Origin of the sequence: Enterobacter sp. 200527-13, assembly GCF_027924865.1 — a bacterium.
In the GTDB taxonomy this organism is placed as follows: Bacteria; Pseudomonadota; Gammaproteobacteria; order Enterobacterales; family Enterobacteriaceae; genus Enterobacter; species Enterobacter ludwigii.
Window position 1 is genome coordinate 1 of sequence record NZ_BSCM01000004.1, and the last position, 57,671, is coordinate 57,671.

General features: G+C 54.8%; 49 protein-coding genes and 1 pseudogene (1 of these 50 running past the window's edge). 19 read left to right on the forward strand and 31 right to left on the reverse strand.

Annotated elements, in window-relative coordinates; translation table 11 throughout:
• Positions 1–163 precede the first annotated feature (163 nt).
• Complete coding sequence (amiC, locus tag QMG44_RS14750) at positions 164–1,417, reverse strand: N-acetylmuramoyl-L-alanine amidase AmiC (RefSeq protein WP_020883787.1); 1,254 nt, start codon at positions 1,415–1,417, stop codon at positions 164–166.
• 227 nt (positions 1,418–1,644) lie between these two features.
• On the opposite strand from amiC, the gene argA reads away from it, so the two are divergent.
• The gene (gene argA / locus QMG44_RS14755) at positions 1,645–2,976 is read left to right on the forward strand and encodes an amino-acid N-acetyltransferase (RefSeq protein ID WP_020883786.1); all 1,332 of its coding nucleotides are present in this window, start codon (positions 1,645–1,647) and stop codon (positions 2,974–2,976) included.
• Positions 2,977–3,010: 34 nt separating this feature from the next.
• On the opposite strand, the gene recD is transcribed toward argA, so the two are convergent.
• The 12 genes from recD to rppH all read right to left on the reverse strand — a co-directional run bounded on the left by recD (position 3,011) and on the right by rppH (position 21,361).
• Positions 3,011–4,831, reverse strand: a complete 1,821-nt coding sequence (recD, locus tag QMG44_RS14760; RefSeq protein WP_086532156.1) for an exodeoxyribonuclease V subunit alpha — start codon at positions 4,829–4,831, stop codon at positions 3,011–3,013.
• Positions 4,828–8,370: an exodeoxyribonuclease V subunit beta gene (gene recB / locus QMG44_RS14765; protein WP_025203347.1), complete on the reverse strand. Its 3,543-nt coding sequence runs from the start codon at positions 8,368–8,370 to the stop codon at positions 4,828–4,830. The genes recD and recB overlap by 4 nt, the downstream gene beginning before the upstream one ends.
• The gene (gene ptrA / locus QMG44_RS14770; protein ID WP_020883783.1) at positions 8,367–11,249 is read right to left on the reverse strand and encodes a pitrilysin; all 2,883 of its coding nucleotides are present in this window, start codon (positions 11,247–11,249) and stop codon (positions 8,367–8,369) included. The genes recB and ptrA overlap by 4 nt, the downstream gene beginning before the upstream one ends.
• Positions 11,250–11,388: 139 nt before the next feature.
• On the reverse strand, positions 11,389–14,763 hold the full coding sequence (gene recC, locus QMG44_RS14775; RefSeq protein ID WP_086532155.1) for an exodeoxyribonuclease V subunit gamma: 3,375 nt from the start codon (positions 14,761–14,763) through the stop codon (positions 11,389–11,391).
• A 12-nt stretch (positions 14,764–14,775) separates the two neighbouring features.
• On the reverse strand, positions 14,776–15,099 hold the full coding sequence (locus tag QMG44_RS14780; protein ID WP_014171443.1) for a prepilin-type N-terminal cleavage/methylation domain-containing protein: 324 nt from the start codon (positions 15,097–15,099) through the stop codon (positions 14,776–14,778).
• Positions 15,084–15,485 (reverse strand): DUF2509 family protein, encoded by a 402-nt coding sequence (locus QMG44_RS14785; protein ID WP_086532154.1) that lies wholly within the window; start codon positions 15,483–15,485, stop codon positions 15,084–15,086. Before QMG44_RS14785 ends, QMG44_RS14780 begins: the two co-directional genes overlap by 16 nt.
• Positions 15,482–16,042, reverse strand: a complete 561-nt coding sequence (locus QMG44_RS14790) for a prepilin peptidase-dependent protein (protein WP_025203343.1) — start codon at positions 16,040–16,042, stop codon at positions 15,482–15,484. Before QMG44_RS14790 ends, QMG44_RS14785 begins: the two co-directional genes overlap by 4 nt.
• Positions 16,033–16,497: a prepilin peptidase-dependent protein gene (locus QMG44_RS14795; protein ID WP_068794980.1), complete on the reverse strand. Its 465-nt coding sequence runs from the start codon at positions 16,495–16,497 to the stop codon at positions 16,033–16,035. Before QMG44_RS14795 ends, QMG44_RS14790 begins: the two co-directional genes overlap by 10 nt.
• A 184-nt stretch (positions 16,498–16,681) precedes the next feature.
• Entirely contained in the window at positions 16,682–17,476 is a 795-nt protein-coding gene (gene thyA, locus QMG44_RS14800; RefSeq protein ID WP_014171447.1) for a thymidylate synthase, read from the reverse strand.
• Positions 17,477–17,482: 6 nt separating this feature from the next.
• Positions 17,483–18,358, reverse strand: a complete 876-nt coding sequence (gene lgt, locus QMG44_RS14805; protein WP_014171449.1) for a prolipoprotein diacylglyceryl transferase — start codon at positions 18,356–18,358, stop codon at positions 17,483–17,485.
• 213 nt (positions 18,359–18,571) lie between these two features.
• Positions 18,572–20,818, reverse strand: coding sequence for a phosphoenolpyruvate--protein phosphotransferase (ptsP, locus tag QMG44_RS14810; RefSeq protein WP_014171450.1), 2,247 nt, complete (start codon positions 20,816–20,818; stop codon positions 18,572–18,574).
• 12 nt (positions 20,819–20,830) lie between these two features.
• On the reverse strand, positions 20,831–21,361 hold the full coding sequence (gene rppH, locus QMG44_RS14815; protein WP_013098553.1) for an RNA pyrophosphohydrolase: 531 nt from the start codon (positions 21,359–21,361) through the stop codon (positions 20,831–20,833).
• A gap of 463 nt (positions 21,362–21,824) precedes the next feature.
• Between rppH and QMG44_RS14820 the strand changes: the two are divergent.
• From QMG44_RS14820 to QMG44_RS14835, 4 genes and pseudogenes are all read left to right on the forward strand, one after another.
• Positions 21,825–21,890: pseudogene (locus QMG44_RS14820) on the forward strand (hypothetical protein); the annotation flags it as partial.
• Between the two features lie 154 nt (positions 21,891–22,044).
• Complete coding sequence (mutH, locus tag QMG44_RS14825; RefSeq protein WP_047956048.1) at positions 22,045–22,737, forward strand: DNA mismatch repair endonuclease MutH; 693 nt, start codon at positions 22,045–22,047, stop codon at positions 22,735–22,737.
• Between the two features lie 128 nt (positions 22,738–22,865).
• Positions 22,866–23,084: a YgdI/YgdR family lipoprotein gene (locus QMG44_RS14830; protein WP_020883776.1), complete on the forward strand. Its 219-nt coding sequence runs from the start codon at positions 22,866–22,868 to the stop codon at positions 23,082–23,084.
• A 132-nt stretch (positions 23,085–23,216) separates the two neighbouring features.
• The gene (locus tag QMG44_RS14835) at positions 23,217–24,257 is read left to right on the forward strand and encodes an NADP(H)-dependent aldo-keto reductase (RefSeq protein ID WP_025203341.1); all 1,041 of its coding nucleotides are present in this window, start codon (positions 23,217–23,219) and stop codon (positions 24,255–24,257) included.
• Between the two features lie 78 nt (positions 24,258–24,335).
• On the opposite strand, the gene lplT is transcribed toward QMG44_RS14835, so the two are convergent.
• Together lplT and aas are read right to left on the reverse strand one after the other, a co-directional pair.
• On the reverse strand, positions 24,336–25,529 hold the full coding sequence (lplT, locus tag QMG44_RS14840; RefSeq protein ID WP_086532153.1) for a lysophospholipid transporter LplT: 1,194 nt from the start codon (positions 25,527–25,529) through the stop codon (positions 24,336–24,338).
• Positions 25,522–27,681, reverse strand: coding sequence for a bifunctional acyl-ACP--phospholipid O-acyltransferase/long-chain-fatty-acid--ACP ligase (aas, locus tag QMG44_RS14845; RefSeq protein ID WP_020883773.1), 2,160 nt, complete (start codon positions 27,679–27,681; stop codon positions 25,522–25,524). The genes lplT and aas overlap by 8 nt, the downstream gene beginning before the upstream one ends.
• Positions 27,682–28,105: 424 nt before the next feature.
• On the opposite strand from aas, the gene galR reads away from it, so the two are divergent.
• Positions 28,106–29,122, forward strand: coding sequence for an HTH-type transcriptional regulator GalR (gene galR, locus QMG44_RS14850; RefSeq protein WP_086532152.1), 1,017 nt, complete (start codon positions 28,106–28,108; stop codon positions 29,120–29,122).
• Here galR and QMG44_RS14855 read toward each other — a convergent pair.
• From QMG44_RS14855 to QMG44_RS14870, 4 genes are all read right to left on the reverse strand, one after another.
• Positions 29,083–29,559: a GNAT family N-acetyltransferase gene (locus QMG44_RS14855; RefSeq protein ID WP_025203338.1), complete on the reverse strand. Its 477-nt coding sequence runs from the start codon at positions 29,557–29,559 to the stop codon at positions 29,083–29,085. The genes galR and QMG44_RS14855 overlap by 40 nt on opposite strands.
• Positions 29,556–30,329: a GntR family transcriptional regulator gene (locus QMG44_RS14860; RefSeq protein WP_014171459.1), complete on the reverse strand. Its 774-nt coding sequence runs from the start codon at positions 30,327–30,329 to the stop codon at positions 29,556–29,558. The genes QMG44_RS14855 and QMG44_RS14860 overlap by 4 nt, the downstream gene beginning before the upstream one ends.
• 90 nt (positions 30,330–30,419) lie before the next feature.
• On the reverse strand, positions 30,420–31,847 hold the full coding sequence (locus QMG44_RS14865; protein WP_086532912.1) for a glycoside hydrolase family 1 protein: 1,428 nt from the start codon (positions 31,845–31,847) through the stop codon (positions 30,420–30,422).
• Between the two features lie 7 nt (positions 31,848–31,854).
• Positions 31,855–33,180 (reverse strand): PTS sugar transporter subunit IIC, encoded by a 1,326-nt coding sequence (locus tag QMG44_RS14870; RefSeq protein ID WP_020883770.1) that lies wholly within the window; start codon positions 33,178–33,180, stop codon positions 31,855–31,857.
• Between the two features lie 300 nt (positions 33,181–33,480).
• Between QMG44_RS14870 and QMG44_RS14875 the strand changes: the two genes are divergently transcribed.
• Positions 33,481–34,518, forward strand: a complete 1,038-nt coding sequence (locus QMG44_RS14875) for a LacI family DNA-binding transcriptional regulator (protein WP_032678896.1) — start codon at positions 33,481–33,483, stop codon at positions 34,516–34,518.
• Here the strand turns inward: QMG44_RS14875 and lysA are convergent.
• A complete protein-coding gene (gene lysA / locus QMG44_RS14880) occupies positions 34,488–35,750 on the reverse strand; it encodes a diaminopimelate decarboxylase (protein WP_025203335.1) in 1,263 nt (420 codons plus the stop codon). The two genes, QMG44_RS14875 and lysA, sit on opposite strands and share 31 nt — an antisense overlap.
• A 122-nt stretch (positions 35,751–35,872) precedes the next feature.
• Here lysA and QMG44_RS14885 point away from each other — a divergent pair, with 122 nt between their 5' ends.
• Positions 35,873–36,796 carry a LysR family transcriptional regulator gene (locus QMG44_RS14885; RefSeq protein ID WP_086532151.1) on the forward strand — a complete coding sequence of 308 codons (924 nt, stop codon included), beginning with the start codon at positions 35,873–35,875 and terminating at the stop codon, positions 36,794–36,796.
• Here the strand turns inward: QMG44_RS14885 and QMG44_RS14890 are convergent.
• The gene (locus QMG44_RS14890; RefSeq protein ID WP_032678900.1) at positions 36,791–37,483 is read right to left on the reverse strand and encodes an aspartate/glutamate racemase; all 693 of its coding nucleotides are present in this window, start codon (positions 37,481–37,483) and stop codon (positions 36,791–36,793) included. The genes QMG44_RS14885 and QMG44_RS14890 overlap by 6 nt on opposite strands.
• A 136-nt stretch (positions 37,484–37,619) precedes the next feature.
• Between QMG44_RS14890 and QMG44_RS14895 the strand changes: the two genes are divergently transcribed.
• The gene (locus tag QMG44_RS14895; RefSeq protein WP_086532150.1) at positions 37,620–37,943 is read left to right on the forward strand and encodes a cupin domain-containing protein; all 324 of its coding nucleotides are present in this window, start codon (positions 37,620–37,622) and stop codon (positions 37,941–37,943) included.
• A 41-nt stretch (positions 37,944–37,984) separates the two neighbouring features.
• Here the strand turns inward: QMG44_RS14895 and wzz(fepE) are convergent, their stop codons facing one another.
• Complete coding sequence (wzz(fepE), locus tag QMG44_RS14900) at positions 37,985–39,109, reverse strand: LPS O-antigen length regulator Wzz(fepE) (protein WP_032670189.1); 1,125 nt, start codon at positions 39,107–39,109, stop codon at positions 37,985–37,987.
• A 541-nt stretch (positions 39,110–39,650) separates the two neighbouring features.
• Between wzz(fepE) and QMG44_RS14905 the strand changes: the two genes are divergently transcribed.
• The 4 genes from QMG44_RS14905 to QMG44_RS14920 are packed head-to-tail and all read left to right on the forward strand — an operon-like array spanning position 39,651 to position 43,877.
• The gene (locus QMG44_RS14905) at positions 39,651–40,541 is read left to right on the forward strand and encodes a carbohydrate ABC transporter permease (protein ID WP_014171468.1); all 891 of its coding nucleotides are present in this window, start codon (positions 39,651–39,653) and stop codon (positions 40,539–40,541) included.
• Positions 40,534–41,436, forward strand: a complete 903-nt coding sequence (locus QMG44_RS14910; protein ID WP_025203331.1) for a carbohydrate ABC transporter permease — start codon at positions 40,534–40,536, stop codon at positions 41,434–41,436. Before QMG44_RS14905 ends, QMG44_RS14910 begins: the two co-directional genes overlap by 8 nt.
• A 12-nt stretch (positions 41,437–41,448) precedes the next feature.
• Positions 41,449–42,576, forward strand: a complete 1,128-nt coding sequence (locus tag QMG44_RS14915) for an ABC transporter ATP-binding protein (RefSeq protein ID WP_086532149.1) — start codon at positions 41,449–41,451, stop codon at positions 42,574–42,576.
• A gap of 14 nt (positions 42,577–42,590) precedes the next feature.
• Positions 42,591–43,877, forward strand: a complete 1,287-nt coding sequence (locus QMG44_RS14920; protein ID WP_086532911.1) for an ABC transporter substrate-binding protein — start codon at positions 42,591–42,593, stop codon at positions 43,875–43,877.
• 38 nt (positions 43,878–43,915) lie between these two features.
• Here the strand turns inward: QMG44_RS14920 and QMG44_RS14925 are convergent, their stop codons facing one another.
• From QMG44_RS14925 to kduI, 3 genes are all read right to left on the reverse strand, one after another.
• Positions 43,916–45,349 (reverse strand): sugar porter family MFS transporter, encoded by a 1,434-nt coding sequence (locus QMG44_RS14925; protein ID WP_226777985.1) that lies wholly within the window; start codon positions 45,347–45,349, stop codon positions 43,916–43,918.
• Positions 45,350–45,644: 295 nt separating this feature from the next.
• Positions 45,645–46,406 carry a 2-dehydro-3-deoxy-D-gluconate 5-dehydrogenase KduD gene (gene kduD / locus QMG44_RS14930; RefSeq protein WP_014171473.1) on the reverse strand — a complete coding sequence of 254 codons (762 nt, stop codon included), beginning with the start codon at positions 46,404–46,406 and terminating at the stop codon, positions 45,645–45,647.
• A gap of 63 nt (positions 46,407–46,469) precedes the next feature.
• Positions 46,470–47,306, reverse strand: a complete 837-nt coding sequence (gene kduI / locus QMG44_RS14935) for a 5-dehydro-4-deoxy-D-glucuronate isomerase (RefSeq protein ID WP_025203329.1) — start codon at positions 47,304–47,306, stop codon at positions 46,470–46,472.
• A gap of 298 nt (positions 47,307–47,604) precedes the next feature.
• Here kduI and QMG44_RS14940 point away from each other — a divergent pair, with 298 nt between their 5' ends.
• Positions 47,605–48,780 (forward strand): oligogalacturonate lyase family protein, encoded by a 1,176-nt coding sequence (locus QMG44_RS14940; RefSeq protein ID WP_281853155.1) that lies wholly within the window; start codon positions 47,605–47,607, stop codon positions 48,778–48,780.
• A gap of 152 nt (positions 48,781–48,932) precedes the next feature.
• On the opposite strand, the gene QMG44_RS14945 is transcribed toward QMG44_RS14940, so the two are convergent.
• The 3 genes from QMG44_RS14945 to QMG44_RS14955 all read right to left on the reverse strand — a co-directional run bounded on the left by QMG44_RS14945 (position 48,933) and on the right by QMG44_RS14955 (position 52,072).
• Positions 48,933–49,616, reverse strand: a complete 684-nt coding sequence (locus tag QMG44_RS14945) for a porin (protein WP_014171477.1) — start codon at positions 49,614–49,616, stop codon at positions 48,933–48,935.
• Between the two features lie 317 nt (positions 49,617–49,933).
• Positions 49,934–51,112: an acetyl-CoA C-acetyltransferase gene (locus tag QMG44_RS14950; protein ID WP_086532148.1), complete on the reverse strand. Its 1,179-nt coding sequence runs from the start codon at positions 51,110–51,112 to the stop codon at positions 49,934–49,936.
• A gap of 93 nt (positions 51,113–51,205) precedes the next feature.
• Positions 51,206–52,072 carry a LysR family transcriptional regulator gene (locus QMG44_RS14955; protein ID WP_014171479.1) on the reverse strand — a complete coding sequence of 289 codons (867 nt, stop codon included), beginning with the start codon at positions 52,070–52,072 and terminating at the stop codon, positions 51,206–51,208.
• A 103-nt stretch (positions 52,073–52,175) separates the two neighbouring features.
• On the opposite strand from QMG44_RS14955, the gene QMG44_RS14960 reads away from it, so the two are divergent.
• Complete coding sequence (locus QMG44_RS14960) at positions 52,176–52,637, forward strand: multidrug/biocide efflux PACE transporter (RefSeq protein WP_014171480.1); 462 nt, start codon at positions 52,176–52,178, stop codon at positions 52,635–52,637.
• Between the two features lie 118 nt (positions 52,638–52,755).
• On the forward strand, positions 52,756–53,985 hold the full coding sequence (locus QMG44_RS14965) for an amino acid permease (RefSeq protein ID WP_020883758.1): 1,230 nt from the start codon (positions 52,756–52,758) through the stop codon (positions 53,983–53,985).
• 32 nt (positions 53,986–54,017) lie between these two features.
• On the opposite strand, the gene QMG44_RS14970 is transcribed toward QMG44_RS14965, so the two are convergent.
• Positions 54,018–54,491, reverse strand: coding sequence for an Lrp/AsnC family transcriptional regulator (locus QMG44_RS14970; RefSeq protein WP_032670215.1), 474 nt, complete (start codon positions 54,489–54,491; stop codon positions 54,018–54,020).
• A 116-nt stretch (positions 54,492–54,607) separates the two neighbouring features.
• On the opposite strand from QMG44_RS14970, the gene QMG44_RS14975 reads away from it, so the two are divergent.
• The gene (locus QMG44_RS14975; RefSeq protein ID WP_086532147.1) at positions 54,608–55,219 is read left to right on the forward strand and encodes a LysE family translocator; all 612 of its coding nucleotides are present in this window, start codon (positions 54,608–54,610) and stop codon (positions 55,217–55,219) included.
• Between the two features lie 28 nt (positions 55,220–55,247).
• Here QMG44_RS14975 and QMG44_RS14980 read toward each other — a convergent pair whose 3' ends face one another.
• Together QMG44_RS14980 and yjdI are read right to left on the reverse strand one after the other, a co-directional pair.
• Positions 55,248–55,520, reverse strand: a complete 273-nt coding sequence (locus QMG44_RS14980; RefSeq protein ID WP_014171484.1) for a GNAT family N-acetyltransferase — start codon at positions 55,518–55,520, stop codon at positions 55,248–55,250.
• Positions 55,521–55,530: 10 nt separating this feature from the next.
• Entirely contained in the window at positions 55,531–55,761 is a 231-nt protein-coding gene (gene yjdI / locus QMG44_RS14985; RefSeq protein WP_020883756.1) for a 4Fe-4S mono-cluster protein YjdI, read from the reverse strand.
• A gap of 178 nt (positions 55,762–55,939) precedes the next feature.
• Here yjdI and QMG44_RS14990 point away from each other — a divergent pair, with 178 nt between their 5' ends.
• Positions 55,940–57,577 carry a sensor histidine kinase gene (locus QMG44_RS14990; protein WP_025203323.1) on the forward strand — a complete coding sequence of 546 codons (1,638 nt, stop codon included), beginning with the start codon at positions 55,940–55,942 and terminating at the stop codon, positions 57,575–57,577.
• Positions 57,578–57,580: 3 nt separating this feature from the next.
• Positions 57,581–57,671 carry the 5' end (the start) of a response regulator gene (locus tag QMG44_RS14995; RefSeq protein ID WP_086532145.1) on the forward strand. 611 nt of this gene lie beyond the right edge of the window, so 91 of the gene's 702 nt are visible here — the first part of the coding sequence; its start codon is at positions 57,581–57,583; the stop codon falls past the right edge of the window.

The window sequence follows — 57,671 nt, forward strand, 5'->3', positions numbered from 1 at the left end:
GCGGGGTGGAGCAGCCTGGTAGCTCGTCGGGCTCATAACCCGAAGGTCGTCGGTTCAAATCCGGCCCCCGCAACCAACACTTCTAAAACAATAAACACCCTTCAGGGTGTTTTTTTGTATCTGCGGTGTGTGAAACTGCCGGGCGGTTACCCGGCGCACTCAACTACCCAAGCCTTGCCAGCGTCGCCCCATCTGAGAAATACGCCCGGATCCCTGCCAGAATCGACTCTGCCACTTCCTGCTGGAATTTTGCCGTCCTGAGCTTACGCTCCTCTTCCACGTTACTGATAAACGCGGTCTCGACCAGAATCGACGGAATATCCGGGGCCTTCAGCACCGCGAACCCGGCCTGTTCAACGCTGTTTTTGTGCAGCTTATTAACATTGCCTAGCTTGCCCAGCACCGCTTTACCAAATTTCAGGCTGTCGGTGATGGTCAGCGACTGCACCATATCAAACATGGTGTGATCGACATAGCGGTCGCCACTTTTGCTCACGCCGCCAATCAGGTCCGAGGCGTTCTGAGAGTCAGCCAGGAATCTTGCGGCGGTGCTGGTTGCCCCTTTAGTCGAGAGCGCAAACACCGACGAACCGCTCGGCTGGCGGCTGGTAAACGCATCGGCATGAATCGAGACGAACAAGTCTGCACGCTGCTTCTGGGCTTTCGCCACGCGGACTTTCAGTGGAATAAAGACATCTTCGTTTCGCGTCATGTAGGCGCGCATATTGCCTTCTTTATCGATCAGCGCCTTCAGCCGTCGGGCGATTTGCAGCACCACATCTTTTTCCCGGGTACGATATTTCCCCACTGCGCCCGAGTCTTCGCCGCCATGGCCAGGATCAAGCATGATCACAATCGGGCGATCGCGCCCTGCTTTTCCGGGCTGCGGACCGCTCTGGGCCGGTGGCACCTGCTTCTCCAGGTTGCCCTGGTTGTAGTCTTCCAGTAATGCCAGCAGCGGATCCTGAATATCCGTCGCATTCGCCGGATAGAGATCCATGACCAGACGCTCTTTAAACGTCGCAACAGGTGCCAGGGCAAACAGCTGCGGTTTAACGTTTTGCTTCAGCTCAAACACCATGCGCACGGTTTGCGGATCAAACTGACCCACGCGCGCCGATTTGATAAACGGATCGTCGCCGCGGATCTGCGCCGCCATTCCCTTAAGCACAGAGTTGAGGTTAACACCTTCGAGATCCACCACCACACGTTCAGGATTGCTGAGGGCAAATTGCTTATATTTCAGCACCCGATTGGATTCTACCGTGACGCGTGTATAGGTCGACGACGGCCAGACGCGCACCGCCACCACCTGACTGGTGGCGGCAAGACCCACCTGGCTGACGCTAAGCAACCACATCGCCCCTGCCCCTTTTAACAACCGGCGGCGGCTTATTGCTGAATTGGATCCCGACATGCTTCTCCCGAGCAAGAAAAGTGATTGATTTACAAAATCGCTAAATTGACCGAAAACTTTAACGAATGACGCATAAACTGTCATCTATAAAAGGGTAAACATTCATACGCTAACGCACGGATTACTTATCAATTTCTGTGGGTCGCAGAAAATTTAGGCTTGCACACACGGCCACAATCGAATAAAAATACAGAAATTACGAATAAACATTCATTAAGGGTTGTGTCATGGTGAAGGAACGTAGAACCGAACTGGTCCAGGGATTCCGCCATTCTGTTCCCTATATCAACGCCCATCGGGGAAAAACGTTTGTCATCATGCTCGGCGGCGAAGCCATTGAGCATGAAAACTTTTCCAGCATCGTCAATGACATTGGCCTGCTGCACAGCCTCGGGATCCGCCTTGTTGTGGTGTATGGCGCGCGCCCGCAGATTGATGCCAACCTGGCCGCGCATCACCACGAGCCGATTTACCATAAACATACCCGCGTCACGGATGCGAAAACCCTTGAGCTGGTGAAACAGGCGGCGGGTCTGCTGCAGCTGGATATCACCGCTCGCCTGTCGATGAGCCTTAACAACACACCGCTGCAGGGCGCGCACATCAACGTTGTGAGCGGCAATTTTATCATCGCTCAGCCTCTCGGCGTGGACGATGGCGTGGACTATTGCCATAGCGGACGTATTCGTCGTATCGATGAAGAGGCCATTCACCGCCAGCTGGACAGCGGTGCCATCGTGCTGATGGGGCCTGTGGCAGTGTCCGTGACCGGTGAAAGCTTTAACCTCACCTCAGAAGAGATTGCCACTCAGTTGGCCATCAAGCTGAAGGCGGAGAAAATGATTGGGTTTTGCTCTTCCCAGGGCGTCGTGAATGATGAAGGGGTGATTGTGCCAGAGCTCTTCCCGAATGAGGCCCAGGCTCGCGTGGAAGCGCTGGAAGCCGAAGGGGATTACCACTCGGGTACCGTGCGTTTTTTGCGCGGTGCTGTGAAGGCCTGTCGCAGCGGCGTACGCCGTAGCCACCTGATCAGCTATCAGGAAGACGGTGCCCTGCTGCAGGAACTGTTCTCCCGCGATGGTATCGGCACCCAGATAGTGATGGAGAGCGCGGAGCAGATCCGTCGCGCCACCATCAATGATATCGGCGGAATTCTGGAGCTGATTCGCCCACTGGAACAGCAGGGCATTCTGGTTCGGCGCTCCCGCGAACAGCTGGAGATGGAGATCGACAAATTCACCATTATTCAGCGCGATAACCTGACCATTGCCTGCGCCGCTCTCTACCCGTTCCCGGAAGAGCAGATCGGAGAAATGGCCTGCGTGGCGGTGCATCCTGACTACCGGAGCTCTTCACGGGGTGAAATGCTGCTTGAGCGCGTGGCGGCTCAGGCGCGTCAGATGGGGCTGAACAAGCTGTTCGTGCTGACTACGCGCAGCATTCACTGGTTCCAGGAGCGCGGATTTACACCGGTGGACATTGAATCACTGCCGGAGAGTAAGAAAGAGATGTACAACTATCAGCGCCGGTCAAAAGTGCTGATGGCCGATCTGGGATAATACGAAGCCCTCACCACCCGGTGGGGGCTATCGCTTAAAGGGATTCAAATATCGCGCTCAGGCCGCTTCGACGTTCCGTGCGGGTGGCAATCGCATGTAGCAGTACGCGCTCATCGGCATACAGCGACAGGCGCTGACGCGCGCGCGTAATGGCGGTATAAATCAGTTCGCGGGTAATAACGGGCGAAAGCTGTGTCGGCAGGATCAGCGCCGCATGGTTGAACTCGGAGCCCTGAGACTTATGCACCGTCATTGCCCAGGCCGTTTCATGTTCAGGCAGACGGCTGGGCTGAACGGACTTCACGCTTCCATCCGGCATCTGGAACCAGACGCGCAGCCCCAGTCCACGATCGAGGGCAATCCCGATATCCCCGTTAAACAACCCCAGCGCGCTATCGTTGCGGGCGATCATCACCGGGCGTCCCTCATACCAGCGCGAGTGCGGGGTGCGGTGGATTTTGCGTTTCTGGCCCAGCAGCTGTTCGAACCTGTCGTTCAGACCGCTTACGCCAAATGACCCTTCCCTCAGTGCGCACAGTAGCTGATACTCGCCAAAGGCGGCGAGCGCCTGTGCGGGCGTGCATTGCTGTTGTACACCCGTCAGGAAATGCTGATACCCCTGCAGGGCGTCATCAAGCATCGCCTGATACTCTTCCCCGGTTTGCAGCGATTTTTTCTCGATATCGGTGAATTGACCGTCAAATACCGCACAGGTCATCTGCCGGTCGCCTCTGTTCACAGCCGAAGCCAGCTGACCGATGCCCGAGTCGCTGCCGAAACGGTAGCTTTTTTGCAGCAGGCACAGGCTGTCGCGCAGCGCCCCCGCAAGGGAATGGTTTTCACTGGCGAGCGAACAGCCGGTCAGACGGGACAGCTCCTCAGCGCGTTCAGCGGTATATCCCAGGCTTGCATAAGTGCAGATATCTCCCAGCACCGCCCCGGCTTCCACCGAGGCAAGCTGGTCGCGATCGCCCAGGAAAATGACGCGGGCGTGCGCTGGCAGAGCATCAATCAACCGCGCCATCATCGTCAGGTCGATCATTGACGCCTCATCCACCACCAGCACATCCAGATGCAACGGGTTACCGGCGTGATAGCGCAGACGCTGACTTCCCGGCTGAGCGCCCAGCAGCCGGTGCAGCGTGCTGGCTTCGTTTGGGAAAAGGGCAAGCTGCTCCCCGGTGAGTGGCAACTTCTGCAGCGCACCACCTAACGACTCGGTCAGGCGCGCCGCCGCTTTGCCGGTAGGGGCCGCCAGACGAATACGGCACTTTTGCTCACCTGATAACTGAATCAGGGCGGCAAGCAGTTTGGCCACGGTGGTGGTTTTACCGGTTCCCGGGCCGCCAGAGATGACGGAGATCCGCCGTGTTAAGGCCACGGCTGCCGCCACTTTCTGCCAGTCTGTCGCCTCAACAGAGGTAAACAAGGTATCCAGCGTTTGCCGCAGTTGGGCTTCATCGCAGGGAAGAGGCGCATTGGTCTCGCTGAAAAAACGCGCGACCGCCAGTTCATTACGCCACAGTCGGTTGAGATACAAACGATCGCCCGTCAGGATCATGGGTGTCTGGCTATCGGCTGCGCTGACGGCAGGCGAACGGTGCAACACCGTCGGCCAGTCCACGGATTCTCCCAGCAGTGCAAAACAGGACTGCAGGGCCGCGGGCATTTTCTCATCCATCACCAGACGCGAAAGCGGCAGGCAAACGTGCCCTTCCCCTGCGTCTTTGCTCAGGATGGCAGCGGCGAGCATCACGGCAGGCTCATCACCGGACACCATCATGGCGAACTGTACGTCCAGGTGGCGCAGTAGTCGCTGTTCTACCGCTTCCAGCAACAATTCCTGCATCGTCATGCCACTTCCTCCGTGTTTGCTGCAAATAAGTTATCCATTTTCTCAATCAGTGCCGCATGCGGGCGTGTGCTAAAGATGCCTGAACGCGGGTCAGCCGCATCCACACCGCGCAGGAAAAGGTAAATCACCCCACCAAAGTGCTCTTCGTAACGGTAGTCAGCAATGCGATGGCGCAGATAACGATGCAGCGCCAGAGTATAGAGCTGGTACTGCAGATCGTAGCGATGCATTTGCATGGCGGATGCCATCGCCTGCTGGGTGTAGGCTTCGCTGTTCTCACCCAGCCAGTTTGATTTGTAATCCAGCAGGTAGTAGCGCCCTTCGTGACGGAAAACCAGGTCGATAAAGCCTTTTAACATCCCCTGCACCTGGCGGAAGTTCAGCGGCGGGCAACCGGCGGACAACGGGTCATACTCGCGGATCACCGCATCAAGCGCGTCAGCCCGCAGCGGGCTGGCGATGGGAAGGTAAAACTCCATCTCCACCTGTTTATCTTTGGCGGTCAACTGGCTGAGAGAGAGGCCCTCTGCCGTGAGCGGGGCGTGCAGAATAGCGCGGATCCACTCGGTGAGGACCGGCTGCCATTGTGCATCATAGCCCCCACTCTGTAACATCTTCAGGACCCATTCGTCAGAGACCGGCTGGGTAAAATCCAGCTCTTCAAACAGGCTATGCAAAAAGGTTCCCGGTGACGCGCCGCGTGGAAATTGATGCGGCGTAAGCGCAGGCTCAACCGGCACGCTACCGGCTCCGGCGGCATCAATATCCAGCTTTGGCATCAGGTCCTGCGCAATGCTCTGCCCGTGCTGCTGTAACCCGGAGTAGCTGGTAACGCGCCAGTCGTCGGCAATGGTGCGCAGAATCTGCCGGGCTTCCAGTTCAGATTCCCGCCAGTCCGGCATCTGCCAGCGGCTGTTATCGGGTGGCGACGGAATGTGCAGGGCAACATGCTCGCCGCACAGCGACTCGATGCACTGGCGCAATCCGGCAGCATCTTTGGGCTCACCGAGCTGAATGAGTCGCCCCAGCGCGCTCAGGTGGAAATCGCTCTCCCCCGACTTGTCGCCACGACGGCGGAACAGCGGCGCCACGCCCAGGCTGCAGTGCCAGACCGAACGGGTCAATGCCACGTAGAGCAGGCGTAAATCTTCTGCCAGACGTTCGGCCTCGGCCAGCTCAACGCTGGACTCCGCTTTACTGAGATCGAGCACCGCGTCGAACGACTCGCGATCGTGGTAAAAGGCCTGATCCTGCACGCGGTAATTGGCGATAAACGGCAGCCAGACCAGCGGATACTCCAGGCCTTTCGACTTGTGAATCGTGACGATCTGTACCAGATGTTTATCACTCTCAAGACGCATCTGCTGGCTGGAGGCGTTGCTGTTTGGGTCGGCAATCTGTTGCGCCAGCCAGCGCACCAGAGCATGTTCGCTTTCAAGCTGCGTGCCCGCCTCCTGCAACAGCTCACTGATATGTAAAATGTCGGTCAGACGGCGTTCACCGCCTGCTGTCGCGAGCATATTCTCCGCAAGGTGTCGCTTCGCCATGAGCTCGCGCACCATCGCCATCACACCGCGCTTCTGCCATCGCTCACGGTAGTGAACGAACTCTTCGACGACCGCATCCCATGCGGCTTCGTCATTATTGAGTGCATCAATGTCACGGGCGTTCAGACCGAGCATTGCGCTGGCTAGTGCGCTGCGAAGCGTACTTTCGCGCTCCGGGGACAGCACGGCCTGAAGCAGCCACAGCATCTCCTGTGCTTCCAGGGTTTCAAAAACGCTGTCACGGTTTGAGAGGTACACGGACGGGATGTTCAGCAGGGTAAGCGCATCGCGGATCAGCGACGCCTCCTGACGACTGCGCACCAGCACCGTGATATCAGACGCCTTCACGGGGGCTGACTCATTTTCCTTCCACAACAGCGCCTCGCCACGCGCACCAGCGCTGAGCCAGTCACGGATCTGCGCGGCACAATGCTGGGCCATGGCATTTTGATAGTCCGCGACGCCACAGCCTTCGCCGTCCAGCAGCCAGAAGTTCATGGCTGGCTGCGTTATCCCGTTGAATTCGAAACGCAACGAGCTATTTTTTGCGGCAAACTTTACCGGCTGAAAGGGGATCTCACGGAACATAAACGCCGTATCCATGCGGCTAAACAGCGCATTGACGCTTTGCACCATGCCCGGGGAAGAGCGCCAGTTGGTATCCAGCGTATAGTGCGCCTCTACCTCACTGCGGGCCTTCATGTAGGTGAAAATATCCGCACCGCGGAAGGCGTAAATGGCCTGTTTCGGATCGCCGATTAACAACAGTGCGGTGTCGGGCTGTTGTCGCCAGATGCGGCGGAAAATACGGTACTGCTGAGGGTCCGTATCCTGAAATTCGTCAATCATGGCTACCGGGAAGCGGGTGCGGATCGCGCAGGCAAGGGCTTTGCCGTTTTCACTGCACAGCGCCGCATCAAGGCGGCTCAGCATATCGTCAAAACCCAGTTCGCCACGGCGACGTTTCTCACGTGATACGGCTTCGCGAATTTCCGTCATGGCGCGGGTGATCATCAGGTCATTGAGCGTGAGTGGCTCAGCGAGCAGCGATTCAATCGCAACAAACAGAGGATGCTCAGGCACAATGCCGTCGGCTTTAGTTCGCTCAATCAAAAAACGCTGCGAGAATTTCTCCAGTGCGTCCGGAAGCTGATAACCGCGCGTCTCTTCCTGCGCCCAGGCGCTGATCTTCTCGATCCATTTACCCTGGTTGCCGCGGTTAAATTTACGTCTGTCGATCCCGGAGTTTTCGATGATCGCCTCAATCTCACCGACGGACGCATTCCATTTTTGCTTGAGCGCAGCAATTTTTCCGACAATCTTTTCATGACGTGAAGCCAGCGTTTCGTCTGCAGGTGGCGGAGATTTGATAACCGGCGCTTCGCCCTGAAGATAACGGTCGATAGCGCGAAGAAGCTCTTCGGGACCTTTCCACAACGCATGGACCGCTTCAGCGATATCGCGCGATAAAGGGTAACAGTGGCGACGCCAGAAATCCGCACAGGCCTGATAGCGAAGCACAGATTCATCTTCAATGAGCTGCTGTTCAAACAGCATTCCGGATTCAAACGCATTCAGGCTCAGCATGCGCTGACAAAAACCATGAATGGTGAAAACGGACGCTTCGTCCATCTGCCGTTCCGCCAACAGCAGCCACTGGGCGGCCTGTTGCTTATCTGCAATCTCTTCAAGAAGGCTGGCGTAGAGAGGGTTATCCGTGGTCTGGCGCAGGCAGGCGATGCGCAGCTCATGAATATTGGCACGAATACGACCGCGCAGCTCAGCGGTAGCGGCCTCGGTGAAGGTGACCACCAGTAGCTCTTCCACGCTTAACGGACGTGGAAAAGCGGCGTTACCACCAAGCCCTAACAGAAGACGCAGATAGAGCGCGGCGATGGTGAAGGTTTTTCCCGTTCCCGCTGAGGCTTCAATCAATCGTTCACCCTGTAGAGGTAAACGTAAGGGATTAAGGGGCTCAGCGGTATCGGTCATTCTTTCTTACTCCAGGGCATAGATTGCTGCAGCGCGCTGACGCTCTTCCAGATCGTCCAGCCTTTCGGGTTAACGTAGTCCGTTTTCCCGTTCTGACTACCGGAAACCTGCGACAGAATCGCCATTCCCTGCGGTTTAACCACCGCCTGGTGGAAGAAATCAGCAACCTTCTGCGGCGTCAGCTGTTTTATCTCGGCCACTACTTTATCACGCGAATCAAATTTCAGATTACCGCGATCAAAATCTTTGCTCAGTTGTGATGCTTCTTCACCCAGCGTCTGCGGCGGCTGCATCACCTGCGCGATGACGGCCTGCTGAATCTGAGCAAACTCCTCCGGCTTCATCGCCCGCAGCTTCGCTTCCGCCTGTGGGAAGAATGCCTGATAACGCTGCCAGAGATAAGCAGGCTGTTTATCACTGCTTTGCAGCAGGAAGCCCAGCCCCCACTGGCGACCTACGTTCATGGAGAAGGCAAAGACCGCGTAACCAAGCTGCTCTTCTGTACGCAGCTGGTTGTAGAACCACGGCTGAATAATCTGCCCCAGCACCGCACTCTGCGCGGTACTGGTGAATTCATCATAACCCGTGGGTACAAACACAGCGGCCAGGGCTGAATCCGTGCTGTTACCCGCCTTTTCAAAAATCACATTCTGTTTTTTCTCAACCAGTACGTCCTGGTTGCGGCACCACTCGTCGCCTTTCGAACCAAGCTGCGTACGGACATTTTCTGCCAGTGTTTTAGCCTGTACGTCACTCATGTTTCCGACGATAAGGAACTCCGGACGCGTGTTCGTTTTCAGCGCATCACGATACGCCAGCACATCTTTTAAGGTGATAGAGGGCAGTAGCGCCCGGCGATCTTCGCGCTGGAAATAGGGAATTTGCGAAAGCATTTGCGTCGGCATGAGCGCCAGGTCATACGCTTTACCCTTCTCGGCAGAATCCATCATCTGCGCATACCAGGATTTGGCCTGCTCAAGTTGCTCTTCCGTCGGGGTATAGCTGAAATAACCTTCCAGTAACGCCTGGAACAGCTGCGGCAGACGCTGGGTGTAGCCGTTGGCATTGACCATCAGACCGTTATTGGCGTTGGTCGAAAAGCTTATCCCGCCGACGGCCGCCTGATTGCTAAGCTGATCGAGTGCGATACCGGCAAGATAGTCATTGAGCGCAAACATCACCTGATTTTTAGCGCTGTTCATTGCTTTTGGGTTACGCAGAACCACGCTCACATCGGCTTTCGGTTCACTCGCGAAATAGCGGCTTGGCGTATACACCACGCGCAGCGTCGGCTCATCAACGATAAGTTCCGGGTGCGGATAGGCTTTCGTGGTTTTAATCAGCGAGAAATCATCCGGAATGTAGGGGTTCAGCTCCGGCAATTTAAGCGCGATCTCACCGGCCTTTTTCTGCCAGTCGGCGAAGGTCTGGTCACTGATTTTATCCACCTGATAAGGGGCATCGACAAAATAGGCCATTTTGTTATGCGGTTCGTTCGGGCTGATATACCAGACGCGGGCATTCTGCGGCGTCATCATCGCCAGGCGGGCTTTTACCGCGTCGGCGTCATACTGGTCGGCAATATTGACCGCGTCGAGGGTATGTTCCACCGGCACACGGATCATGGTATCTGCCAGCCACTCAACGTAATCCATGTCGCGGGTAATGGACGGATAACGGAAATCGAGATCCAGCACGTGCGCCAGTTCATCAAAGTAACGTTTATCGACGCCTTTATCGCGCAGCAAAGAGAGGTAGCTGAAGATAGCCGCCACGACGTCATCACGGTGAGCCAGACCTTTGTCAGTCAGGGTGGCGGAGATCGCCAGCACGCCGCTATTGCCGTTCACAACCGGATCGGAGTCGGCACGGATACCTTCCACTAGCCCTTGTTTTTGCAGCCAGTCAGAAAGTGTTCCCGGGCTACGGTTGCCAATCAGGTAGGTGACCAGTTCATCGGTTTTGCTGCGAAACTGCGCCGTATTGTTATCAATGCGGAACTCAACGCGTAACACTTTACGCGGCAGTGCAGGAACGTAGTGGATAACGATCCCTTTTTGCGCGTCCGTGACCACAGGAACGTTTATCTGCGGCAGGTCGATATTTTTATTCGGTACCCGGCCAAACGTCTGTGCCGCCATGCTTGCCAGCTCAGGCAACGGTTTGTTGCTGTAGATGACCGCTTTCATCAGATTGGCGGAGTAGTATTTATCGCGAAAGGCATGCAGGGCATCCAGCACCGGGCTGTTCGGTTTATCGCTCAGCGTCTCCAGGTTACCACCGGAAAAACGCGATCCCGGGTGCGCCGGGTTAATGGTTTCTGCACTCACCTGCGCCATGCGCATCCCGTCTCGCGTACGGGCAAGGGTCAGTTCAGCATTAACGGCATTGCGTTCGCGGTCAGCGTATTTTTTATCCAGCAGGGGAGCCGCGATAGAATCCGCCAGACGATCCACTGCACCTCCCAGCGCATCATTCTCAACTTCGAGATAGAAGGCTGTACGGTACGGCGCCGTGCTGGCGTTGTGGCTGCCGCCATGCATTTTGAGAAATTCGGACAGGCTATCTGGCTGTGGGTATTTTTTGGAACCCATAAGCGTCATATGTTCCAGATAGTGTGCAAGCCCAGGGTGGGCTTCCGGATCTTCCAGCGACCCAACCGGCACCACCAGTGCCGACAGGGATTTCACCGCCTGCGGATCGGAAACCAGCAGCACAGTCATCCCGTTATCAAGGCGAATAGCCTGATACTGACGGGTATCTTTTTCGCTCTTACGGATAGTTTCCTGAATGGGTTGCCAACCGGAGCCTGCCTGAGTGAAAGGTGCCCAAAGGGCGACAAACAAAACAAACGCTTTGAACAAGGTGCTGCCTGGCATTACGACCTCTTTATCACGGCTACATCATTAACAAACTGCGTGCTGGACTCACCAACATCTCTTTCTTTGGGTACATCAGTCCGTGATAAGAAGTGCATCATAAATGAACACCCCATACTGCGCAATTTTTATACAGCGCTCAGGACTGATTAAATTTGAACAACGGTAACAGGTAGCGTTGTGCTTCTTCCGTGATAGCCTCGAAGTATTCAGGCTCAAGCGTTCGCCATAAACGTTGATACCAGACATCCTCACCTTCGCCGCGCACCATCATGTTACCTTCATACACCTGCATGAATTTACTCCGTGCTTTTTGCAGTGAAGCGTCATCCGTTAACATGGCATCATTCTGTGCGTCATAACAAGCTTTTATCCAGGCGCCACCGCTCTCGGGCAGTAGCAGGAGCGGTTTATTCATTCCCCGCAGGTAGCCTTCAACGTACAAGGATAAATAACGTAACGCCTGCTCTGCGTCCATCGGTGGAAAGCGCCATTCGCCCTCTTTGCGGACAAAAATACGGCTTTCGCCTTTATGGCCGCCAGCACTGTAGACAAGATGTTCGAGCCAGAGTTGCAAACCTTGTGAAACGCTAAGCATGGAAGGACGCCAGCGCAGGAGCCCATCCGGCTGTACCTGAGTTAGCCAGCCCGTGAGCTGCACACCCTGGCAGTTGAGATCGATTTCAAGACTGGTTCCGGGTTGCCGGCATTCCCTCACGCGTTCTGCTAGAGCTTCCATCTCCTGGCGCTGCGCCTCCCAGACAATTTCTCCGAACGCCCCGTAGGGTAACTGCCCCGCAGCACGGTAGCGGCGGTAAAGCTTGTCGGCATCTTCCTCTTCAACCAGCGCGTTCAGTAGCTGCAGGTTTAACTGATACCGCTCCAGCCCTTCCAGCGTAAACGGCTCTGCATCAGGAATTTCACTCTCTTCAGAACGGAAATTGACCTGCAACCGTTGCTGGAAGAAAGCGCGTACCGGATGCCCCCAAAACCGCTGAAGCTGTTCGAAGGTCAGGGTGTCTATCGGGCGAGGATCAAGCTCCTGAATGAAATCGGTATGCGCTCTCCCCTCTTTTTTCGCCGCAGGCAGCCATTCGTGGGCATAGCTCTGATGATCGCTGACCACGTAGTTCACCGGGTCAAACGGCATGCGGCTATGGAAGCGGGTGATATGCGCCTTCACCCGCTGCGCGCTTTCATCACAGTTACGGGCTTCATCCCCCGCCAGATAGTGGCTCTGCCCGATATAATCCACCAGTTCCTGCACCAGAACAGAAGGAAAGCGCTCGCTGTTGTCCTGGATAGAACGGCCGATATAGCTGATATACAGCTGACGTTGAGCCGAAATGAGCGCCTCAAGGAAGAGATAGCGGTCATCGTCGCGACGGCTACGATCGCCCCGCTTTGGATTCGCACTCATCAGATCAAAACCCAGTGGTGCCAGGGCGCGTGGGTATATACCGTCATTCATTCCGAGCAGGCACACCACTTTAAACGGGATAGAACGCATTGGCATCAGGGTGCAAATATTGATTGGGCCTGCCAGGAAACGCTGGCTAATTCGCTCCTGATCGAGCCGTTGCGTCAGCTCATCGCGCAGCAATGACAACGGGATAGCCTCGTTATAGTGGGAACTCACGCCCTCTTCGACGATTGCCTGCCACTGCGTTTCAATGAGCGCCATAGCGGCTTCGGTATCACTGTCCGGCAGGAAGAAATCATTGAGCAATGCCCTGCAAACCGGGAGCCACGAATCCAGCGGACGCGACTGCATCAACTCAAGCCGCCAGCGGTTAAGTTGCATCAACAGGGAAGCTAAATGACCGACCAGTTCAGCGATCAACCCGCTGGACTCATCGTAGGGCAGGACTTCATTCCACTCGCCCTGGCTGCTTTCCATCGCATAGCCCAGCAGCATACGCGTCAGGCCAAACCGCCAGGTGTGCTGGCCGGTAGGAGGAAGCTCGAACGCCTGAACGTTGTCATCATCAATGCCCCAGCGTACGCCGGACTCGTTAACCCACTGACGAAGGTAACGCAGCCCCTCTTCATTAATATTGAAACGTGCGGCCAGGACTGGGACATCCAGTAATGCCAGGACATCTTCGGAGATAAACCGGCTATCCGGTAATGAAAGCAAAGTAATAAAGGCCTGCAAGGCCGGATGAGACTGGCGGGCCCGTCGGTCAGAAATGGCGTACGGCAGGTAGCGTTCACCCGTCGCACTCCCAAAAACAGCCTGAATAAAGGGACTGTAACTGTCGATATCCGCCACCATCACCACAATGTCACGTGGCGTCAGCTCAGGATCGTCCTGCAGCATCGCCAGCAGTTGATCGTGAAGGACTTCAACCTCGCGCTGCGGGCTGTGGCAAACGTGGATCGTGACGCTGCGATCGTCGCCGTCCAGCTTGCGCTTACTGTCGCTGCGTTCAAATTCTTTCGCCGTAACGCCCATGACGGCGCGGTTTTCGAGATCCAGAATGTCGAGCTGGATATTATGCAGCAGGCTATCCGGAGCGATCTCGACGAAGGCATCCACATCCCCTTCGCCTGACGACGTGATGTCTGAGAGCATGTGAATGTAGTCACGGCCCAGCTTTCCCCAGGAGGCAAGCAGCGGGTTCGGCAGATTTTGAATGCCGTGCTCATCAAATAGCTGTGCGGCAGACGCGCTGTCTTTAAACAGTGGCACGGTACGCTCTTCAAACAGGCGTCGTCTCTGACGAGACACCAGCCGCGAAAGCCAGCGTTCATCCTGAATGTCGCCCCAGTACTGGCGACACGGATTGGTAAAGAGGATATGTATGTCGATGTGTTTACCCAGCGCACTCAGCGCCTGCAAATACACCGGTGGCAGCGCCGAGATGCCGCAGATAAACACGCGAGAGGGCAGCCGGGCTGGTCGCTCAGCGCTGTTTTCCAGTATGGAGATAAACCGCTGGTAGAGGTTTGCACGGTGCCACTTCGGCTGGCCGAGTTTCTCAGTGTGTTCCACCAGCGCTTTCCAGAGCGGTGCCTGCCAGACTTGCGCCTCCGGTAACCCGTCGACCCGCTCGCCCGCTTCCCAGCGAGTCAGCCATTCCGGGCGATACACCAGATACTGGTCATAGAGATCGGCGGTGCGCGATGCCAGCTGGAACAGCTTGCGTTTATCGGTGTCGTCATTGAGGTAGTGGCGTAGCATGACGAATTCATCATGCTGCAGCATGTCCGGCAACAATGCCATCAGCTTCCAGCTCATGCTTTGCTTGTTGAAGGCACTCTGTTCCGGGATGTCCGGCAACACGCGGACAAACATCTCCCAGATAAAACTTGCGGGCAGCGGGAAATCGATATTTGCGGCAATGCCGAATTTACGCGAAAGCGACATCTGCAGCCACTGCGCCATACCGGTGCTCTGCACCAGCACCATTTCTGGCTCAAAAGGATCGTCAAGCCGCTCGCGCTCAACGATAAATTCCATCAGCGCTTCCAGCACATCCAGACGATTTGAGTGGTAGACCCTTAACATAGACGCTCCCGACTACTGGCTAACCGGGCAATGCAGACGCGTCATCTCGCCGCGCCGCCCCAGAGGAGAAATAAGTGTAACCGTGATGCTGACACATCCAGAGAGTGTTGTCTGCCCCCGACTGACCTGCCAGCCTGCCGGGAGAGCAATTGTTGAAAGCTGAGACTGATTCCAGGCATGGTGCCAGAGCTGACGATACTGATTAAACATGGAGAACCGCGTCGCCAGTGCCCGCTGATAACCCGACAGTGCCGTGACGATCATCACCAGCAGCATCATCGCCAGTAATACCTCAACCATGCTAAAGCCTTTTTCTCTGCTCACGGCAGCTGGCATAACGCATTCTCCTTAAGCGGACAAAAATCACTCCAGCCGTGTGGCGAGAAATGGATCTTACCGTCGATGATTTCGCCTCTGCGCCATAGCAGCAGGTCATCACTCCCGGCGATAAGCAGCACACGCGTTTCATTCAGTAGCCGCAGGCAAACTCGCCATGCCGATACCTTTTTGCACTGGATCTCAGGCTCAGACAACCAGCTCTGAACGCGTCCCCATTCAAGCGCTGACTGCACGGATGCCTGCTGTTGAACCGAGCGGCTCTCACCGCCCACCAGTGCGCTAAACGTGGTCAGCTGCTGATTGAGGCCGGTGAGGATCAGCGTGCCCAACACCAGTAAAAGTAATACCAGCGCCAGCGAGGACATTCCGCGCTGCCGGTTCACAGGTTGTACCCCGTGACGCCATAAAAAGCCTGACAGGGCGCCCCCTGCTCGCCCTGACGAAGGGCGGTCATTTCAATATTCAACTGGGGGGCAAACCCCGCATGCTCAACTTGACTCACCACAAAGTGCTGGATGAGAAGCCTGTTGGGGTCAGTGAGTTTCTCCCATCCTTTACCCTCACATGAGGTCGCCCCATGCAGGGTCTCCAGTGCACCTGATTCCAGACGAAAACCTGTGCTGTCGTTTTCCGAAGACGAGCTATCCCAGTTACCGTTACTGTTTGCATCCCACCGTACAATGACACAGCGACCTTGCCTGCCGATCGTCAGTCCCTGCCCCGCACAGTTTCCGGCGCAATACCCCGCACGCTGAAGCTGTTTGCCGAGGGAAAAAAGGCGTTGCCACACCTCCTCCTCAAGCTCCCGCTGACCGGATTGCTGTAAAACAGCCCGCTGCAAGCCCGGTAAAAAGCGCGAGGCGCTTATCAGTAAAAGACTGCTGATCGCCGTGGCAATCAGAACTTCCATCAGTGAGAAACCCTGCTGGTTTAGGGACATGAACCTTCTCCTGTGACATTGCACATCCTGATTCGCCCTCCATTCGAGACAATGACGAGCCATTCTCCTGCACGACTTTGCAGGCGTATTCGCCCTGCCCATGCCGTATCCCTGAGTCCATAGAAGCCAAATAACGGCGTTATTTCACTTACCGTGACCTCCGGCCACAGGGGAATAAATACAAACGGACTGCCCTTATCACAGCCCTGCACGAATGCGCTCATCAGACAGGTGACGCCCCTGTCGCGCCGCAGTGAGACCTGGTGGTCACGGTTGTGCCGGTTTGCGTCATTACGCAGAAATACCAGGTAATCACGCACCTGCCCGGCGGTTTGCCAGAGCCGTTGCTGCCGTTGCCAGTTGTCCCAGCCGTATAGCCCGGAGGCGCTGAGAATGACCACCAGCGAGATAGCCACCAGGGTTTCGATAAGCGTAAAACCGTTCTCTTTTTTCATGCCGGGAGTGTGGCGAAATGGCCTGGAATTGACGAGCAACGGATGACCGTTTTACGAGCCCTTATCAAGGAAAGTTAAGCGGTTGCAGTGTGTTGCATACGTTCTGGATAACGCGTCGGAAAGCGAGAAGAAGGCGAAAAAAAACCGGCGCTAAACAGCACCGGTTATGTCAGGATTGAGAGCCTCAGATAGCGACGGGCGCTTTGATGCCAGGATGAGGGTCATAACCCTCAATCTCAAAATCGTCAAAGCGGTAATCAAAAATGGATTCCGGTTTGCGTTTGATAATCAGCTTAGGCAAGGCGCGCGGTTCGCGGGTCAGCTGGAGATGCGTCTGTTCCATATGGTTGCTGTAGAGATGGGTATCCCCACCGGTCCAGACGAAATCGCCCACGTCCAGATCGCACTGCTGCGCCATCATATGCACTAACAACGCATAGCTGGCAATGTTGAACGGCAGGCCGAGGAACACATCGCAGGAGCGCTGATAGAGCTGGCAGGAGAGCTTGCCGTCTGCCACATAGAACTGGAAGAACGCATGGCACGGTGCCAGTGCCATTTTGTCCAGCTCGCCGACGTTCCAGGCGGAAACGATAATACGGCGCGAGTCCGGATCGTTTTTCAGCTGGTTCATCACGGTGGTGATCTGGTCAATATGACGGCCATCCGGCGTAGGCCATGCGCGCCACTGCTTACCGTACACCGGGCCCAGGTTGCCGTTTTCATCTGCCCATTCGTCCCAGATAGAGACGTTGTTTTCATGCAGATACGCAACGTTGGTATCGCCTTGCAGGAACCAGAGCAGTTCATGAATGATCGAGCGCAGGTGGCAGCGCTTTGTCGTCACCAGCGGAAAACCTTCCTGCAGATTGAAGCGCATCTGGTGGCCAAAAATGGAGAGCGTGCCGGTACCGGTACGGTCATTTTTCGGCGTGCCCTCATCGAGCACTTTTTTCATCAGTTCAAGATACTGTTTCATGGTTCCTCAGGAAAGTTGTTGCTGTGGACGACGACGATACGCCCAAATCATCATAATGACACCCGCGACAATCATCGGAATGGAGAGGATCTGCCCCATGCTGATGTACTGTACCCATTCGCCGGTGAACTGTGCATCCGGCTGGCGGAAGAACTCGACGATGATACGGAATGCACCGTAGCCAATCAGGAACAGACCGGAGACAGACCCCATCGGACGCGGTTTACGGATAAACAGATTCAGGATGATAAACAGCACCACGCCTTCCAGCGCCAGCTCGTAAAGCTGAGACATATGGCGCGGCAGAACACCGTAAGTATCGAACAGGGATTGCCACTCAGGATGAGACGGCAGCAGCGCCATGTCCTCTGCACGCGAGCCCGGGAACAGCATGGTAAAGGAGACACTCGGGTCGACACGTCCCCAGAGCTCACCATTGATAAAGTTGCCCAGACGTCCTGCTCCCAGACCAAACGGGATCAGTGGCGCGATAAAATCTGACACCTGGAAGAAGTTGCGTTTGGTGCGTTTGGCAAAAATCACCATCACCAGGATCACACCAATCAGCCCGCCGTGGAAGGACATGCCGCCATCCCAGACGCGGAACAGGTAGAGTGGATCGTTCAGGAATACCGGGAGGTTATAGAACAGAACATACCCAATACGGCCGCCCAGGAACACGCCAAGGAAGCCTGCATACAGCAGGTTCTCGACTTCGTTTTTGGTCCAGCCACTGCCGGGACGACTGGCGCGACGGCCAGCAAGCCACATGGCAAAAATGAAGCCGACCAGGTACATCAGACCGTACCAGTGAAGCGAAACAGGTCCTATTGAGAAAATGACCGGATCAAATTCCGGAAAATGCAGATAACCACTGTTCATCTGTCACCACAAGATGTTGTTATTCCGCTGAAAGTGGACAGCGGTAGAAATGCGATTCTGCTGTTAGCAGAGGCTCCAAAGTTGCGAATCATAGCATAAGGCGGACGCGGAGGATGCGCCAGAGATGTAAAAGATGTGTATAGAGGAGTGTGTTATATCCTCACCTCCGCCCTGTCACAAAGGACGAGGACGGAGTGAGGGGAAAAGTACGTATTAGCGACCGCCGCGAATCAGGCCGCCCATACCGCGTCGTTCCATGAAGGCAGCCACCTGATGACGCACTTCGGCGGCCAGCTGCGCTTCAAGACTGCGTTCAGCCAGCTCGCGGGCATCCTCAATATCGATATGCCGCAGCAGGTACTTCACGCGGGCAACCGCACGGCCGTTCATGGAGAGGTGGCGGTACCCCAGCCCAATCAGGATTGCAACGCACATCGAATCTCCGGCCATTTCACCACACAGGCGCAAATCAATATCGTGCTGTTCGGCTTCTCGCGCGATCATCGCTAACGCCCGGATCATCGCAGGGTGCAGGCTGTCATAAATGCTGGCAACACGCGTGTTGTTACGGTCGACGGCCAGAATATACTGCGTCAGGTCATTGGTACCGACCGAGATAAAGTCGACACGGTTAGCCAGCTGCGGCAGCATAAAGACCATTGACGGCACTTCAAGCATCACCCCAATTCGTGGTTTGGGGATCGCATAGCCAATCATCTCTTCGACTTCACGACCGGCACGCTCAATCAGACGCCGCGCCTCGTCAATCTCATCAATGCTGGTGACCATCGGCAGTAAAATGCTGAGGTTACCCGTCGCCGCATTCGCGCGCAGCATGGCACGCACCTGGATCAGGAAGATCTCAGGCTGATCGAGCGTAATGCGTATCCCACGCCAGCCCAGGCACGGGTTTTCTTCACTGATCGGCATGTACGGCAGCTGTTTATCTGCCCCGACATCAAGGGTGCGCAGGGTGACCGGTTTGTCGTTAAACATCTGCAGCATGCCCTGATACTGCGCGACCTGCTCCTCTTCAGAGGGAAAGCCACTTTGCAGCATGAACGGGATTTCGGTGCGGTATAAGCCGATACCGTCGATGCGGCTGCCGAGCTTCTCTTCATGCTCGGGGCTTAAACCTGCGTTGAGCATGACTTTGATTCGCTCGCCGCTTTTGAGCTGCGCGGGCAGATTAACGTCATCCTCTGCCAGCTTGCTTAATTCATTCTCTTCGCTGATAAGGCGCTGGTATTCCTGAAGCAGAACCGGCTCAGGATCAACCAACAGCTCACCGCGATAACCGTCGACCACCAGGGTGCGTCGGTGCAGCACCGATGGCTGGATATCCGCCCCCATAACGGTGGGAATTCCCAGCGCACGCACCATAATGGCCGCGTGCGAGTTCGCCGCGCCATCGCGTACCACCACGCCCGCCAGACGGTCATGAGGCAGTTCAGCCAGCGTTGTCGCGGAGAGTTCATCGGCAACCAGCACAAAACGTTTTGGCCAGGCATTCGCGCCCTGAATAGTGTCATCAAGATGGAACAGTAAACGCTGCCCCAGGGCGCGTAAATCACCGGCCCGCTCTTTCAGGTAACCGTCGGTCAGTGCCGCAAACTGCTCGGCAAATTTTTCGATGACCTTTTTAACCGCCCACTCCGCAACCGCACCTTTGTCTACTTCGTCAAAAAGCTCGCGGCGCAGACGTGCATCGGAGAGAAGGTGCGAGTAAAGGTCAAAAATGGCCGCCGTCTCTTTTTGCGCCCCAGCGGCAAAGCGCTTGCTGTAGCGACGAAACTCATTCGACGCCTCTTCCAGCGCGGCGGTGAGACGCTCACGCTCAAGCGCTTCATCAAGCGTTGAGGCTTCGTACACTTGCTCCATCAACGGCAGAGTGGCGTCCATCCAGCCTTCGGCGATAGCGACGCCCGGCGACGCCGGAAGCGCGCGAATACGCGTATGGCGGTACTGACCAAACAGTGCCGTCAACTGGGACTGGGAGAGGATCGCGGCCATCTGCGTGGCCAGCGTGACGAGGAAAGACTCTTCGCTTTCATCGTACTGACGCAACTCACGCTGCTGTACCACCAGCACACCAAGCAGCTGACGGCGCTGAATAATCGGCACGCCCAGGAAGGCGCGGAAACGATCTTCTTTTACGGAGGGGATATATTTAAAGCTGGGGTGTTTTTGCGCGTCGGCAAGGTTGATAGGTTCGGCGAGTCGCCCAACCAGACCAACGATACCTTCATCAAACGCGAGCGTTACGGTGCGTCCACGTGGCTTTTTCAAACCACGGGTCGCCATCAGGTAATAGCAACGCCGATCGTGGTCGGCCAGATACACCGAACAGACTTCGGTCTCCATCGCAAGACAGATGTCGGTAACCAGAATGTTCAGCGCCTCATTCAGACGCGGCGCACTGGCCACCTTCTCGACTATTTCTCGCAAGCGGGTGAGCATGATTTGCGTAGCTTAACCTCTTTTACGTCGCCAGGCAGGTGCGCTCTGCGGCTTAGGCGGGATCTCCTGAAGCTGCATGACAACACTTGCGAACTCTTTCATCACCCTACGGTAAACATCGCGTTTAAATGACACGACCTGACGAACAGGATACCAATAGCTCACCCAACGCCAGCCATCAAACTCCGGCGTACTGCTGGTTTGCATATTGATATCTGAATCGTTGCCCACCAACTGCAGTAGAAACCATTTTTGTTTCTGGCCGATACAAACCGGCTTTGTGTCCCAACGCACCAAACGTTTCGGTAACTTGTAACGCAACCAGTTGCGGGTCGAAGCCAGGATGCGAACATCTTTTCGGCTTAAACCAACCTCTTCAAACAGCTCCCGGTACATCGCTTGTTCTGGGGACTCTCCCGGGTTGATCCCGCCTTGCGGGAACTGCCAGGAGTGCTGACCATATCGACGGGCCCACATCACCTGGCCCTGACGATTACAAATTACTATTCCTACGTTCGGGCGGTAGCCATCGTCATCAATCACCGGACTACCCCAAACTAAACCTTATATATGAATGATTGTTTCACACTACAGGGAGGCGGTAAACCACTCTCTTACAGGGCTGCAACCTAATAACATTTGAATAACTCACAAATACAGGCAGAGTTATAAACAGATGAGCGGCTCTGAGGGGAATTTTATTCACCTTTTCTGTGGATATAGTTGTGAAGAAGTGTCTGATTACCGATGAACAACCTCAGCCGCCGTCAATCTCCCTCCATTACCAATAAAAAATAAAATCATTATTTTCATAAAGTTAATAACCATAAAACCAACCCACACCGCTTAATCGTGACGATCGTCACATCAGGGATCGTTGTGCTGATGAAAGATCGAACAGCGTCGGTTTTATCCACAGATTGTGCCAATAAGTTAGGCACAATTTGTTTGAAAATTGGATTTTCGTCCCACGTCAAGGCTGTAAATTGAAACAGTAGTCAGGGTTATGCCCAGTTATCCCACTTTTCTGTGGATAACATGGTGTAAGATCCTGTTCATTGTCAGTGACCAGAATTGAACAACCGAATTTTTGTCCTTCGCCATCCATTTTTAGCGTGCTAAAAAAACCTATAAATCATACACATGGCATATTCGTACAGAAAAAGTTAAACTCTATCCACAGGGGACAATTTCTTAGTGTATTTTTTAATCAAAAGGTTACCTTCATGCATTCGCTTTTACCCTTGCTTTCACCGCCGTCCAGCGAAACCCAGTTGCTACAGCAGGCGCAGCGTCTGGCTGGCTTTTCGCTTGGCGAGCTGGCGGCAATGGCTGGCCTGCCGATCCCTCAGGATCTGAAGCGGGATAAAGGCTGGATCGGCATGCTGCTGGAGCTGTGGTTGGGTGCAAGCGCAGGGAGTAAACCGGAGCAGGATTTCGCCGCCCTGGGCGTAGAGTTAAAAACCATTCCCATCGATAGCCTTGGTAAGCCCCTGGAAACGACATTTGTCTGCGTTGCACCGTTAACCGGGAATACCGGTGTGACGTGGGAAACCAGTCACGTTCGCCATAAACTGAAGCGCGTACTTTGGGTCCCCGTAGAAGGAGAACGTCAGATCCCGCTGGCTGAACGCCGGGTTGGCGCACCGCTGCTGTGGAGTCCGGATGAAGATGAAGAGCATCAGCTGCGTCTGGACTGGGAAGAGCTGATGGATATGATTGTCCTCGGTCAGGTCGAGCGCATCACCGCCCGACACGGAGAGGTGTTACAGCTGCGGCCAAAGGCGGCGAACAGTAAAGCGCTCACGGAGGCGATCGGTGCCCAGGGCGAGCCGATACTGACATTGCCACGCGGTTTTTATCTCAAAAAGAACTTTACCGGGGCGCTGCTTGCTCGCCATTTCTTACTCAAAACGTAGTTTTTTACTTATTTTGAGAGCTCTCAAACATAATCACCTGGTTTTTAAGATTTTACCGCTTCCTCCTGTCGAAATATCGGGTTATTACTACACTATGATTTGATACGAGCCAGGTGAGGACGATAACGATGAAAAAATGGGCAGTGTTAATTTCAGCAGTCGGATTAGCGTTTGCAGTATCGGGCTGTAGCAGCGATTACGTGATGGCGACAAAAGATGGCCGGATGATCCTGACAGACGGCAAGCCGGAAGTCGATGATGACACCGGTCTGGTCAGCTACCGCGATCAGTCCGGGAATAAAATGCAGATCAATCGCGACGAAGTCTCGCAAATTATCGAGCGATAAACAGAGAGAGGTCAGTACCTTGCTGGCCTTTTTGATTTTTTTCTTCCCCTTTTGCTTCCCCTCTGCCATGTTTATATTCCTTTGTCGGGAGGTTCCTGACGCGGTCTACATGTCTATTGAAGGAAGCCGGCTATGCATTATCACCGTATCCCCCACAGCTCTCTGGAGATAAGCCAACTGGGGTTGGGCACGATGACATTTGGTGAACAAAACAGCGAAGCCGATGCCCATGCACAACTCGATTATGCCGTCAGCCAGGGCATTAACCTGATTGATGTCGCAGAGATGTACCCTGTTCCTCCACGCCCGGAAACGCAGGGGCTTACCGAAACCTACGTCGGCAACTGGCTGGCAAAACGCGGCAACCGCGAGAAACTTGTTATCGCCTCGAAAGTCAGCGGCCCTGCGCGTAACAGCGATGCCGGGATCCGCCCAAACCAGATCCTCGATCGCAAGAATATCCGTGCCGCGCTGGATGCCAGCCTGAAGCGCCTGCAAACCGATTATCTTGATCTCTACCAGGTACACTGGCCGCAGCGTCCAACCAACTGCTTTGGTAAGCTCGGCTACAGCTGGAACGAAAGTGCTCCCGCCGTTACGCTGCTTGAAACGCTGGAAGCGCTGACCGAATGCCAGCGAGCGGGCAAAATCCGCTACATCGGCGTGTCTAACGAAACGGCTTTTGGCGTTATGCGCTACCTGCACCTGGCTGATAAACACGATCTGCCGCGCATTGTCACCATCCAGAACCCCTACAGCCTGCTCAACCGCAGTTACGAAGTGGGTCTGGCCGAAGTGACGCAATATGAAGAGGTTGAGCTGCTTGCCTATTCCTGCCTGGGCTTTGGTACGCTGACGGGTAAATACCTGAACGGTGCGAAGCCAGCCGGCGCGCGTAATACGCTCTTCAGCCGCTTTACCCGCTATAGCGGCGAGCAGACGCAGAAAGCCGTCGCGGCCTACGTTGATATTGCGAAGCGTCACGGGCTCGATCCTGCCCAGATGGCACTGGCCTTCGTACGCCGTCAGCCGTTTGTGGCCAGCACCCTGCTGGGCGCAACGACGATGGAACAGTTGAAAACCAACATTGAGAGTTTCCATCTGGACCTGAGCGAGGACGTGCTGGCGGAGATTGACGCGGTGCATCAGGTTTATACCTATCCGGCACCGTAAAAAAAGCAAAACGGCAACCTCTGTTGCCGTTTTTAATGTTTGCACCCGCTTGTGAAAAGGCGCTGAAGACGACCCGAATCAGCGGCGGCGCTGCCAGACCCACAAGCCGGCAATCGCCAGCGCGAACAATCCACCGAACCCGACGCCAATCCCTACCACAGGCGCACCGGCTTTAACCGCCAGCGAATACAGGCCCAGCATCAGCAGCATCGCCAGGTTTTCACCGAGGTTTTGCACCGCAATAGCATTGCCCGCCCCGACCGTCTGCTTGCCACGCTCCTGTAATAGCGCATTCAGTGGCACCACGAAGAAGCCTCCCAGAATACCAATCAGGATCAGCAGTACGTAGGCTGGCAATAACGCGTGTTGCAGCGCGAAAAAAAGCACCGCAACGCCAATCAGTATCCCTGCCGGCATGCAGCGAGCAACGGTGTCGAGCGTCACCAGTTTTGCCGCTGCCCCCGCGCCCACCACAATCCCGATCGCCACCATCGCATTAAGGTAGGTTGGCGTCGCGTTGTCCGTGATCCCCAGCGCCACCGGCACCCACAGCACCAGCAGGAAGCGCAGCGTAACGCCAGCGCCCCAGAACATGCTGGTGCCCATCAGAGAGAATCGCGTTTCACCGTTACGCCACAGTACGAGGCAGGCATTGAAGAAGCTGCCGGTCATCGGCTTAAAGCGCCAGGATTGCCCCGGACGCGCCACCGGCAGTTTCGGAATAAACAGGTTAGCGACTACCGCGCCACCGTACACCACGGCACACACGCCGAGGGCCGCCAGCACGTGCCAGTCAGCGAGGACACCGCCTGCGACGGAGCCAAGCAGGATTGCCGCAATGGTGGAGGACTCCATCAGCCCATTGGCTTTCACCAGCTTATCACCGGTGGTCAGCTCCCCGAGGATGCCATACTTCGCCGGGGAGTAGGCTGCGGCGCCAATGCCGACCAGCGTATAGCCAATAAACGGATTGAAACCAAAATAAATGCTGGCGGCTCCCAGCAGTTTCAGGCCGTTGGCAAACATCATTACCCGGCCTTTCGGGAAGCTGTCCGCAACCTGTCCGACAAACGGTGCAAAGATAATGTAAGCGCCCACAAACACCATCTGCAGAACCGGCTGACTCCAGTCGGGGTAAAACTCAGCCTTGAGCAGTGCCAGCGTGGCAAACAGCAGCGCGTTATCGCCAAAGGCGGAGAGGAACTGGGCGGCAATCACCGCCATCATGCCTTTTGAGCGCAGAGAGGTGTTAGTGTGTACTGACTCACGCATTATGTTGTTCCGCCTGTTCAACCATGCCCTTGAGGGTCACGAAGTCGGGCTTACCGCTGCCGAGCACCGGAAGCTGTTTCAGGTAGCGAATATCACGAGGTACCGCCAGCTCCGGAATGCCGTGCTCGCGGGCATAGCTGAGTAACTGGTCGCGCTTAAGCTCGCTGTCGGTGGTGAACAGCACCAGCGCCTCGCCTTTACTTGCATCACTCTTCACAACCGTGGCATGCATCTTGTCGGCGGAGACGCCCGATGCCAGCTGTTCAACCATCTCAAGCGAGACCATTTCACCCGCAATCTTGGCAAAGCGTTTTGCACGCCCCTGGATCTGCACAAAGCCTTGCTCATCGAAACGTACAATATCGCCGGTGTCGTACCAGCCCGTTTCAATCTCGCCATTAACGTTTTCTGCGGTCGGTGCTTCCAGCACGCCGGGGTTTTCCACGCGCAGATAGCCGTTCATCACGTTTGGCCCTTTCAGCTGCAGCCGGCCGCCGTCTTCAATACCAGGCACCGCCAGCAGACGAGCATCCAGCCCAGGCAGAATTCGGCCTACTGTCCCCGGCTTCGCCGCCATTGGCACGTTGATAGAGACCACCGGCGCACACTCTGTCACGCCATACCCCTCGAGGATGCGCAGACCAAATTTGTCCTGCCAGATCTGTCGCGTGCTCTCCTGCAGTTTTTCCGCGCCCGCAACCACGTAGCGCACGCGGAAGAAGTCATACGGATTGGCGAAACGCGCGTAGTTCCCGAGGAAGGTTGAGGTTCCAAACAACACGGTACAGTTACGGTCATACACCAGCTCCGGCACAATACGGTAATGCAACGGGCTTGGATAAAGGAAGACTTCGGCACCGGTCAGCAGCGGCGTGAAAAGCCCCACCGTCAGACCAAAAGAGTGGAACAGCGGCAGCGCTGACATAAACCGGTCTTTCGCGGTAAAGTCGGCAATGCTTTTGATCTGCTCAACGTTCGCCAGAATACTCTTGTGACTGTGGACGACGCCTTTCGGGTTGCCTTCAGAGCCAGAGGTGAAGAGGATAATCGCGTCGTCTTCCGGCTGCTGTTTCACCTGGGCCAGACGCGGCATCAGCAGATGAGCAAAAATCCACAGTTTGTCGCCCGTCGTCACGTCCGCTTTAAGATCTTCCAGGAAGACCCAGCGTACCTGGGTAAGCTGTTCAGGAAGATGCCACAGTTTGCCTTTGTCGAGGAACTGGCGGGAGGTAAAGACGGTTTTGATTTGCGCTGCCGTGATGGCGCTGGTCAGCCCTTTCACGCCCGCCGTGTAGTTCATCATCGCCGGAATACGGCCACGGGAAACGGCTCCAAAAATCACCGCCGCACTGATGCCTGCGTTGGGCAGCATCAGGCCAATCTTTTCGCCCTGCTGACTGTACTTCTCAAGAATACGGCCCACGAACAATGTTTTGGTCAGCAGCTTGCGATAGGTATCCGGGGTAAAGTTGATGTCTTCGATGCAGTTTTTCTTCGCGCCGTAACGGTGCTGTGCCGACAGCAGGGATTCATACAGCGTCTCGCGCGGGCGGACCGCCATACGCGCTTCCATCATAATCTGGTGCAGCATCTCTCCGGCAATTTTACGGCGATCGCGTGCACGGGGCGCGTCAGGCATCGGTAACGACGTTGGCGGCAGGATATGCAACGTAATTTTTGGGAACACGCGCTGCTTTACCAGCCCTTTCAGACGGCTGAAATAGGAGCGCTCCGCTCCTTCAATACGCAGTGGCACCACGGTTGCTTTTGACTTCGCCGCGACAAACCCGGCGCCGTCGTAGATTTTCATCAGTGAACCGGTCACCGAGATGCGACCTTCCGGGAAAATAACCACCGGACGCCCCTGCTCCACCAGACGCACCAGATGTTTAATCATCATCGGTTTGGTCGGGTCGAGCGGCACAAAATCAATCAGCGGCGTGAGCCAGCGCATGTACCACTGCTGGCTGATGGAGGTATAAACCGCAAACACCGGACGCACGGGCAGAAATAGCGCCAGCAGAATGCCGTCGATAAAGGAAACATGGTTTGGTGTGATAAGAACGCGTTCGCCGCGAAGCGCCTGAGCATCGCCAGTGACGCGAATGCGAAAGAGAATACGGAAGAGTGTACGGAAGAACCCAAAAAGCATCTCAACTCCCTTTGCCAGCCAGTGTGAAGGGTTGATAGTAAATGGTGGCAGATTACACGAGAAGTGATACGGGAGCGACTGCAAAGTTGAGGCGAAAAAAAACCTGCGCATCCGCGCAGGTTGGTGCAAGAGAAGAGTACGAAACCGTACTAAGAATTCTCACCAATCAATACCTCTGGGATCTCGACTCTATCAATCTCCCCCTCATCCTCGCCATCGGACAATCGCAACAGCCTGAGGCAAAGTGTAACTAAAGGTTCAGATTGACATTATTCAGACATGACTGGCCGTGTAACGATTACACGGCCAGGGTTGTGCTGCGTCACGTTTGTGGAGGGCGAAACCCCGCGCCCCTTGAATGCACGGCGCTTTTCCGCAACACTATTTCGTGTGTAAACGCTTACCCCCACTAAGAAGGTATGTAATGGCGACAATAAAGGATGTGGCCCGTCTGGCTGGTGTTTCCGTGGCGACCGTCTCGCGCGTGATTAACGACTCCCCTAAAGCCAGTGACGCATCACGCCAGGCGGTGCAAAACGCCATGGAATCATTGAATTATCATCCGAATGCCAACGCCCGCGCCCTTGCCCAACAGTCTACTGAAACCATCGGACTGGTGGTGGGCGATGTGTCTGACCCGTTTTTCGGCGCCATGGTAAAAGCGGTTGAACAGGTTTCTTATCAGACCGGCAATTTTCTGCTGATCGGCAATGGCTATCACAACGAACAAAAAGAACGCCAGGCTATCGAACAGCTGATGCGCCACCGCTGCGCTGCGCTGGTTGTTCACGCCAAAATGATCCCCGATGCTGAACTCATTCATCTGATGAAGCAGATCCCCGGCATGGTGATCATCAACCGAATTATTCCCGGTTTTGAGAAACGCTGCGTGGCACTCGACGACCGCTACGGCGCCTGGCTTGCTACCCGCCATTTGATTCAGCGGGGCCATACCCGCATTGGTTATCTCTGCTCCAATCACCCGATTTCCGATGCCGAAGATCGCCTGCAGGGCTACTACGATGCCCTGCGCGAAAACGGTTTGCCGTGTAATGACCGGCTGGTGGCCTACGGCGAGCCAGATGAGAGTGGCGGCGAACAGGCAATGACAGAGCTGCTGGGGCGTGGACGGAATTTCACGGCGGTTGCCAGCTATAACGACTCGATGGCCGCCGGGGCAATGGGGGTGTTAAATGACAACGGAATCGAGGTGCCGGGAGAAATTTCACTCATTGGCTTTGATGATGTGCTGGTGTCCCGCTACGTGCGTCCGCGCCTGACCACCGTACGTTACCCGATTATCACAATGGCAACGCAGGCTGCGGAGCTGGCACTGGCGCTGGCCGAACAACGCCAGCCACCGGATATCACCCACCTGTTCAGCCCCACCTTAGTCCGCCGTCACTCTGTAGGTTCGCCAGCAGAAGCGGGAGAGGAATAGCGATACAGATGTACCGTTTTGTTCGGGTATTCGAGCGCATCGCCAATGTACTGCCAGCCGTAACGTTCGTAGAAGTCGCGGCAGGCAGACCACAGATGCAGTTCGTGATACCCGGCCTGCGCGGCATAGGCGATAACATGCTGCTGCAGTTTTCCCGCCAGTCCCTTACCACGCGCCGCTTCATCAACGTACAGCGCAGCCAGCCACGGACAAAGATCCTGTCGGGTGATTAAATCGCAGCGCCAGATCCCGACCGTACCCAGAAGCTGTTCGCCCTCCAGAGCAATAAAGGTCAACGGTAACGCGCCCGGCGTCTGGCTGTGTTCAACGATGCTCTGGAAAAACGCCCGCGTAAGCCCGTCACCGAACGCCTGCCAGATCCAGTCAGTTACCTGTTCCGCATACTGAGGCGCGGCATAGAGAGGCAGAATAGTCACACCAGCTTCCCCTGAAACACGGGCACAGATTCAAAAAGATAACCGTCAAAATCCGGCGCATCTTCATCGGAGAGTTCAAGTAAGCTCTTTTTCACATTTTCCAGATGCTGGAACATCGCCTGCCAGGCGCCCATCACGTCACGACGACGAAGCGCCGCGAGGATAGTTTGCCTGTCGCCCAGCCATTTCAGGCGGTATGCACGGCTGGCGATATGCCCATTGAATTGCTGCCACAGCGGGCTGCTGTCCATGTGGTGCCAGATACTCTCTACCGTTGCCAGCAGCATCTGGTTTTGCGTTGCCCCCGCCAGCACCAGGTGAAACATTTTATTGTTGTCCTGGCTGTTATCGTTGGCGGCAATGGCGCGCTGCTCCTGCTCAATAATACGGCGCAGATTGTCGATGTCTGCGCGTGTCGCCATTTTGGCAGCAAACGCGGCGATGTTGCTTTCGAGGAGCTGGCGCGCCTGCAGGATCTCAAAGGGGCCGACGTCGCTGTTCAGAAAACGTTCTTCTTCGTTTTCGTGTTCTTCAGGAATGCGCATCACATAAACGCCAGAACCCTGGCGGATATCCACCGTGCCCTGCAGCTCCAGCATCAACAATGCCTCACGCACGATGGTACGACTTACGCCGTACTTCTCAGCAATATTTCGCTCGGGCGGCAGACGGGAACCTACGGGATAGTGCCCCTGGATAATTTGCGCCCGTAAATCCTCGCCAATTTCCTGGTACTGTTTTTTTTCCGGCAGGATGACAGCCTTATCCACGTTTTCACCTGTTTTTTCAGTTAATGCGCAGGCCGGGCGTCCTCCCGGCCAGTTTGTGCGCTATTTTACCAGAGCCAGCATGGTTTTCGCTTACTTCCATTCATCATCGACCGGGAGCGTGAGCACGCGCGCATCGCGCAGCTGCCGGAACCAGCTCGCCGACCTTTTCGCCCGCCTGGCGCGATTGTTATCGAGATCGATCTCAATCAGCCCGTAGCGGTTTTTGAAGGCGTTCATCGGCGATACGTTGTCCGTGAAGGCCCACAGCATATAGCCATGACAGTTTGCCCCCTCCTCCCGCGCCAGCAGCGTGTAATAGAGGTGCTCGCGAATGAACGCAATGCGGTACTCGTCGTCAATGACCCCGTCACTGTTGCGAAACTGCGCTTCGTTCTCCACGCCCATCCCGCTCTCCGCCACGAACCAGTCGATGTTGCGGTAGTCATTTTTTATCCGCATCGCCATATCGTAGATAATGCGGGGGTAGATTTCCCAGCCGCGGGATTTATTCATTCGCCGTCCAGGCAGTTCGAACGGTTCGTAGTAGTACGCCGGGTGGAACGGTGTCTCCGGGTGCCAGGCACGAGACGGCGCTTTCACCCGATGCGGGTAATAGAGGTTTATCCCCAGCTCATCGACGGTGTTCTGCGCAATCAATTCCAGCTCTTCTGCGGTGTAGTCCCACGCCACCAGATGCTGTTCCAGCAGCGTAAACAGTTCTGGCGGGTAGCGCCCGTGCACCAGCGGATCGAGAAATACGCGGTTATAGAACAGATCGTACTTCTCTGCGGCGTTAACATCGTGCGGCGCGCACGATCGAGGATAGGTGACTTCGGGGTTGAGAATACAGCCAACCGAGCCAGGGTACCCTTTGGCGCGAAACAGCTGCACAACCTTTGCCGTCGCCAGAACCTTATGGTGGTTCCACTGCATCCATTTACCGGTATTCTGCTCGTAGGGCCAGCGCAGCGCATCGAGATAAACGCGGGTCTGTACCACGATCGGTTCATTGAAGGTAAACCAGCGGGTGACTTTACCGTGGTAGCGTTCAAAGACTTTTTCCGCATAGCGGGCAAACAGGTCGACAACCTGCTTGGAAGCCCAGCCGCCGTAAGTGTCAAGCAGCACGCCCGGCAGCTCGTAATGCTCGAGGCAGATCATCGGCTCAATACCCTGACGGTGCATCTCATCGAACAACCCGTCGTAATAGGCAGCGTACTCCTCGTCCACCGTCACTTTTTCATAGTCGGTTAAAAAACGTGACCAGTTAATCGAGGTTCGGTAGTGCGTCAGCCCCGCCTGCTTCATCAGCGCCACATCCTCGCGAAAGCGGTTGATAAAGTCGGTCGCCACCGCCGGGCCATAGCCGTTGTGCCAGACGTGGCGATCGTTTTTGTACCAGAGATCGATCCACGAATCCTGCCCCGCCTTTTTGCCGCTCCAGCCTTCGGTTTGCCAGGCTGACGCGGCCGCGCCCAGAATGAAATCCTGCGGAATGGTTATCTGTTTTGTCGTCATCACATCCTCATGCATTGTCGGTCGCCTGTTGCAGCGCGGCCTGTTCGGCACGTCGTGAAGCAATCTTCACAAACGGCAGGTAGATAATGACGGCAGTCACAATGCAGATAAGCTGAGTGATGACCGCCCCCATCGATCCGGCGGTGGAGAGCCAGGCGTTGATCAGCGGCGGCGTGGTCCACGGCACCATCACCACGGCTTTACCGGCAAAGCCGGTTACGGTGGCAAAGTAACCGATAGAGCCGGTCACCAGCGGCGTGATAATGAAAGGAATGGCGAGGATCGGGTTAAGCATGATTGGCATGCCGAAGATCACCGGCTCGTTGATGTTAAAGAGCCCCGGACCAATGGAAAGCTTGGCGATCTCTTTCATCTCTTTGCGTTTGGTGGCAATCATGACCGCGATCAGCAGGCCGATGGTCAGCCCCGACCCGCCGATGCTCATGTACACATCCCAGAACGGCATGGTGATGATATTCGGCACCTCTTTGCCCTGCTCAAAGGCGCTCATATTAACGGTGATGGCGCCTAACAGCAGCGGCTCGCGGATCGGCTTGATCATCTGGTTGCCGTGAATACCAATCACCCAGAAAAGCTGTGCGACAAACATCAGCAGCAGAATGCCCGGCAGGCTTTGCACCACGCGCTCCAGCGGCTGTTGCACCACCTGATAGACCGCGTCATAGAGATACATGCCGGTGAGTTGATGGAAGACGAAACCCAATGTGGCAATTGCGGTAGTGGTGATGATCGCCGGGATCAGCGCGGAGAACGATGCCGCCACGTTTGGCGGTACGGTGTCCGGCATCCTGATCTTCAGCCCCTTGCGGTTTTCCAGCCAGCAGTAAATTTCTACCGACAGAATCGCGATAAACATACCGAGGAACAGGCTGCGGGTATCAGAGAACTGACGCAGCAGCACGTCTTTCACCACGTGCATTTCACCATCCACCAGCATCTCAACGGTTGTCGGCGTCACGCAGATAAAGCAGATCACCGCCAGCAGGCCAGGGAATAAGGATTTGATCCCGTTGATGCGGCCCAGTTCGATACCGATTAAGAATACCGCGCCAATGTTAAGGAAATTCAGGGTAGCGTAATTGAGCGCGCTGGTGATGGGTTTTAGCGTGGCGAGAAAAGAGAGGGACTGGAAGCTCGCCAGGCCATTTTTCGGATCCAGTACCATATTGGAGATCAAGACAGAGAATGCCCCAACGATGATGACCGGCATTAAGGTAATAAAGGCAGACTTGATCGCCATGATATAGCGATAACTGTTGAATTTTGTGGCAAAACTGCCCAGAGCGTCGATCAGTTTTTCCTGTAATGCCATAGGGTAATACCTCAGTAAAAGGGCTTTTATTGGATAAGGTGTACAGCCGGATACTATTGGCATACCAAAAATAGCTACATGTCGGGTTTTGTTCTGTGATTAAGCTCTCAACGACGTAACAGGTATTCCAAAATGCGGTTTATATCGATTTTGGCATACCACTTAAAAGCCGGTATTTCGAACTGACCGATCGTTACCTAAAAGCGTGATCGTGCTGGAAGTTTTGCCCTTTCCGCATCGCTTATGCACCGGATGGTCTGTGTTAAACTGCAGATCGTTACGTGGAATCAGGAATGTCTAATGGCAACAATGCTGGATGTCTCATTGCGCGCGGGCGTGTCGAAAGCCACGGTATCGCGCGTGCTGAACGGCACAGGTCAGGTTAAAGAGAGTACGCGTCAGCAGGTGTTTAATGCGATGGAAGAGCTGGGCTACCGCCCAAATTTTCTCGCGCGTTCGCTGGCGAACCAGACCAGCAACAGCATTGGTCTGGTGGTCTCTACCTTTGATGGTTTTTACTTTGGTCGTCTTCTTCAGCAGGCCTCCCGGCAGACGGAAACCCACGGCAAACAGCTGATCGTCACGGATGGTCACGACGCCCCGGAGCAGGAAGAGCAGGCGGTACAAATGCTGGCCGATCGCAAATGCGATGCCATCGTGCTTTACACCCGCTACATGAGCGAAAAAGCGATCATGAAGCTGATCCATTCGGTGCAAACCCCGCTGGTGGTCATCAACCGTGAAGTCAGCCAGGCGCCCGATCGCTGCGTGTTCTTCGAACAGCAGGATGCCGCCTTTAAGGCCGTGGATTACCTGATCAACCAGGGCCACCGGGAGATCGCCTGTATCACCGTCCCGATCCACACGCCAACCGGGAAAGCGAGGCTAATGGGCTACCGTAAGGCGCTGGAAAAGCACGGCATTCGTCTGGACGAGCGGCGGATTAAGTATGGCGATGCGGGAATGACGCGAGGATATGAGCTCTGCAAAGAGCTGATTGCCGACGGTATAGCGTTTAGCGCTCTGTTTGCCTGTAACGATGATATGGCGCTGGGTGCGTCCAAGGCGCTACACCAGGCGGGGCTGCGGATCCCACAGGATATTTCCCTGTTTGGCTTTGACGATGCCCCATGCGCGAAATGGCTGGAGCCAGCGCTCTCGTCGGTTTACCTGCCCATCGACAATATGATCGTTACGGCTATCGATCAGGCGATCCGGCTGGCAAAAAACCAACCGGTCGACGCGATCCCGCCGTTCACCGGTACGCTGGTATTACGCGACTCGGTCACGACGGGGCCGTACTTCACTCAGACGAGTTCCAGCGCCAGCAGTTCCTGAATGGTCTGGCGGCGGCGGATCAGCCGCGCCTTGCCGTTATCAAACAACACTTCTGGCAGCAGCGGGCGGCTGTTGTAGTTTGAGGACATTGACGCCCCGTAGGCACCGGTATCGTGCAGCACCAGATAGTCGCCTGGTTTAACTTCCGGCAGCGCGCGGGTTTCCACTTTCCCCCCTTCCTGCTGGGTAAAGACATCACCAGACTCACACAGCGGGCCCGCGACAACCGTCTCGATACGCGGCGCGTGAGTTAGATCGCGGCCATCGGCAGCCAGAGCCGAAATGTGGTGATAGCTGCCGTACATTGACGGGCGCATCAGATCGTTAAAGCCAGCGTCAATCAGCACAAAGTGGCGCGAGCCCATCTCTTTCACGCTGCGAACCTGCGCCACCAGCACCCCGGATTCAGCCACCAGGAAACGACCCGGCTCAATTTCCAGCTTCACGGCATGACCAAGATGCGCGGCGACCTGGTCACGCGCGGCGCTCCACAGGCCGTAATAGTGATCGGTGTCGATCGCCTCTTCCCCTTCACGGTAGGGAATGGAAAGACCGCCCCCGGCGGAGATCGCCTCCAGATCCTGACCAAACTCGATCACCTGGCGTACCATTGCGCCACAAACCTGCTCAAGGTGCGCGTAATCCACGCCGGAGCCGATGTGCATATGAATGCCCACCAGCTTCAGATTGTAACGCTGCAGTACGTCCAGGGCAGCGGGCATATCGGCATACCAGATACCGTGCTTGCTGTTTTCGCCGCCGGTATTGGTTTTTTGGCTATGACCGTGACCAAAGCCAGGGTTCACGCGCAGCCAGACGCGGTGGCCCGGAGAAACTTGCCCAAGCTGTTCCAGCATATCCACGGACCCGGCGTTTACCGGCACCTGTAGCTCATGGACGCGAGCAAGCGTGGCGTCGTCGATCACATCGGCGGTAAACACAATCGCGTCAGGATCGGCTTTCGGATCAAACCCGGCCGCCAGCGCGCGCTCAATCTCCCCCAGGGAGACGGAGTCGACCTTCACACCCTGCTCACGCATCAGACGCAGAATGTGGATATTGGAGCACGCCTTCTGGGCAAAACGCACCACGTCAAACTGATGCAGGGCAGCAATCTTCTCGCGAACAATCTGCGCGTCGTAGACCCACACCGGACAGCCAAACTCGGCAGGCAGGCGTAGCAGGTTTTCGGCATTCAAATCGGTATCAGTCTGGTTAAGCGGGCGTGGCATGGTCTTTCTCCGGGGTGACATTTTTTTATGATTACGCCACAGCAGGAAGAGAATAAAAAATATCGTTTTATCGCGAGTCTATGCAAAAATGATATGGACAGTTCTTTGTATTCAGGTGACCTATGCCCGCCGTCAATTTACGCCATATCGAGATTTTTCACGCCGTGATGACCACGGGCAACCTCACCGAGGCTGCGCAGATGCTCCATACCTCGCAGCCAACGGTCAGCCGCGAGCTGGCGCGATTCGAGAAAGTGCTGGGACTGAAGCTGTTCGAACGCACACGGGGCAGGCTTCACCCAACGGTACAGGGGCTGCGCCTGTTCGAGGAAGTGCAGCGCTCATGGTACGGGCTGGACCGCATTGTCAGTGCAGCGGAAAGCCTGCGCGAGTTTCGGCAGGGCGAGCTATCGATTGTCTGCCTGCCCGTCTTTTCACAGTCTTTTTTGCCGACGCTGCTCCAGCCTTTTCTGGCCCGATATCCGGAGGTGAATCTCACGATTGTTCCGCAGGAGTCACCGCTGCTCGAGGAGTGGCTCTCCGCACAGCGCCATGATTTAGGCCTGACCGAAACCCTCTCTACGCCCGCGGGAACGGAACGCACGGAACTGCTCTCTTTAGATGAGGTGTGCGTGCTGCCAGCCGGGCACCCGCTTGCCCGCAGGCAGATTCTGACGCCAGCGGATTTTCACGGTGAAAACTACATTAGCCTGTCACAAACCGACAGCTACCGGCAGCTGCTGGATTCACTGTTTGCCGAGCATCAGGTGAAGCGCAGGATGGTGGTCGAGACCCACAGTGCGGCCTCCATTTGCGCCATGGTGCGCGCCGGGGTGGGCGTTTCGGTGGTGAATCCACTGACGGCGCTGGATTACGCCGGACGCGATATTGTCATCCGCCCATTTAGCCTGTCAGTCCCGTTCACCGTGAGCCTGATCCGCCCCCTCCATCGCCCGGTCTCAGCACTGGTGGAGGCGTTTACGGAGCACCTGATAGCCCATGCCCGTCAGGTGGCGCTTCGTTTATCCGATCGGCAAAGTTTATGACAGCATAAATTCCACGGCATCGGCGGCATGAATCGCGGCGGTATCGAAGACCGGAATCGGGCTTTGCTCAACCGGCACCAGTAAACCGATTTCCGTACAGCCGAAGATCACCCCTTCCGCCCCCTGCTGCGCGAGTTTTTCAATCACGCTGACGTAATATGCCCGGGATGATTCGCTAAAGGTGCCGAGGCAGAGTTCATCAAAGATAATCTGGTTGATGCGGGCCCGGTCTGCCTCATCCGGGATCAGGCTTTCAATGCCAAACTGGCTGCTCAACCGACCGCGGTAAAAATCCTGCTCCATGGTGTAGCGCGTTCCCAGCAGCGCCACACGACGTAATCCGGTTGCGGTGATAGCCCGCCCGGTTGCATCAGCAATGTGCAGGAAGGGCAGCGAACAGCGCGCTTCGATATGGGACGCGACTTTATGCATGGTGTTGGTACAGAGCAAAATCCCCTCTGCTCCCGCACGCTCCAGCCCCAGCGCGGCCTCGGCCAGTATTTCCCCGGCTTTATCCCATTCACCGCTCGACTGGCAGGCTTCGATTTCATGGAAATCTACGCTGTGCAGCAGCAGACTGGCAGAATGCAGGCCCCCCAGACGTTGCTTCACCCCTTCATTAATCAGGCGGTAATAGGGGATTGTCGATTCCCAGCTCATCCCCCCTAACAGGCCGATCGTTTTCATCATCCCTCCTTATGTGTTTATCCCAGTGAAGCAAACTTGTGATCGTGTTTCCAGTTCTTTGTCACGTCGTTTCTTTTTAACCCCTGGTGATATAAATTAAATGAAACATTGTTTTAATGCATTCTGGGGTGACGATATGTTTATTTTCCACAACGAGACCACGCTTGACGATCTGGGGAACGGCGTGACGCGCCGTATTCTTGCCCATGGCGGTAAAATGATGGCGGTGGAGGTGAATTTTGAACAGGGCGCGACAGGCCCACTGCATAACCATCCTCATGAACAGTTAACCTATGTGCTGTCCGGCGAGTTTGAGTTCACGATTGGAGATGAAAAACATGTGGTGTCGGCCGGGGATACCCTCTACAAAAAGCCACATGTGATGCACGGCTGCGTGTGTCTTAAACCCGGCACGCTGCTGGATACCTTCACGCCGGTACGTGAGGATTTTTTGAAATAAAAAAAGGGCGCTGATGACAGCGCCCTTCTCGTCTGCGTTTTTTATTCCGTTACAGGCTCGACCAGAGGATTGCGGCTGAGCATGGCCTCGCGCAGTAATACGCTGCCACAGGCAAACAGCCCGCCCAGCAGTCCCGCCAGGATCACAATCAGGGCTTTGCCCGGACCGTCTTTTTTCACCGGCATCGATGGAGAGAGCTGATACTTGAACGGTTCAAGTTTGACGTCTTCGACAGACAGCTTTTTCAGCTGCGCCAGGTAGTATTCCCGGTTCTGGAAGTCTGCGTTCAGCTCAGCGATGTCCTTGAGATTTTTTTCAATCTGCAGTTTTTGCGCGATACCGTCGGCACCGAGCGCGACGGAGTAATCCGGATCGTCTTTAACCGCCTGACCGTTGCTGTAGACCGGCTTTTTGATACCCGCCGCGTTGGCCACTTCCAGAGAATAGTTAAGACGCTGCAGATTGGTGTTGTGAACATTCGTCAGACGTACCCGATCCAGCTCCAGCTGCTGCTCCACCACTTTGGTTTTCAGGGTGATCTGGTTACGGATATTCTCCATGGTTTCCTGCTCAACAATCTGCGAGATGTAATCCACGTAACCTTTAAGAACCGTTTGCGCATCCCCCGCCGTCGGCGCGGTGAAGCTCAATGTCCACGAGACGTACGGCGCTTTATCCGCGTCTTTTGCCAGGGTGTTATCTACCGCTTTCATCTTTTCGGAGATATTGACCACCGCACGATGCAGCTCAAGCGGATCCACATCAGTGCCTTCCAGCTGTGCCATCACGTAAGGTGAGGATTTCATGTACTCCTCAAGCAACGACTGCGACTGGAACTTTTTAATAAACTGGTTAAACACGTCCGGACGGGTAATTTTCACGTCCACGTCGAGCACCTGCAGGGCGACCATCATCTGGCGCAGCGGGTTCCACTGCGTCTGTTCCGCCGGTGTGATCACCGCTTTACTGGTCCATTTTTGTGGCAGTAAGAACGCGATGGCCAGTCCAACCAGTGCGAATGCGAAGGCAATCACGACGATACGTTTTTTTGCCGCCAGAAGAACTTCTAACAGTCCCAGAAGGTCAATTTCTTTGGAACTGACTGCCGGGGCCGCGTAATGGGGGAAGTCGAGATCCGTATTTTTTTTGAAATCCATTGCTGACATAGCCATTCTTCTTTTGAGGGTGCAGACCATTTCTGCCTGATCGGTTACAGTGGTCCGATGATACAAGAAAGTAAGAATTATCTGAACGAAAGAATGATCCAGCTGTAGACCTGCTATCAGAATTAGTAGTTAGTTTCTCCACGGTATTGTCTTTATTAATCATCCGGTTCTTTCCGCCCGCCCTCCTCTCTCTTCTTTGAACGCCTGAAATAGCGCAAAAATGCCATCCTCATCACCTTATTGAAACACCGTTTCGACTTTGATCACATTTCCGCTATTAAGCGAATGACGCAGAAACAAATAGCAATAATATAAAATAAAACGGCGTTTTATTATCCAGGAACACGAGTTCTACCGTATTGAAACCCAGGCGTTTCGCGCAACGATGAAATCGAAAAAAGTCTTATAAAACAAAGTTAAATGAAGTAACCGTGACACGTATTACCCAGAACATCGCCGTTCAGGCTCGGTTTCGACAGCCTTGAAAGGTTGTTACAGACGCAGATTCCGTTTTAAACCATTGATTACCAGGTAGGTAAGTATGAATGAAAACAAGCTGCTGGGGCTCGCGTGGATATCACCCTACATCATTGGGTTGATACTCTTTACGGCTTTCCCCTTCGTCTCATCGTTTTTCCTGAGTTTTACGGATTACGACCTGATGAGCCCGCCGGTATTTAACGGCATTGAAAATTATCGCTACATGTTTACGGAAGACACGCTCTTCTGGACATCAATGGGAGTGACGTTTGCGTATGTATTTCTGACCATTCCCCTGAAGCTCGCCTTTGCATTAGGGATTGCGTTTGTTCTGAACTTTAAATTACGCGGTATTGGATTCTTCCGTACCGCCTACTATATTCCGTCGATCCTCGGCAGCTCCGTAGCCATTGCTGTTTTGTGGCGCGCGCTCTTTGCCATTGATGGTCTGCTGAACAGCTTTATTGGCGTATTTGGTTTTGACCCGGTGAACTGGCTGGGGGAGCCCTCGCTGGCCCTGATGTCGGTCACCCTGCTGCGCGTCTGGCAGTTCGGTTCCGCGATGGTCATCTTCCTGGCCGCGCTGCAAAACGTACCGCAGTCGCAGTATGAAGCTGCGATGATCGATGGGGCATCCAAATGGCAGATGTTCACGAAAGTGACCGTGCCGCTGATCACGCCGGTGATTTTCTTCAACTTCATTATGCAGACCACCCAGGCGTTCCAGGAATTTACCGGACCGTATGTCATTACCGGCGGCGGGCCAACGTATTCCACTTACCTGTTCTCACTCTACATCTACGACACCGCGTTCAAATACTTTGACATGGGTTACGGCGCAGCACTGGCGTGGATCCTGTTCCTGGTGGTGGCCATTTTTGCCGGTATCGCCTTTAAGTCATCGAAATATTGGGTGTTCTACTCCGCCGATAAAGGAGGCAAAAATGGCTGATATCCAACAACTTTCCACGGCGAGGACGATTGCCGAGCGTGAAGTCGCCCGCACGCTGCGCAGAGAGAAAATTAACGCCGCTGTGCGCTACGTGATCCTGCTGTTTGTCGGCCTGCTGATGCTTTATCCGCTGGTGTGGATGTTCTCGGCGTCGTTCAAACCGAACCACGAGATTTTCACCACTCTCAGCCTGTGGCCTGCCCATGCGACCTGGGACGGTTTTGTGAATGGCTGGAAAACCGGTACCGAATACAACTTCGGCCATTACATGCTGAACACCTTTAAGTATGTGATCCCGAAAGTGATCCTGACCATTATCTCCTCCACAATCGTGGCGTACGGCTTTGCGCGCTTTGAAATCCCGTGGAAGAAATTCTGGTTCGCTACCCTCATCACCACCATGCTGCTCCCCAGCACCGTGCTGCTGATCCCGCAGTACCTGATGTTCCGTGAAATGGGCATGCTCAACAGCTATATGCCGCTGTACCTGCCGCTGGCCTTCGCCACCCAGGGGTTCTTCGTCTTCATGCTTATCCAGTTCCTGCGCGGCGTGCCGCGTGACATGGAGGAGGCGGCGCAAATTGACGGCTGTAACTCGCTTCAGGTGCTGTGGTACGTGGTGGTGCCGATCCTGAAACCGGCCATTATCTCCGTCGCCCTGTTCCAGTTCATGTGGTCAATGAACGACTTTATCGGGCCGCTGATTTATGTCTACAGCGTGGATAAATACCCGATAGCACTGGCGCTGAAAATGTCCATCGACGTCACCGAAGGGGCGCCGTGGAACGAAATTCTGGCAATGGCGAGCATCTCCATTCTGCCATCCATCATTGTCTTCTTCCTGGCACAGCGCTACTTCGTCCAGGGCGTCACCAGCAGCGGAATTAAAGGTTAAGAGGGAAATATTATGGCTGAAGTTATCTTCAACAAACTGGAAAAGGTCTACTCCAACGGCTTTAAAGCGGTACATGCCATTGACCTGAAAATCGCTGAAGGAGAGTTCATGGTGATCGTCGGCCCCTCCGGCTGCGCCAAATCCACCACCCTGCGCATGCTGGCCGGCCTGGAAACCATCAGCGGGGGTGAAGTCCGCATCGGCGATAAGATTGTGAACAACCTCGCGCCAAAAGAGCGCGGGATTGCGATGGTGTTCCAGAACTACGCGCTCTATCCCCACATGACGGTGCGCGAAAACCTGGCCTTTGGTCTGAAGCTGAGCAAACTGCCAAAAGATCAGATTGAATCTCAGGTCAACGAAGCGGCCAAAATCCTTGAGCTGGAAGAGTTACTCGACCGCCTGCCACGCCAGCTTTCCGGCGGCCAGGCACAGCGCGTGGCGGTAGGCCGTGCGATTGTGAAAAAGCCGGATGTATTCCTGTTCGACGAACCGCTGTCAAACCTCGACGCCAAACTACGCGCCTCAATGCGCATTCGTATTTCCGACCTGCACAAGCAGTTGAAAAAATCCGGTAAACCGGCGACCACCGTCTACGTCACCCACGACCAGACCGAAGCGATGACCATGGGCGACCGCATCTGCGTGATGAAACTCGGCCACATCATGCAGGTTGATACCCCGGACAACCTCTACCACAAGCCGAAAAACATGTTCGTGGCAGGCTTTATCGGCGCGCCGGAGATGAACATTCGTCAAAGCCTGCTGGTGGAAAGCGCCGGGAAACTGCACATCGCCATCGGCAATGAAACCATGCCGCTGAACGCCGGGATGCAGGAGAAAGTCTCCGCTTATGCCGGGCAGGCCATTTACTACGGCGTACGTCCGGAATTCGTTTCCCTCTCCGACGTACCATTCGTTGACGGGGGCTGCAGTGGCGAAATGGTTCGCGTGGAAAACATGGGCCACGAATTCTTCATCTATCTGAAGGTTGCGGACTACGAACTGACCGCCAGAATTCCTTCCGATGAAGCTAAGCCCATGATTGATAAAGGCCTTCATCGCAAGGTGTATTTCAGATTTGATATGAATAAATGTCATATTTTTGACGCAAAAACTGAACAGAACCTCTCTCTCTGATGGAGTTTATAAAAATGAAAAAAGTGCTTTTAAGCGCAGCAATCTCCGCGACGCTGGGCCTTACCGCTTTGCCATCGATGGCGCAAGATGTCGAATTACGCATGTCCTGGTGGGGCGGTAATGGCCGCCATCAGGTGACGTTGAAAGCGCTGGAGGAATTCCATAAGCAGAACCCGGATATCAACGTTAAAGCAGAGTACACCGGCTGGGATGGGCACCTCTCCCGCCTGACCACTCAAATTGCGGGCGGCACCGAGCCGGATGTGATGCAGACCAACTGGAACTGGCTGCCAATCTTCTCGAAAACCGGCGACGGGTTCTACGACCTGAACAAAATGAAAGACGTGATCGACCTGACCCAGTTCGATCCCAAAGAACTTCAGTCCACCACCATCAACGGCAAGCTGAACGGCATTCCGATCTCCGTCACCGCACGCGTGTTCTACTTCAACGACGAGACCTGGAAAAAAGCCGGTATTGCATACCCGAAAACCTGGGACGAGCTGATGGCAGCGGGTAAAACCTTCGAGAGTAAACTCGGCAAGCAGTACTACCCGGTCGTGCTGGAGCATCAGGACACGCTGGCGTTGCTGAACTCGTACATGATTCAGAAGTACAACATCCCTGCCGTGGACGAGAAAACCAAGAAGTTCGCCTACAGCAAAGCGCAGTGGGTGGAATTCTTCCAGACCTACAAAATGCTGGTGGATAGCCACGTCATGCCGGACACCAAATACTATGCGTCGTTTGGTAAGAGCAACATGTATGAGATGAAGCCGTGGATCCAGGGAGAATGGGCGGGAACCTACATGTGGAACTCCACCATCAACAAGTATTCCGACAACCTGAAGCCACCGGCAAAACTGGTGCTGGGCAGTTACCCGATGCTGCCGGGCGCAACCGATGCGGGCCTTTTCTTCAAACCGGCGCAGATGCTCTCGATTGGTAAATCCACCAAAAACCCGGAAGCGGCGGCGAAACTGATTAACTTCCTGCTGAACAGCAAAGAGGGTGTGGATACGCTGGGTCTGGAGCGTGGCGTGCCGCTGAGTAAAGCCGCGGTACAGTTCCTGACCGAAGACGGCACCATCAAAGAGAGCGATCCGTCGGTCGCGGGGCTGCGTCTGGCGCAGTCTCTGCCGGCCAAACTTTCCGTGTCACCTTACTTTGACGATCCGCAGATTGTGGCCCAGTTCGGCACCTCTCTGCAGTACATCGATTATGGACAGAAATCCGTGGAAGAGACCGCCGCTGACTTCCAGCGTCAGGCTGAACGTATTCTGAAACGCGCGATGCGCTAACGAAAAACCGGGTGGCCTCTTCGCCACCCGGCAACAGATTACACGCCAATATTACGCAGCTTCTCGCCGGACATCAGCCTGCGCTCGATATGCTCCAGCGTGACGCCTTTGGTTTCAGGGATCAGCCAGAACGTGACCCCGATAAACGCGACGTTGAGAACCGTATAGAGCCAGAAGGTTCCTGCCGCGCCAATTGAATCCAGCAGCGTCAGGAAGGTCGCGCCGATGATCATGTTCGACACCCAGTTGGTGGTCGTGGAACAGGTGATGCCAAAGTCACGGCATTTGAGCGGCTGAATTTCGGAACACAGGATCCACACGACGGGCGCAGCGCTCATCGCATATCCGGCAATACACATCATGGTCATGCCAACAGAGAGCCAGGAAAGACCGCTTGAGGCCGTGCCGTTATCAAACTGCATCAGGCAGTAGCCAAGGATCAGCGTACCGAGCGCCATGACGCTAAAGCCAATCTTGAGTGCCGGTTTACGTCCGGCTTTATCCACGGTGAACACCGCGATAAAGGTGGCGAACATAAAGGTCAGCCCCACCACCAGCGTGGCAACCATTTGTTGTTCCGTGGTGGTGAACCCCGCCATTTTGAAGATACGTGGCGCGTAGTACATGATGATGTTCATCCCGGTGAACTGCTGCATCGCCTGCAGCAACATGCCGAGGAACACCGCGCGACGTACGTTGCGGTTGATCTTAAACAGCGCCCAGCCCCCCTGCTTCAGCTTCAGGCTTTCGCGGATCTCGTTCAGCTCTTCACGTGCTTTTTCTGAGGTATCACGCAGCATCCGCAGCACCTCCTCCGCTTCCACATGACGGCCCTTTTGCGCCAGCCAGCGCGGACTGTTTGGCAGGAAAATCACCAGAACAATCAGCACCAGCGCCGGGAGCGCCAGCACGCCCAGCATCGCGCGCCAGTTGCCGCTGTAGCTGAAATAAGTGTCAGACAGAAACGCCAGCACGATACCCAGCGTCACCATCAACTGGTACATACTGATCATCTTGCCGCGCACGTTCTCGCTCGCCATTTCGGAGAGGTACAACGGCGCAGTGTAAGAGGCAATCCCCACCGCCACGCCGAGCAGCACGCGGGAGAGCAGCAGCATTTCCACGTTCGTGGCAAATGCTGACCCAATAGAGCCGGCGACAAACAGAATCGCCCCCACCATCAGGCTGTATTTGCGCCCGAGGCGGAACGAAAGCCAGCCGTTAAACAGCGCGCCGATGGCCGCACCCAGCATCATGCTGCTGACCACCCACTCCTGCAGGCGGTTACTCAACGTAAAGTGATCGGTGATAAAGGGCAGCGCCCCGGCGATCACACCAATATCCAGACCGAACAGTAAACCGGCCACTGCAGCCGCGATGGAGACAAACTGATTCATGCGTCGGGTATCACGCAACGCGGCGGGCATAAGGGTAGAGTCATTTATAGATGTCATATTTTCCTGCCTGAACAGCGAAATTCGTTAACTGAAATTACGAGATAGCGCGGAAAAGTGTCAGGCCGTAATTCGCGAAGATATGGATTATTTCGCTGTGGCATAGCGATCTGTGATGGACATTACAATTTCAACTAACGATGAAATACCGCCAGTTTTTATTAATCATTTAATTTTTAAGCAATAAAACTGTGATGCATATCATTTATGATTTTTTAGTATGGATTTTTCGTCTTGAGCCATATGGATAATGGCAATTTTTAGGCAAAAAAAACCTCCACCCACCGGCAGAGGTTTAAGACGGAATACGCAATTAACGCGCCAGCCAGCCGCCATCGACCGCCACGGTATAGCCGTTGATGTAATCGGATGCCGGAGAGGCCAGGAACACGATCGGCCCCTTGAGATCGTCCGGAAGGCCCCAGCGGCCTGCCGGGATACGGTCGAGGATTTCCGCGCTACGCTGTTCGTCAGCACGCAACTGCTGAGTGTTATTCGTCGCCATGTACCCCGGCGCAATCGCGTTGACGTTGATGTTGTGCTTCGCCCACTCGTTTGCCAGCAGACGGGTAACGCCCATCACCGCGCTCTTGGATGCGGTATAAGACGGCACGCGGATACCGCCCTGGAAGGAGAGCATAGAGGCGATATTAATGATCTTGCCGCCTTTCCCCTGGGCAATAAAGTGTTTCGCCGCCGCCTGGGACATAAAGAAAACGCTCTTAATGTTCAGGTTCATCACGTCGTCCCAGTCGCGCTCGCTGAAATTAATCGCGTCTTCACGGCGAATCAGTCCGGCATTGTTCACCAGAATGTCGATATGGCCGAATTCCGCCACCGCGCGATCCAGCAGTTCAGGGATGGCGTCAATTTTACGCAGATCGGCGGTCAGGCTCAGAAAACGACGACCCAGCGCGGTGACGCGCTCGATGGTTTCAGTAGGCTCAACAATGTTAATCCCGACGATATCGCAGCCCGCTTCCGCCAGCCCTAACGCCATACCCTGACCCAGCCCGGTGTCACAACCGGACACCACAGCCACTTTACCCTGCAGAGAAAATGCATCCAGAATCATGTTTGTTCCTTAATCTTTCAGCGCCTGTCACCAACAGGCAGGTTTATGCTTAACTGCCTGCGGCTAGCGCAGATCGTTAACCGCGACGTGGTCCATGTCATCAAAGACCTGGTTTTCACCGACCATACCCCAGATGAAGGTGTACGCTTTCGTGCCTACGCCCGAATGAATAGACCAGCTCGGCGAAATCACCGCCTGCTCGTTATGCATCACGATATGGCGCGTTTCCTGCGGTTGCCCCATCATGTGGAACACGCAGGCGTCCTCGTCCATGTTGAAGTAGAAATACACTTCCATACGGCGCTCGTGGGTATGGCACGGCATGGTGTTCCACAGGTTGCCCGGAGCAAGCTCGGTCAGCCCCATGCTGAGCTGGCAGGTTTCCAGCACATCCGGAACAAAGTATTTATTGATGGTGCGACGGTTGCTGGTGAGGTTGTCACCCAACGTCACCGGGGCGACATCCGCCGGGGTCACTTTTTTGGTGGGATACGGGGTATGTGCGGGCGCACAGTTGTAGTAAAACTTCGCCGGTTTACCGCTGTCGATGCTGGCGAACACGACCTCTTTCGCCCCTTTACCGACATACAACGCGTCGCGATGACCTATCTCATAGCACTGTCCGTCTACGGTGATGGTACCGGGGCCACCGATGTTAATCACGCCCAGCTCGCGACGCTCAAGGAAATAGCTCACACCAAGCTGTTTACCCACTTCTCCGCCCACGGAGACGGTCTGCGTCACCGGCATAATCCCGCCAACGATAATACGGTCGATATGGCTGTAGACCATGGTGTACTTATCGGCCTCGAACACCTGCTCGACTAAAAACTCATTGCGCAGCCCCTGAGTATCCAGCGTTTTGGCGTGCGCACTGTGGATGCTTTGTCTGACGTCCACCGTAACCTCCAGAAATGATCGTGCCCGCAGGCAGAAAATTAACGAAACGACGTTCCGTTTTCATGATAAGCACAGTCTAGCCCCAGAGAAGGGGGTTTTCAATTACATTTAAAACAACGTTTCATTTTTTCTGTTTGTTTATACCAGAAATGGCGTTCGGATCACGATAAAGAGAGCCAGACATTAATCTCGCCAATGAAACAGACAAAGTGCGCCATCAGTCACACATAATGAAACATTGTTTTGATAATTTAATACTCACTTTTTAATCTACTTTTATCGTTCAAAGGAGTGCATTATGGCTAAAGGTATGCGGGTCAAGCTGAACTACGCGGTCAGCCACGATCCGGATACAGGCGTGGAAGTCACCCGCCTGACCCCACCCGACGTGACCTGTCACCGCAACTACTTCTATCAGAAGTGCTTCTTTAATGATGGCAGCCACCTGCTGTTCGCAGGGGCGTTTGACGGTCACTGGAACTACTACCTGCTGGATCTGCAGAAGGCCGAAGCGGTACAGCTGACGGAAGGCGCGGGGGATAATACCTTTGGCGGGTTCCTCTCTCCGGATGATAAATCCTTCTACTATGTGAAGAACGACCGCACGCTGCTGGAGGTAGATCTCCATACCCTGGTAGAACGGGAGGTGTACCGTGTCCCCGATGACTGGGTCGGTTACGGTACCTGGGTCGCCAACAGCGACTGCACCAAACTGGTTGGGATAGAAATCGCCCGACGTGACTGGACGCCGCTCAACGACTGGAAAGTTTTCCACGACTTCTTCCATAAGGGGCCGCACTGTCGACTGCTACGGGTGGATCTGAAAACCGGTTTAAGCACCACAATCCACGAAGAGAAAAACTGGCTTGGCCACCCTATCTATCGTCCGTTTGATGACAACACGGTGGCGTTTTGCCATGAAGGGCCGCACGACCTGGTCGACGCCCGCATGTGGCTGGTCAACGAAGATGGTACGCACGTGCGCAAAGTGAAAACGCATGCGGAAGGCGAAAGCTGTACCCATGAATTCTGGGTGCCGAACGGTTCTGCCCTTGTGTATGTCTCTTATCTGAAGGGCCAAAAGGGCCGCACCATCTGCAGCTTCAATCCGGATACGGGCGTCAATGACGCAGTCATGCCAATGCCCGCCTGTTCCCATCTGATGAGCAACGTTGACGGCTCCCTGCTGGTGGGCGACGGTTCAGGCACGCCGGTTGATGTGAAGGATACGCACGGTTACACCATCGATAACGATCCGTATCTGTACGCCTTTGACGTGGCGAAAAAAAGCTACTTCCGCATTGCCCGTCACGACACCTCTTGGGCAACGGTGGCAAATAGCCGCCAGGTCACCCACCCGCATCCCTCCTTTACTCCGGATGAGAAAGCGGTGCTGTTCAGTTCCGATAAAGACGGTCAACCCGCCCTCTATATCGCGAAACTTCCTGAGCAACCTGAAATGTTGCATGCATGATTTGAGTTTGTGTTTCTGTAACTGGCCTTGCCCTCCGTTCCGGAGGGCTTTTTTTTCAGTGGGCTTTTGCCCGTTGGGCGGCGCTTATCAGACATGGGTAAGCCGGGTAGGCACTGGCGCTACCCGGCAATGTTCAGCGGAATAACGTGATATCAGAAAGAATAGGCCACGCCTAAACGAAGGCGGGTCTGGCGTTCATCGGTGTCTTTCACGCCGATGTTACCCACTTCAACATACGGTGCCCAGTTTTTATCCCACTTATACGCCAGCTTGGCGTTATATTCGTTGGAATAATCTTTGTTATTATTACGAACCATACCTTCAGAACTCTTCGCATAAACATAATTGAGTTCGGTACGCCAGTCACCCATTACCCAGCCAACCCAGGCATCACCACGGTTAACTTTGTCGTCATCTTTATTCGAGCTTGACGGGTAGCGGGTATATTCATAACGATAACGCGCGGCAACGTAGAAGCCGTTGTCGAAACTATATTGCAGATGCAGATTCGGTTTATATATTGTGCGGCTGTCGTTACTTTCAAGGGTAAACGCCGGCGTCAGTGCAATATTCTCAGTCGCTTTCCAGCGCCAGCTAATTTGATCTTCATGCCCGTTACCCACCACATCCGCAAACGGCTGATCGGCTTTATCACCACCGGATTTCCATTTAGCTTCAACAGAAAAACCGACCCCGTTAGCAAAGCGATGTGAGACCGAGACACGGTCAGCATTGGCACCACTGTCGATATATTCATGGCGCAGATCGACGGTAACGGCCTGAGCCATGAAGGACGTACCGATAAGGGAAGTAAGGACCAGAGATTTCTTAAACATGAAAAAACCCTCAACTGAAATAATGTTTCTTATTTATGAAACTGCAGTTTATTTTTTAAAGAACATTATTTTAGTGACAAAGATCGTAATTATTTGTTTCATTTTTTTTGGCAAAGATGGACGTGACACCCATCAACAAACAGGGTGTATTAACGTGAAATTATCTGAGGGGGATCACACTAAGACGTTAACAACGATAATAATTAAGGCCGTAATTATTCAATAACAGAGTGAGAATGTGCTAATAACGGTTAATTCGTCATTCGTTATGTAAAAAAAAACCTCCTGAAGGGAGGCTCTTTTATGCGGGCGGGATTTTAGCGTTCAATGGCGAGGGCGACACCTTGTCCACCACCGATACAGAGCGTCGCAATGCCTTTGCGGGCATTGCGCTTTTTCATTTCATGCACCAGCGATACCAGAATTCGACAACCGGACGCGCCGATAGGATGACCCAGTGCGATTGCCCCACCGTTCACGTTCACCCGCAGGGGATCCCATTCCAGCATTTTGCCAACCGAGATTGCCTGTGCGGCAAAGGCCTCGTTGACTTCAATCAGATCCACATCAGAGAGCTGCCACCCTGCGCGCTCCAGGCAGCGACGGGTAGCATAAACCGGGGCGATACCCATTAACGCAGGATCAACACCCACGCTGGCAAATGCCTTAATGCGGGCCAGGACGGGCAGATCCAGCTCGAGGGCTTTGCTTTCACTCATCATCATCACGGCCGCAGCGCCATCATTAATGGAGGAGGCGTTTCCCGCCGTCACTGAGCCCTGAGTTTCAAACGCAGGATTGAGCCTCGCCAGCCCTTCAGCGCTGGCGTCGGTGCGCGGCTGCTCATCGGTATCCACCACGGCAACCTCACCGTTCTGACGCTGCGTGCTGACCGGGACGATTTCATTCCGAAAGCGCCCGGCATCAATCGCCGCGCGCGCTTTTTGCTGCGAGCTTAACGCGTAAGCGTCCTGCAACTCACGGCTGATACCATACTCACGTGCCAGATTTTCCGCCGTCACGCCCATATGATAGTCATTGAACGCATCCCACAGACCGTCATGCACCAGACTGTCGAGCAACTGGCTGTTGCCCAGCTGCGCGCCGGTACGGCTGTCGGTCAGCACGTGTGGTGCCCGGCTCATATTTTCTTGTCCGCCGGCAATCACGACATCCGCTTCACCACACTGAATGGCCTGCGTCGCCAGATGCAGCGCTTTTAACCCTGAGCCACAGACGTCGTTGATGGTGATAGCGGAGACGGTATTGGGCAGGCCGCCCTTGAGGGCCGCCTGACGGGCAGGGTTTTGCCCGGCACCGGCGGTCAGCACCTGTCCCAGGATCACCTCATCAATTTCATGTGCTGCAATCCCGCTGCGTTCCACCAGCGCTTTCACCACTACGCTGCCCAAATCAACAGCCGAGTGGCGTGCAAGCGCCCCCTGAAAACAGCCGATAGCCGTACGCAACGCACCCACTATAACGACATCTTTCATCACAACCTCTGTGTTAAATGACATGACGATAGTAGTGGATTGTTATTGGCAATTATCTTAATTGTTTAAAAATAGTGAGTTTAATCACAAGGATTAGCGCGCATCCTGCAGATACTGCCGCAGCCAGCTTCCGGCAACGCCGGGCGGGGATCGTTTATTCCAGAGCAGATCGATACCGATCGCCCGTGGCCAGCCGGGGACATTCAGCTGCACCAGCGATTTCGCGGCGGCAAATTCATCCACCAGCGCGCACGGCAGCACGCACCAGCCAAATCCCTGCACCGCCATACTCAGCAGTAACAGGTAGTTGGGTGCCGACCAGACGGGTCCGCGTGCGAGCGTTGCCTCCCGCTCCAGATAGGTGCTCAGCCGCAATTCCCGCCAGCCGTGCAGCTCATCGGCCTGGATTTCTTGCTGCCCGGCCAGAGGATGGTTGGTCGCGACATAGATTGCCATCCGGGTCTGTATCGGCAACCGGGTAAAACCAATATCGGTCGGATAACTGTCACGCGCTTCCGTGAGACCAACCTGCGCACGCGACTTCTGCAGCAGATCGATAACGTCCTCTTCCTCGCCAATCAGGCATTCAAATTCGGTATGGGGAAAGCGCTGGTCGAACTGGTTCATCAGGTCTTCCAGGACGTCCGGGTTGAGGGTATCGGAAAGAACAAACGTCAGGCGCGCCTCCGTTTGTGCCGTTAACGACACCGCCAGCTCGTCAAGCCGCGTGCTGGCCGCGAGGATCGCCTGCACATAACCCAGTACCTGTTCGCCCTGGGCGGTTAACACCGGCTGACGGGCCGAACGGTCAAACAGATCGAAGCCCAGATCGGCTTCAAGATTGGCGATGGATGTGCTCACGGTCGACTGGCTTTTACGTAACCGACGCGCGGCGGCAGAAAAAGAGCCCGCCGCGACGGTCTCAACGAATGCGGTAAGGGCTTCAGGTGAATAACGCATGCACTATCTACTTTATCGATGGATACCATCTTTAATATATCACCTTTAGCGATAACAATAGGCCGCATCAACGCCAAAATGCGTATTCACGAGGTCTAAAACTATGCAACATCAGGATGCACTCCAACGTAAACTGCCGGAGCGGATCTTTCATGCCGTCTGTTTCGAAGGGATTGCCACGGCGATCCTCGCCCCGACGGCGGCGTGGCTTATGCAACGTTCCGTGGTGGAGATGGGTGGGTTGACCATTATCCTGGCAACCACCGCCATGCTCTGGAACATTATCTATAACGTCGGCTTCGACCGTTTCTGGCCGGTTCACCGCATCACACGCACGGCAAAAATCCGCGCACTGCATGCGCTGGGATTCGAGTGCGGGTTTATTGTGATCGGCGTGTCGATAGTCGCCGCGGTGCTGGGCGTCACGCTGCTGCAGGCATTCACACTGGAAATTGGTTTCTTCCTGTTCTTCCTGCCGTACACCATGTTCTATAACTGGGCTTACGATACGCTGCGCGAGAAATTCCTTAAACGTCGCCAGCAGCGACGCGCCCTTGCAGGCTAATTCCCTCTGGCCGGACGCCCGCTCCGGCCAAACTCCTTCGAAGCAACTGCGCTCTCAACCCATAATTATGGTAAATTGCGCTCCATTCTGTTGGTTTGATAGTTGATACGTTGCTCTAATGTCGAAAATTTGGTCAAAAGATGAGACTCTCTGGAGTTTCGCTCTCTATGGCACGGCCGTGGGCGCAGGAACGCTGTTCTTGCCCATTCAGCTGGGCTCCGCAGGCGCTATCGTCCTGTTTATCACTGCCCTTGTGGCCTACCCATTAACCTACTGGCCGCACCGCGCGCTGGCACAATTCATCCTGTCGTCGAAAACAAAAGGCAATGAAGGGATCACCGGCGCCGTCTCCCATTATTACGGCAGGAAGATAGGCAACCTGATCACCACGCTCTATTTCATCGCCTTCTTCGTGGTGGTGCAGATTTATGCAGTGGCCATCACCAACTCGTTAACTGAGCAGCTGGCAAAACACATGACGGTGGATACCGCCGTTCGCGTGCTGGTCAGTTTTGGCGTGGTGCTGGTGTTAAATCTGATCTTCCTGATGGGACGGCATATCACCATAAAAGTGATGGGCTTCCTGGTGTTTCCGCTGATCGCCTACTTCCTGTTTGTCTCGCTCTATCTAACCGGAAGCTGGCAACCCGCGCTGCTCACTAGCCAGATGGCATTTGACCGCCATACGCTGCATCAGGTCTGGATTTCGATCCCGGTGATGGTATTCGCTTTCAGCCATACGCCAATTATCTCGACGTTTGCCGTTGACCGCCGTGAGAAGTTTGGCGACGCCGCCATGGACAAGTGCAAGAAAATCATGAAGGTGGCGTACCTGATTATCTGCCTGAGCGTGCTGTTCTTTGTGTTCAGCTGCCTGCTCTCAATTCCACCGTCCTATATCGTTTCGGCAAAAGAGGAAGGGGTAACCATTCTGTCAGCGCTGTCGATGATGCCCTCTTCTCCGGCATGGCTGGGGATTTCCGGGATTATTGTGGCGATTATCGCCATGTCGAAATCGTTCCTCGGCACCTATTTTGGGGTGATCGAAGGGGCGACGGAGATTGTGAAGTCATCGCTGAACCAGGTGGGCGTGAAAAAGAGCCGCGCCTTTAACCGCGCGATCTCCATCATGGGGGTGTCGTTAATCACCTTTGCGGTGTGCTGCATTAATCCGAATGCCATTTCGATGATTTATGCCATCAGCGGTCCGCTTATCGCCATGATCCTGTTTATCATGCCGACGCTGTCGACGTACCTGATCCCGTCCCTGAAACCGTACCGATCTGTCGGCAACCTGTTGACGCTGATCGTTGGCGTACTGTGCGTGTCAGTGATGTTTGTAGGCTAAACGCCCCTGCGCCCGGCGTTCTGCCGGGCGCGTTATTCGTCACGCCCTGAAATGTCGAGCGGAAACGGCCTGTCCTGCACGACCGTTTTCATGACCAGCGTTGAGCGAAGATGCTGAACGCCGGGCATCGCAGAGAGCTTCTCATCATAAAGTTTCTGAAAAGCCGGCAGGTCGCGGGTCACGACGTGCATCAGATAATCAGGATCGCCAAACAAACGCTGCGCCAGCACAATTTGCGGGATCTCTTCCACCGCCTCCTCAAAGGCGCTCACCGCTTTTCTGTCGCCCTCTTTTAGCGTCGCAAACACGATCGCCAGAAAGTTAAACCCCATTTTGGCGGGATCGAGACTGGCCCGGTATCCCGTAATGGCCCCGCTCTGCTCCAGTGCCCGCACGCGCCGGTGACACGGCGAGAGGCTCAGGTTCACCCGTTCAGCCAGCTCCGTAAGAGATAAACGGCCATCCGCCTGCAACTGCGCAAGAATTTTTCGATCGATGCTGTCCATGTGGAAGATTTTGTCAATTTCACCGTCTTTTGAGCATAACATTGAAAACTCATTTCGTCCGGATACCGATATGCTTTCTCTCTGTTGACGGGTGAAATTCTGGAGTTTTACAGACGATGGAAATGAGTATTGTGGCTGGGTTTTGGGTGGTGTCTTTCCTGCTCATCATGACGCCGGGCGCCGACTGGGCTTACGCCATTAGCGCCGGCATCCACGGGCGGCGCGTGGTACCCGCAGTGATGGGCCTCATGTCCGGGCATCTGCTGGCGACACTGATTGTGGTCGCGGGCGTGGGCGTCATGATGGCGCAACATCCGCTGGCATTATCCGGGCTGACGATAGCGGGAGCACTTTACTTGCTGTGGCTTGGTATCTCACTGTTACGCGCTCCTGGCGCACCGGAAAGCGCCACAACCTCGGCGGCAAACTGGAAACAGTGGGCGGTGAAGGGATTATGTATCAGCGGCCTTAACCCGAAAGTTTTTTTGCTGTTCCTTGCCCTGCTTCCACAATTTACTGACCCGACGGGAAGCTGGTCGGTTGCGATGCAGATGTCCGCGCTGGGCTTGCTACACCTCATCACCTGTACGCTGGTCTATCTGCTGGTGGGATACGGTTCAAAAGCCATCCTGGCCACCCGCCCGCAGGCCGCGCGTCTGGTGAGCAGAGCATCAGGGGGAATGATGGTAGTGATTGCGGCGGTGCTGCTGTTTGAACAGATCAGATGAAAAAACACCGGCCATTGCCGGTGTGTTTCTACGCCCGAATATCGTCATATTCCCGCGTATTATCAAACTCATGTTTGGCAAACGGGCATAGCGGGATAATTTTTCGGTTTTCACCGCGCATCTTCGCGACCACTTTTGCCACCAGCTGTTTACCCACACCTTGCCCTTTCAGGCTCGGATCCACATCGGTGTGCTCGATAATGCTCAGATGCTCACCGGTCGGTACGAAGACAATCTCTGCAACCTGGTTACCGTCAGCATCGTTGACGTAAAACTTGTTATGGCCTTCCAGAATATCCATGGTTCCTCGCTTATTTTTGGCGATACTTCAGCGCACCGCTCGGGCAGGTATCAATCACATGTACAACCGTTTCGACGTCCACTTCATCCGGTATAATCCACGGTTTACGTTTCAGGTTGAAGAGCTTAGCGCTCCCGCGCACGCAATTTCCTGAGTGTTTGCAGATCGCGGTGTTGAAGTAAACGTCAATTTTCTCTCCGGTATAGGCCCGGTAGCCTGCATCCAGTAGCGCTTTATCCACGACATTGCCTCTGTAATTATTCGGGTGCTGAATGAAGCATAGCCTTACGCGATCCTGATAGCTATAACCCCCAAAACGAAAAGCCAGGTCACAACTCTGTTTTCGCCAGATTGCATCCCCCATTTCCTCATGTCAGTCTGCGCAGACCGCTCTAATCAGACACCCCGCGTCAGGTCGTATGAAACGCAGACTCTCTTTTCAGGTAAAACTTTTTTTAGCGCTGGTGTGCTTCTCCTGCCTGCTGTTAGTTCTGCTGGGAACCATCCTGTTTCATTTTATTGACCGGCAATTGCATCACGATCTCGGCCAGCGCGCCCGGGTTCAGGCCAGCGAAATCGCGTTGATGCCGGGTCTGGCGGAAAACGTCGCGGCCAGAAATATCCCCGCCATCGCCCGTTTAATTCAGCCTATACGGGCCGAAAGTGATGCCAGTTATATTGTCATTGGCGATACCCGGGAACAGCATCTCTATCATTCAGAATCACCGGAACGCATCAATTTACCGATGATCGGCGGGGATAATGCGGAGGTATTACAAGGCAAAACAATTATTTCGGTGCGTAAGGGTGGGATTGGGGTTTCACTGCGCAGCAAAGCGCCCATCTTTAATGCGCAGCATCAGGTGATTGGGATTGTCTCGGTCGGTTATTTGACGTCGTACATTGCGAATATCAATGCGCGTATTCTCTGGCAGTCCGGGTTATACGGTATGGGTCTGTTGCTGTTACTGTTTATTTTTTCCTGGTTGTTTACCCGCAATCTTAAAAAGCAGATGTTCCGCCTTGAGCCAAAAGATATTGCGCAACTGGTCTTACAGCAACGCGCACTGCTGGAAGCAATGTATGAAGGGGTATTTGCCGTCAATGAAGAAAAGCAGCTGATTTTAATTAACCGTGCCGCCAGAGAGATGCTGGATATTCATCAAAGTGAGAAAGCGCTTATCGGCAAACCGCTGGAAGACGTTCTGCAAACGTCCCCCGGTTTTTTATCTCAGCGCTACGCCTCGGTTAGCCGCGGCAACCACGACCAGATTGCGGTGCTTAACCAGCGCGAGGTGATTGTGAACCGCGTGGCGATTGAGGTTGAACCTGGTGTTGAAAGCGGTTGGGTTTATAGCTTTCGCGACAAGAATGATATCAACACTCTCAGCAGCCAGCTAAGCCAGATTAAACGCTATGCGGATAACCTGCGCATTATGCGTCATGAACAGCTGAACTGGACCGCCACGCTGGTGGGGTTGCTGCAGATGAAACACTATGACGAGGCGATCCGTTACATCCAGGCACAGTCAGAAGGGGCGCAGCGCGTGCTGGACTTCGTCTCAGCCCATTTTGTCTCGCCGGCCCTGTGCGGATTGCTGCTAGGGAAATATGTCAGCGCCCGGGAAAAGGGCGTTGAACTGCAGTTTGATCCCGCCTGCCAGCTCACCCGCATGCCTGCCAGCATCACGGAAACGGAGCTGGTGTCGGTGATTGGCAACCTGCTGGATAACGCCGTTGACGCCACCCTGAAAGCCCCGGTTCCCGCACCTGTAGAGCTTTACATTTCCGATCGCAACCAGGAGTTGCTGATAGAGGTGGCCGATCGGGGTTGCGGGGTGGATGAGGCGATGAAACCGCATCTTTTCCGCCAGGGATTCAGCAGCAAGCCGGAAAGCGAGAACGACATTGTGGGCACAGAGCACGGTATTGGCCTGTTTCTGGTGGCAGGCTATATCAACAAGGCGGGCGGCAGCATTGAGATAACGGATAACGCTCCTCAAGGCACGATATTCTCTGTGTTTATTCCCAATCCACTCCCCGTTCGACAGGGCTAACGCATGACCACGACCCGAGCACTTGATGTTGTGATTGTTGAGGATGAGCCGCACCTGGCGGAACTGCATCGCGAGTATATCGAGCAAAATTTCC

Excerpts from the sequence above, each read along its gene's own strand:
- amiC (WP_020883787.1), bottom strand. The coding sequence starts at position 1,417 with ATGTCGGGATCCAATTCAGCAATAAGCCGCCGCCGGTTGTTAAAAGGG.
- argA (WP_020883786.1), top strand. The coding sequence starts at position 1,645 with ATGGTGAAGGAACGTAGAACCGAACTGGTCCAGGGATTCCGCCATTCT.
- recD (WP_086532156.1), bottom strand. The coding sequence starts at position 4,831 with ATGACGATGCAGGAATTGTTGCTGGAAGCGGTAGAACAGCGACTACTG.
- recB (WP_025203347.1), bottom strand. The coding sequence starts at position 8,370 with ATGACCGATACCGCTGAGCCCCTTAATCCCTTACGTTTACCTCTACAG.
- ptrA (WP_020883783.1), bottom strand. The coding sequence starts at position 11,249 with ATGCCAGGCAGCACCTTGTTCAAAGCGTTTGTTTTGTTTGTCGCCCTT.
- recC (WP_086532155.1), bottom strand. The coding sequence starts at position 14,763 with ATGTTAAGGGTCTACCACTCAAATCGTCTGGATGTGCTGGAAGCGCTG.
- QMG44_RS14780 (WP_014171443.1), bottom strand. The coding sequence starts at position 15,099 with ATGCCAGCTGCCGTGAGCAGAGAAAAAGGCTTTAGCATGGTTGAGGTA.
- QMG44_RS14790 (WP_025203343.1), bottom strand. The coding sequence starts at position 16,042 with ATGTCCCTAAACCAGCAGGGTTTCTCACTGATGGAAGTTCTGATTGCC.
- QMG44_RS14795 (WP_068794980.1), bottom strand. The coding sequence starts at position 16,497 with ATGAAAAAAGAGAACGGTTTTACGCTTATCGAAACCCTGGTGGCTATC.
- thyA (WP_014171447.1), bottom strand. The coding sequence starts at position 17,476 with ATGAAACAGTATCTTGAACTGATGAAAAAAGTGCTCGATGAGGGCACG.
- lgt (WP_014171449.1), bottom strand. The coding sequence starts at position 18,358 with ATGAACAGTGGTTATCTGCATTTTCCGGAATTTGATCCGGTCATTTTC.
- ptsP (WP_014171450.1), bottom strand. The coding sequence starts at position 20,818 with ATGCTCACCCGCTTGCGAGAAATAGTCGAGAAGGTGGCCAGTGCGCCG.
- mutH (WP_047956048.1), top strand. The coding sequence starts at position 22,045 with ATGCATTCGCTTTTACCCTTGCTTTCACCGCCGTCCAGCGAAACCCAG.
- QMG44_RS14830 (WP_020883776.1), top strand. The coding sequence starts at position 22,866 with ATGAAAAAATGGGCAGTGTTAATTTCAGCAGTCGGATTAGCGTTTGCA.
- QMG44_RS14835 (WP_025203341.1), top strand. The coding sequence starts at position 23,217 with ATGCATTATCACCGTATCCCCCACAGCTCTCTGGAGATAAGCCAACTG.
- lplT (WP_086532153.1), bottom strand. The coding sequence starts at position 25,529 with ATGCGTGAGTCAGTACACACTAACACCTCTCTGCGCTCAAAAGGCATG.
- aas (WP_020883773.1), bottom strand. The coding sequence starts at position 27,681 with ATGCTTTTTGGGTTCTTCCGTACACTCTTCCGTATTCTCTTTCGCATT.
- galR (WP_086532152.1), top strand. The coding sequence starts at position 28,106 with ATGGCGACAATAAAGGATGTGGCCCGTCTGGCTGGTGTTTCCGTGGCG.
- QMG44_RS14865 (WP_086532912.1), bottom strand. The coding sequence starts at position 31,847 with ATGACGACAAAACAGATAACCATTCCGCAGGATTTCATTCTGGGCGCG.
- QMG44_RS14870 (WP_020883770.1), bottom strand. The coding sequence starts at position 33,180 with ATGGCATTACAGGAAAAACTGATCGACGCTCTGGGCAGTTTTGCCACA.
- QMG44_RS14875 (WP_032678896.1), top strand. The coding sequence starts at position 33,481 with ATGGCAACAATGCTGGATGTCTCATTGCGCGCGGGCGTGTCGAAAGCC.
- lysA (WP_025203335.1), bottom strand. The coding sequence starts at position 35,750 with ATGCCACGCCCGCTTAACCAGACTGATACCGATTTGAATGCCGAAAAC.
- QMG44_RS14885 (WP_086532151.1), top strand. The coding sequence starts at position 35,873 with ATGCCCGCCGTCAATTTACGCCATATCGAGATTTTTCACGCCGTGATG.
- QMG44_RS14890 (WP_032678900.1), bottom strand. The coding sequence starts at position 37,483 with ATGAAAACGATCGGCCTGTTAGGGGGGATGAGCTGGGAATCGACAATC.
- QMG44_RS14895 (WP_086532150.1), top strand. The coding sequence starts at position 37,620 with ATGTTTATTTTCCACAACGAGACCACGCTTGACGATCTGGGGAACGGC.
- QMG44_RS14905 (WP_014171468.1), top strand. The coding sequence starts at position 39,651 with ATGAATGAAAACAAGCTGCTGGGGCTCGCGTGGATATCACCCTACATC.
- QMG44_RS14910 (WP_025203331.1), top strand. The coding sequence starts at position 40,534 with ATGGCTGATATCCAACAACTTTCCACGGCGAGGACGATTGCCGAGCGT.
- QMG44_RS14915 (WP_086532149.1), top strand. The coding sequence starts at position 41,449 with ATGGCTGAAGTTATCTTCAACAAACTGGAAAAGGTCTACTCCAACGGC.
- QMG44_RS14920 (WP_086532911.1), top strand. The coding sequence starts at position 42,591 with ATGAAAAAAGTGCTTTTAAGCGCAGCAATCTCCGCGACGCTGGGCCTT.
- kduD (WP_014171473.1), bottom strand. The coding sequence starts at position 46,406 with ATGATTCTGGATGCATTTTCTCTGCAGGGTAAAGTGGCTGTGGTGTCC.
- QMG44_RS14940 (WP_281853155.1), top strand. The coding sequence starts at position 47,605 with ATGGCTAAAGGTATGCGGGTCAAGCTGAACTACGCGGTCAGCCACGAT.
- QMG44_RS14945 (WP_014171477.1), bottom strand. The coding sequence starts at position 49,616 with ATGTTTAAGAAATCTCTGGTCCTTACTTCCCTTATCGGTACGTCCTTC.
- QMG44_RS14950 (WP_086532148.1), bottom strand. The coding sequence starts at position 51,112 with ATGAAAGATGTCGTTATAGTGGGTGCGTTGCGTACGGCTATCGGCTGT.
- QMG44_RS14955 (WP_014171479.1), bottom strand. The coding sequence starts at position 52,072 with ATGCGTTATTCACCTGAAGCCCTTACCGCATTCGTTGAGACCGTCGCG.
- QMG44_RS14960 (WP_014171480.1), top strand. The coding sequence starts at position 52,176 with ATGCAACATCAGGATGCACTCCAACGTAAACTGCCGGAGCGGATCTTT.
- QMG44_RS14965 (WP_020883758.1), top strand. The coding sequence starts at position 52,756 with ATGTCGAAAATTTGGTCAAAAGATGAGACTCTCTGGAGTTTCGCTCTC.
- QMG44_RS14970 (WP_032670215.1), bottom strand. The coding sequence starts at position 54,491 with ATGGACAGCATCGATCGAAAAATTCTTGCGCAGTTGCAGGCGGATGGC.
- QMG44_RS14975 (WP_086532147.1), top strand. The coding sequence starts at position 54,608 with ATGGAAATGAGTATTGTGGCTGGGTTTTGGGTGGTGTCTTTCCTGCTC.
- QMG44_RS14980 (WP_014171484.1), bottom strand. The coding sequence starts at position 55,520 with ATGGATATTCTGGAAGGCCATAACAAGTTTTACGTCAACGATGCTGAC.
- QMG44_RS14990 (WP_025203323.1), top strand. The coding sequence starts at position 55,940 with ATGAAACGCAGACTCTCTTTTCAGGTAAAACTTTTTTTAGCGCTGGTG.